We start from the raw sequence: 57671 nt of genomic DNA, 5'->3' as shown, positions 1-57671 counted from the left end.
TAGATGTTATGGCTAATGAATAGTGATATGAAAGATTGAAAGTGATTATACTTTCAATCTTTTTTTGACATCATTTTTATCTTGATTTCTCTATAATGAAAGAGGGTGATCAAGATGAATGTTTATATAGAAGTCACATATTTCATGAATGCAATTCTTATATTATTATGTTTTGAAATATTATCTTTTTTGTTAAATATTCAAATAACAATCAAAAAACTTTGCTTATATGTTTTCACATATAATATCTCTATTGTTTTTTTATTTGTAGATTTGTTTACAGGTTTTTTACTGGTTTATGATTTTATATTAACGTTTTTTTATTTTAGACGGTTGATTTATATTTATTATCCAGTTTACTTATTTATTTATTTTTCTATTCTTTCATTTGTTCAATGGCTTCTACCATCATCGATTATATTTCAAGGTGTGCTTCTTATTGAAGAATGTCAATTTTCATATTTATTTGTTATTGCTTTGATAGTGATCATTATCAGTTATTTTTATGTGTATTTATCGCGTCAACGCATTCATCATCAAAGCGTTAAAGTCTGTTTACAAGGAAAAATCTATGAAGGGTTTATTGATAATGGGAATCAAGTCACATATCGAGGCAGTCCAGTTATTTTTTTGAATCGTGAGATAGTCGGCAATTATTCAGTGATTGATCAAATATGGATTGAAACAGCCAGTCAACAAGAACGGATTGATTTAATTCTATTGTCGGATATTACGATTCATAATCAAAAACTGCACAATGTTTATGCTGGGATTATATCATCATCGCAGTATGACTGTATTTTAAATCAACAATTAATGGGAGGGTTATTATGATTTTACTGTTGTTAAAGGAATGGTTTACTAAAAAGAAATCACTGTTTTATATTGGTAGACATGATGTATTAAAAGCACCTTTAAAGGGAAAAGAAGAAAAGGAAGCCTTATTAAAACTACAAAATGGTGATGAAGATGCTAAAGATTTACTGATTGAACATAACTTAAGGTTAGTTGTCTATGTAGCTAAAAAGTATGATTCTATGCAAAATGGAAATATTGAGGATTTAATTAGTATTGGAACGATTGGGCTGGTTAAAGCAGTGAATACTTTTAATATGGATAAAAATATTAAATTGGCGACATATGCTTCACGTTGTATTGAAAATGAAATTCTCATGTTTTTAAGAAAAAATAATAAATTAAGACAAGAAATCTCTTTAGATGAACCATTAAATGTTGATTATGATGGAAATGAACTCTTATTATCAGATATTATTGGTACGGATAAAGATATTGTTCAAGATGAGATTGAACATAATGATCAAAAGGAAAAATTTTATCATGCTTTGCATTATTTAAATCCTAGAGAACAACAAATTTTAATGATGCGTTATGGTTTGATAGGGCATGAAGAATTAACACAAAAAGATGTGGCTGAAATATTGGGAATTTCTCAATCATATATTTCAAGACTGGAGAAAAAAATTATAAAAAAATTAAGAAATAAATTGAAAGATGATGAATAATGTCAAATAAAAATGGAGAAACTCTGTTATGAGGAGTTGAATCCATGTCAAGATATAAAGTTGATTTGAATGGAAATGATGTTGAACGATTTGAACAGTTATCATATCATCAAACAATGGAATTGTTGAAATTATATCAACAAAATCAAGACCCACAGATAAAAGAAAAACTTGTTCTTTCTAATTTAAAACTGGTTTTATCTCTTGTTCAAAAATATCAACAGCGTGTGAGTAATTTAGATGATTTATTTCAAGTTGGTGTCATTGGGTTAATCAAAGCTATCGATCATTTTGATACGTCTTTAGAAGTTCGATTTTCTACCTATGCGGTTCCTTTGATATTAGGAGAAATGAAACGCTACTTACGAGAAAGTTCACCTATGCGTATTCCACGTTCTTTACGAGATATTGCTTATAAGGCTTTAGTGATGAATGAAGATTATTTGAAAAAACATCATCGTGAAGCTTCTTTTCAAGAACTGTCCCGTTTATTGAAAATAGACGAATATACGCTTGTTGAAGCTCTGTCATCGACACATAATGTATCTTCTTTATCTCAGGAAGTTCAAAATGATGGAAATGGTCCGATTGATTTAGAAAGTCAAATTCCTGACCATCATAACGCTATGGATGATATGCAAAGATCGATTGATTTACAAAAAGCTATGCATCATCTCGATCAAAAAGAATTACGCATTATCAAAGAACGTTATTTTGAAGGCTTTACACAAAGTGAAATTGCTAAGGACTTAATGATTTCACAGGCACAGGTTTCACGCATAGAAAAACAGGCTTTATCCCATTTAAAGAAATATATGACCAGATAATGGCATATATTATAGGGGTGATAGAATGCGTTTTTTAGCTTTACAAAGCAAGGATGTTATTGATGCTTCAACGGGATGTAAAATAGGATATGTTGTTGATTTAGAAATAGATCCGCTTTGTCAATGTATACAGGCTTTGATTGTTGAACGTTTTTCAGCTTTTAAGTTTATTTGTTTTTTTAAAGGGCCACCAGCCATTGTTATTCCTATCGAGCATATTATAACGATTGGAGAAGATGTTATTCTTGTTCATGTAGAATGTTCTTAAATCCTTTAAGTGATGTAATATTTCCCGTATTTTCCTCTTTTTTTCATACATATTATATGATATAATGATGTATAGATGTAAGGAGGTTACCTCATGGGATACGGTGAAAAAGTAAAGAAATGGTTTTTTGAAGAAGACGATGATGATGTTTATGAAAATCAAGAAATAGATCAGGAAGAAGACAATGGAAAAACAAGTTTGTTTGAAAAAGCAAAATCTACAAAAACAACTGATGCAATGAAAGCATTAAGTGCAAATAAAGATAGTCATTTGATTTTGTTTGAACCACGTGCATATAAAGAAACACAGGAAATTGCGACGTATTTAAAACAAAAAAGAGCAGCAGTTGTGAATTTACATCGTTTACAAAAAGAACAGTCAAAACGTGTGATTGATTTCTTAAGTGGTGTTATTTTTGCAATTGAAGGTGATATTCAACAAATTGGACCTAAAATTTTCTTATGTACTCCTAAAAATATTGGCGTATCTGGCAATATTACAATGGATGAGTCTGAAAAAGAAGAATAAACAAGTATTAGTAAGCTTTGCTTACTAATACTTTCTTTTTGATTGATGTTAGAACATTTTAAAGGTGACGAAGTTTTTGTTAAGAAAATTTTAGATTATCAATTTCAAGCTTTACAGCATCAACGTATGATTTTAACACCTTTCTATAATCCACATGAAAGAGAAATTGTTAAAAGTGTTATTGGTAAAGAATTAAAAATTGAAAGCTTTGGTGGTTTTCTCAATGCTGAAAATCAGCGTATGATTATCTGTCCTGATTACTATATGATTGATAAAGATGATTTTGAAATACAGCTGGTAGAAATTCTTTATCATCAACAGTTTGGAAAAATACATCACAAAGATATATTAGGGGCATTGATGAATTTAGGTATTAAACGTGAATGTATTGGGGATATTGATGATGGTCAACGTTGCTTTTTTGCTTGTACAAAACAAACTTATCCCTATATTGCTCAAACATTAAAACAGATAAAAAAAGCAAAAGTGCGTTTACAGGAATGTTATGAAGATATTGAAATTGTTCATGATTATATATCACGTTCTTTTATTTTATCAAGTATGCGTTTAGATAAAGTGGTGTCTGCAATGTTTAAGGTTTCTCGTCAATTGGCTAGTGAGGCGATTCGTAGCGGACATGTTAAAGTCAATTATAAAATTGTTGAAGAAGTAAGTTATTTGTGTCATAATAGTGATATGGTATCTTTTAAACATCATGGTCGTGTTAAGATTGTCGATGAAAATAAACAAACTAGACAGGGAAATCATGTTGTAAGTGGATACTTTTATAAGTGAGGTGGAAAGATTGGAACAATTTGATAAGCAATTTCGTGGTTATAATATTGTTGAGGTGAATGACCGTATTCAAGAATTAAAGCAGGAAATTGAAAAACAAAAAGAAGTCATTCAGTCTATGGAAGAAGAAATGACTGATTTAAAAGAACAAAACACTTTACTTATGAAAAAGATATCAGTTCATGAAAAGACGAATGAAGAAATTGCCAGACTAGCTTTAAAAGAGGCTAGTGAACTGATTGAAAAAGCCAAACGAAATGCCAATATGATTTTAAAAGAATCAATGGAATATGTGCGTGGTTTGTCTAAGGATATGGATACATTTAAGCAGGAAGCTATTGATTTTAGAGCAAATGTTGTAAAAATGAGCAAAGAAATGTTAGAAACTATTGACAAATCAGAAATTTTCAGTTTAATTAAAGAAGAACAAGAAAACAAATACAATGACAAGGACAGTTTATAAGGAAAGCTTACAGAGAGTTTGCGGTTGGTGAAAAGCAAATAAGGGGAACTTATAATGAATCGGCCTGAGAGTAGCTTATCTGAAATCAAGTAGGATAAGACGTTCATCGCGTTAAGATATAGAGAGCATATCTTTATGATATGAATAAAGGTGGTACCGCGTCATCACGTCCTTTAACAGGACGTTTTTTATTTGAGAAAGGAAGGAATAAAATGAATTATAAAGACACATTATTGATGCCTAAAACAGACTTTGAAATGCGTGGAAATCTTCCTAAAAAGGAACCAGGTTATGTTCAAAGATGGCAAGAAAACAAAATGTATGAAAAAGTCATCAAACAAAATGAAGGACACGATGACTTTGTTTTCCATGATGGTCCTCCATATGCCAATGGAAATATGCATACAGGACATATGTTAAATAAAATTATTAAAGACGTGATTTGTCGTTATAAAAACATGTTAGGATTGTATACACCCTATATTCCTGGATGGGATACTCATGGTTTACCAATTGAAAATGCTATTCAAAAATTAGGTGTCAATCGTAAAGAATTAAGTACAGCTGAATTTAGAAAAAAATGTTATGAATATGCTTTAAAACAAGTTGACATTCAAAAAGAACAATGTATTCGTGTCGGAACATTTGCTGATTATGATCATCCCTATTTAACATTATTACCAGAATTTGAAGCCAATCAAATTGATGTTTTCGCAAAGATGGCGATGGATGGTTTAATTTATAAAGGATTAAAACCAGTCTATTGGTCACCATCAAGTGAATCTGCTTTAGCTGAAGCAGAAGTGGAATATCATGATGTCAAAAGTCCAACTATTTTTGTGAAATTCCAGGTTAAAGATGGCAAAGGTATTTTAGATACAGATACAAGCTTTGTCATTTGGACAACAACACCTTGGACAATTCCTGCCAATCTTGCAATTTGTTTAAATGCCGATTATACGTATGCACTTGTTCAGAGTGAAAAAGGAAAATTGATTGTCTTAGAAGAATTGGTTGATTCTTTATGGGAAAAATTTGAATTAAAAGAAAAACAGATTTTAAAAACATTTAAGGGACAAGAATTAGAAATGATTACTTGTCAACATCCATTATATGACCGTGAATCATTAGTTATCTTAGGAGATCATGTTACGGCTGAAGCAGGTACAGGATGTGTTCATACTGCTCCTGGATTTGGTATGGATGACTTTATTGTTGGTCAAAAATATGGTTTAGATATTTATTGTAACGTAGATGAACACGGTTGCATGATGGAAGACTGTGGTGAATGGTTAGCTGGTCAATATGTTGATGATGCGAATAAAACAGTCACTTTAAAACTTGATGAATTAGGAGTGTTATTAAAGCTTGAATTCATTACACATAGTTACCCTCATGACTGGCGTACAAAAAAACCAATTATCTTTAGAGCAACTGACCAATGGTTCTGTTCAATTGATAAGATTAGAGAAAAATTATTAGATGAAATTGATCATGTGGAATGGCTCAATGAATGGGGTCATATTAGAATCTACAACATGATTAAAGATCGTGGTGACTGGTGTATTTCTCGTCAAAGAAGCTGGGGAGTTCCAATTCCTATTATTTATTGTGAAGATGGAACACCAATCATGGAAGAAGAAGTTTTCAAACATATTTCTGACTTATTTAGACAATATGGTTCTAATATCTGGTTTGAAAAAGATGAAAAATTCTTGTTACCAGAAGGATATACAAATGAACATTCACCAAATGGTATCTTTAAAAAAGAAAAAGATATCATGGATGTGTGGTTTGATTCAGGATCTTCTCATACAGGATGTATGAAAGAAAGAGGATATCGTTATCCAGTTGATTTATACTTTGAAGGTAGTGATCAGTATCGTGGATGGTTCAACTCATCATTGATCATTGGAACAGCTGTTTATGGTCAAGCACCTTATAAGACAGTTTTATCACATGGCTTTGTTTTAGATGGTAAAGGAAATAAAATGTCTAAATCATTAGGAAATACTGTTGATCCAATTAAACTTGTCAATCAATATGGTGCAGATATCTTAAGGTTATGGGCAACTTCAGTTGCTTATCAGTCAGATGTCCGTATTTCTGATGAAATTATGAAACAAATTGCTGAAAACTATCGTAAGATTAGAAATACAATGCGTTTTGTTTTAGGAAATTTAGCTGATTTTAAAGCAAAGGATCTTGTTGAAGTTTCAAAACTTGAAGGTGTTGATCAATATATGCTTGTAGAACTTAATGATTTAATGAGAGCATATACTGATGCAATGGATCGTTATGATTTTTCTGAAGCCAATCAATTGATTTTAAATTGCTTTACAAATACATTGAGTGCTTTCTATATGGACTTTACAAAAGATATTCTTTATATTGAAAAAGCTGATAGCTTAAGAAGAAGACAAGTTCAAACAGTGTTATATCATTATGCCAAAACAATGATGAAATTATTATCACCAATTCTTGTCTTTACATGTGAAGAATTACATGATCATTTCCATTGTGATGATGATAAAGCTGAATCAATCTTCTTAGAAGCCAAACCAGAATTATTAACAATTGATCATGAAGCTGAAATTAAAGACTTCTATCAACACTTCTTATTATTAAGAAAAGATGTTTTAAAATCATTAGAAGAATTAAGAAATGCAAAAGTTATTAAATCAAATATGGAAGCAAAAGTGACTCTTTGTTTAAAAGATGCATACCAAAATATGTCAACTTTAAAAGATGTCTTAAAACAATTGTTTATTGTGGCAAAAGTTGAGCTTGTTGATGATTCTACAAATCTTGAAGAATATGAAACAGCTTATATCCATAGTGAAAAATTCAATGGTGTTCAATGTCCTAGATGTTGGAACTATTATGATGAATCTGAAATGGAAGGCGAATTGTGTCATCGCTGCCATGATGTGATTAATGATTAATAAAGAATGGTACGATTCGTACCATTTCTTTTTGAAAGGGGATTGAAATGAAAAAAGATATAGAAGGAAGCATATTATTGTTTATTGCTGCTTTAATTTGGGGAAGTTCATTTATTGTTATGAAAAGTGCAGTTGATTTTTTAACACCCGCTGTTTTGCTTTTTTTGAGATTTTCTTTAGCTGCTCTTTTATTATCACTTCTTTTTTTCAAAAAAATAAAAATATTAAATTTCCAGCAGATTAAAGGAGGACTTATCACCGGAAGTTGTCTGTTCGGTGCTTATTATGTACAGACATGGGGATTGAATTATACAACACCGGGGAAAAACGCCTTTTTAACAGCTGTTTATTGTGCTATTGTGCCATTTCTGGTGTGGTTATTTTATCGTAAAAGACCAGATATTTATCATTTTATCGCTGCATTGATCTGTATATTAGGAATTGGATGTGTGTCCCTAGATGGAAATTTAACAATGAATATTGGAGATTTTTTAACACTATGTGGCGGTTTTTTATATGCTGGTCATATTCTCTTGATTAAAAAATATTCTCAAGGCATTGATGGTGGTGCTTTTACTTCTCTTCAATTTATTGGTGGCGCTTTAGTGGCTTTGATATTAGCGTTGGTAACAGAAGATTTATCCATCATGACTCAAATTCAATCATCAATCTATTTACAGATTCTTTATCTTGTTATTTTTGCGACAGCACTCACAATGTTTTGTCAGACAACTGGTCAAAAATATACAAGTGAATGTCGAGCTTCTTTAATTCTTTCTTTAGAATCTGTATTTGGTGTAGCATTTTCAATCGCATTTTATGGTGAAGTTTTAACATTAAAAGTCTTGTTAGGATTTGTTTTAATCTTTATTGCAGTTATTATTTCAGAAACCAAGTTATCTTTTCTAAAGAAAGGAGCAACCCAATGAAAAAAGTCATAGCCATCTTGATAACATTTATTCTTTGTCTACAGATTATTCCTGTATCTGCCAGTGATTCATTCCAAGTCACACTGCATTCACAATATGCTTATTTATATGATCAACAGACGAGTATGGTTTATTTGGATCAAGGCAGTCGAGAAAAAATCTATCCTGCCAGTATGACAAAAATTTTAACAGTCAGCTTGGCATTGGATAAAATTGAAGATATTCATGAAAATGTACGAGTCACTGACGAAGATTTAAAAGGTTTGTATGAAGCAGGAGCTTCTGTAGCTGGTTTTTATGCAGGAGAACTGGTTACATACGAAGATTTATTGTATGGAGCTTTATTACCATCTGGAGCTGATGCCTGTAATGCTTTATCACGTTTAACTTATGGTTCAACAGACGGACTTGTATCAGCCATGAATCAACTGGTTGAACAATTACAGCTTCAACATTCTCATTTTACAAATGTGACAGGTTTACACGATAATCAACATTATACAACACCATATGATATGGCTTTGATTTTACATCATGCTTTACAAAATCCACTTTTTGAAGAAATTTTTAATGCTCGAACATATACGAGTTCCATGAAAAATCATACTTGGTCTTCTTCTTTGCAAAGAGGAAAGAACGCCTTTAACTTAGATATTTCACAGATTGATGGAGCTAAAAGTGGTTTTACAGATGAAGCACAACTCACATTAGCGAGTACAATGACATTAGAAGGACATCAGTTTATTTTAGTGACAGCCTACGCTAAAGGACAATACACTCAAAATCATGTTCGTGATGCCATTACAGTATGTCAATATTTACACAATCATTATCATGAAGTTATTCTCTATAAAAAAGATGAAGATATTGCGGATTATTGGGTTTTACAGTCTTTTCAATTCCGTTATAAATATAAAGCACCGCAAACGATTTCTATTATTGTGCCCCAAGATTTGACGAGTGATGATTTACAGTTTCAAATAGATACAAATGCTTATCTTGTAGCCCCAATGGAAAAAGGAGAACAGATTGGCACTCTTATGGTCTATAATCAAGAACAATGTCTTTATTCATACGATATGGTTTTATCTGATGATTTATCTTTTACAATGTTTGAAAGAGTCGCTTATTATGGAATCATTATTGCTTTGATAAGTGGTGTGGTTATTGTTGTTATTGTTATCAAAAGAAAAGTGAGTCATTAATAAAAAGTGATAGGATCAAAAAGAATCTATCACTTTATTTTTCCTGTTTTAAATCCATTATACGATCAATACCATATCCAATGAAACGTCCAATAAAAACGATAATCACACCAATGATTGGAAGAAAAGGATTACCACCAGCTACAAAATACCAGATAATACATAAAAAACCAATAGTATATCCAATAAATGTAAAAATATCTGTATATTTTCTTGATTGATTATTTTGCATAAATTCACCCCATTTAATATAAAGTTATTATAACATCTTTCATTATTTTTTCAATACTGTTATAATATCAAAGGAGGTTTCTATGAAAAAAGGATGTTTATTTGATTTAGATGGAACTTTAGTCAATTCCATAGAAGATTTAGCTATATCAACAAATGAAGTCTTAAAACTTCATGATTTACCAACCTATGATATTTCACAATATCGTTTATTTGTTGGTAATGGTGTGAAAAAATTAATGGAAAGAGCATTAGGACAGGAACATATAGATTTATTAGATGAATGTTTAAATGATTTTCAAAAGATTTATCGTCAACATTGTTTAGATCATACACTTCCTTATCAAGGGATTAAAGAGCTGATTGATGATCTCAAAGCAAAAGGAATCAAAATGTCTGTAGTTACAAATAAACCACATGCATTAGCGATTAAGATTGTTGAAACGTTGTTTCCTGATACTTTTGTAGCTATTTACGGGCAACAAGATCTTTATCCAGTCAAACCTGATCCACAATCTACCTATCTGGCTTTAATGGCTATGAAACTAGATAAAAAAGACTGTTTATTTATTGGAGATAGTCAAGTTGATATCGATACAGGATATAATGCAGAAATAGATTCTGTTGGAGTGACATGGGGATTTCGTGGTCGACAGGAATTAACAGAAGCTGGGGCCAATGATATTGTTGACAATCCAGCTCAAATTATGGAGATTATTCAAAGATGAACATTGGTGTCAGTCAATGTCTGTTAGGTGTTTGTTGTACATATAATGGCAAAAGTCATCCAGTGGAAGTCATTATCAAGATGAATGAAAAACATCAAGTTGTACCTGTCTGTCCAGAAGTTCTGGGTGGACTTCCTATCCCTCGTGATCCAGCTGAAATTCAGTCTATGAATCCTCTTGTTGTGGAAACGAGATATCATCAAGATGTCACAAAGGAATATGTGTTAGGAGCAAAAAAAGCTTTAGATATTTTTATACAAAATGATATTCAGGTGGCTTTATTGAAATATAGAAGTCCAAGTTGTGGATGTGATGGCATTTATGATGGCACTTTTCAACATCAGTTGATTGATGGGCAAGGTGTTTTTGCAAAGATGTGCCAAGAACATGGTATTATGCTTTTTCATGAAAATGAAATTGAGGAATTCTTAAAATATATTGGAAAGGAAGATGATTATGGGACATATTTTAAAGATTCAACCAGTATTTAAAGAAATGATTTGGGGAGGTCATAAGCTAAGAGATGTTTATAACTATGATATTCCTAGTGATCAAACAGGAGAATGCTGGGCTATTTCTGGTCATCCTAATGGGGATTGTATGATTGCTGATGGAGAATATCAGGGAAAAACAGTGTCATGGTTATGGCAAAATCACCGTGAACTTTTTGGAAATGTCGAAGGTCAACAGTTTCCACTTTTAGTCAAAATTATTGATGCGAAAGATGATTTATCTGTTCAAGTTCATCCTAATGATGAATATGCTGCTAAACATGAAAATTCATTAGGAAAAACAGAATGCTGGTATGTATTACAGGCTGATGAGGGAACAAAAATGGTTATGGGACATCATGCCAAAACGAAGGAAGAATTTATAAAAGCTATTGAAAATGATGATTATGATCAATTATTGAATTCTTTTGAAATTAATAAAGGAGATTTCTTCTATATTCCTTCTGGAACTTTACATGCTATTTGTAGTGGTTCATTGATTTATGAAGCACAACAATCATCAGATATTACTTATCGTGTTTATGATTATCACCGTAAAGATAAAGATGGTAATGAAAGACAATTACATGTTCAACAATCTATCGATGTCACAAATGTTCCTGCTGATTTAGAAACAAATAAGCTTTTTACAAATAGTCATTTGGATCATGGTTCAAAAACAAGATATGTGGAAAGTGAATTCTTTACAGTGGATTGTTATAGAATGGATGGAGAAAATACTGTTATGAATGATAAGCCATTCCAATTGGTTAGTGTTCTAGAAGGTGAAGGAACATTGGAAGGTATGGATGTTAAAATGGGTGATCATTTTATTATCTGTAGTGATCAAAAAGAAGTGACTTATGATGGAAAAATGACAGTCATGATAACAACATTATAAATATGAGGCAGATGGAAAACATCTGCTTTTCATTTGTTTTTAATTATGGCATAATAAAAAAGAAAAGAGGGAAAAAGATGAAAGATATATATCAAGAAGCATTAGAAATGCATGAAAAAGTTAAAGGAAAACTGGAAGTACAACTGAAAGTTCCATTAAATGAAAGTCATGATTTATCATTGGCTTATACACCTGGTGTTGCTCAGCCATGTCGAGAAATTGCAAAAAATAAAGAAGATGTGTATAAATACACTTGGAAACAAAACAGTGTTGCAGTCGTGAGCGATGGGACAGCTGTACTTGGACTAGGTGATATTGGACCAGAAGCAGCTATGCCTGTCATGGAAGGAAAATCTATTTTATTTAAGAAATTTGGTCATATTGATGCTGTACCTATTTGCTTAGATACCAAAGATCCTCAAGACATTATTCGTATTGTTAAAGCGATTGCTCCATCTTTTGGAGGTATTAATTTAGAAGATATTAGTGCTCCTAGATGTGTCGAAATTGAAAGAACACTGATTAAGGAATTAGATATTCCTGTATTCCACGATGATCAACATGGAACAGCTATTGTTGTAACGGCAGGTTTATTAAATGCATTGAAGGTTGTTCATAAAAAAATAGAAGATATCACTGTTGTTGTGAGTGGAACAGGGGCAGCAGGAAGTTCTATCATTAAAATGATTCATGCACTGGGTGTGAAAGAAATCTATGGTTTTAATATCAATGGAATTGTTACAAAAGAGGATTATGATCAATATGATTTTTTAACACAGGAATTAACAGAAATCACTAATTCTCAATCTAAACGTATGACAATGGCTGAAGCTATGAAAGAAGCTGATGTTTTTATTGGGGTATCTGCACCAGGAGTTTTAACACCAGAAATGGTGAAAAGTATGAAAGATCATCCAATTGTTTTTGCAATGGCCAATCCAGAACCAGAAATTCCTTATCAAGAAGCTATTGATGCAGGAGTTGCAGTGATGGGAACTGGACGTTCTGATTATCCAAATCAGATTAATAATGTTTTGGCGTTTCCAGGATTATTTAGAGGGGCATTGGATGTTAAGGCCAGAAAAATCAGTGAAGGAATGAAATTGGCAGCAGCTTATGGTTTGGCTTCTCTTGTTGATGAAACTGAATTATCGCCAACATATGTCATTCCTAATGCATTAGACCCACGTGTCAGTGATGTTGTGGCTAAAGCAGTAGCCAAAAAAGCTATTGAAGAAGGACTTGCAAGATAAGTACATATTGTTTATAGGACATAGAGGAAAAGATTTTTCTCTATGTTTTTATTTTATTGACAGGCTATAACTACAGTTGTAGTATAATAGTAGAAGGACTACAATTGTAGGAGGTGATGAAAATGAAAAGTTTATCAGATGCAGAACTATTAATTATGGAAGTTTTATGGGGTGGTCAGACATTTCTACTAGGAGAAGTTGTAGAAGCACTCAAGATAAAAAAACATTGGAGTCGCAACACAGTTCATACCTATTTAACAAGAATGGAAAAGAAGAATCTGGTTAAAATTGATAGAACGCATGAACCACATCGTTATTGTTATGTTTTATCAAGAAATGAATATCTGCAATGGGAAAGAAATCGTTTATTAAATATGGTTTATCAAGGATCTGTGACTGATTTAATGAGTGCATTTTTAAAGGATTCAAAAATAACACCAGAAGAAAAAGCTAAACTCAATCAAATTCTTGATGAAATGGAGGTTTAGGTATGACTAATATTTGGGGATTTTTAATGCAGACAATAGAAATCTCTATTGTTGCTTTGATATTACTGTTATTGAAGAAAATATTTCAAGATAAATTATCACCAAGATGGCAATATGGAGTCTGGAGTGTTCTTTTTCTCTCTTTGATAATACCAGTAGGATTCTTTCCTTTTGCTCTTTTTCCTTCGTTACATGTCTTGCTCGAAGCGGTGAAAACAATCATTGAACAATCACTTCATTCATCTTACATAGATATTTATCTTCCTATTAAAAATATCACATCTTTTCCATTGGTGACTGGTATTCCTCATAGCGTAACAGATTTTCTATTTGTTTTCTATGTTTTAGGTGTTTTATATCATCTGATACGATATATGCATCAATATATCCAATTGAAAAAAATTATCTTTATTTATGGTCAAAAACCAAGTGATGAACTTTTTCAAAAAATTCAACAAATCGAAACAAAATATCATTTTCCATCTTGTCAAGCCCTTGTTTTAGAAGGTATACCTTCAGCTTTTGTGTTTGGTCTATTCAAACCAGTTTTTGTCTTACCAAAACAAGATACATTAGATGAAAAAATTATTTTGCATGAGTTACTACATCTTCAATATAAAGATTCTTTACAATGTGTCATATGGTCTTGTTTGAGATGTATTCACTGGTGTAATCCTTTTCTACAATATGTCTTTGACCAAATTCATAATGATATGGAAAGTCTATGTGATCAAAGAGTATTGGAAAAGCTGGATGGGGAGCAAAGGAGAGATTATGGAAGAATCTTGTTGAATATGACCAATGAAAAATATCCTTATGCTTTTGGAACAACTTCTCTTTCCAATGGGGCAAAGAATATAAAAAAACGTATTGAAGCTATTGTTAGATTTAAAAAATATCCACAAGGTATGATGATTGTTTCTTTGTGTATATGTCTTTTATTGGCTCCTTTATCAATTGGATATTTCCATTCTTATACTTTAATAGGTAATCCTTATGAGCATGAAAGTTTTTCTTATCAGCTTTCTTTAGCTTCTGCAAGAATGATGGAATATCCAACAATAGCTGGTGCTATTGATACATATGCAAAAGGTATTGTTTCCAATGATGAACAGTTTTTATTATCAGTTTTACCACAACAGGATTATCATGATTTTCGATCTGTACTCAGTCAAAGACCTGATTCAGTTGTATCTACTCTTACTTATTATTTATATGATGTGATACATTTAGAAAAAATCAACGATCATGAATATCATGCAAAATTATGTTTCTATAATCAAAATGAAAATATTGATGTTGAAAATAATCGAGTGATAGCACATTATAACATCATTCCAATACAAATCAAAAAAGAGCGTGGCTGGAAAGTCAGACAAAATGGTCAAGTATTAACAGGGGATGCTACACATCTTAGAACATTTATGAATAGTGAAATTTATGATATTCCGATCTATAAAATTATATCATTGCCTTGTCAAAGTGGTAAAGTGACTGTGATTGTCAGAAACGGTTATCAGGTTTTTGGCAATGATATTATGAATACACCATCTCTCCATGCTTTTGAATTAAGACCACAAGCCAGATTCAATAGTGGTTACCAGTATTTAGAAGTCATATATCAAAATCATCAATCTTTACATCATCAAGATGAAATAGAATATATTTCTATGAATTTAAAAAATCTAAATAATCAAGACGAAGATGTTCATTTTGAAAAACATGATAATTTTTCTGATTATGGGCTATATTATCAGTCTTCATCAAATGAAGAAACATTCTTTTTTGCAAAAGTAGAGAATCATACATTAGATAAAGAATATCGTTTTCAACATATATCTTATTATCAAGAGGCCAATAGCATTCGTTTACCAGAAACTTATGCTTTACAAATAGATATCAATGGAACAACAGAACTGATCAAAATAAACATGGAAGATGGTGAATGGTATGAAAGCTAAATCATATGTTGGTGCATTATATCAAATTATATTTGGTTTTATTTTCATTGTTTTTGATATTCGTATTCAAACCATTCAGTTTCTTCCAGATTGGATTGGTTATTATCTTTTTTATAAGGCTATTGATGTGATTGGAGAATATGAGGAAAGTACAAAATTATTAAGACCATTGATTGTGATTTTAGGAGTGTATAATGGAATCGTATGGATTTTAATGATCATAAATGTTTCTATAGAGAGCTTTGATATGTTACAACTATTTATGAATATTATTTCCATTTATATACAGTTTCAGTTATTAACGAATATTTCAAATATTGCTTTATCGCACCATTTTGAAAAGGAATCCAAGCGTTTAAACATATTAAGAACAATGAATGTGATTTCTGTAACATTCGTATCGTTTCCTGCTCGTTGGGTTTTTATACAGTATGTTCAAATTATCATCACATTATTTTATATTGTGATTGTCGTATTATTAATCTTGACTTTGATTGCATATGCAAAAAAAGAAAAGACGTAAAAAAAACTGGCATTTGCCAGTTTTTTAATACATTCCTCCAGGTGCCATTGGAGCAGGAGCAGGGTTTTCTTCTTTTATTGGAGCAACACCAGCTTCTGTTGTAATGAATAAAGCAGAGATACTTGCAGCATTCAATAAAGCACTACGAGTCACTTTTGTTGGATCAATGATACCTTTATCAAACATAGATACCCATTCTCCATCTTTTGCATCGAAACCTTGTCCATCTTCAACTTTCATTTGTTGTTCAACAATTTCATCACTGTTGAAACCAGCATTTTCTGCGATTTGTCCCATTGGAGCAAGTAATGCATCTAAGACAACTTTAATACCTTTTTGTTTATCAACGTTTGTATCTTTTAATTGATTCTTAAGGGCAACATAAGCATTCACTAATGTGACACCTCCACCCATAACAATACCTTCACTAACAGCAGCTTTTGTGGCATTTAAAGCATCTTCAATTCTTAATTTCTTTTCTTTTAATTCAGATTCAGTAGCTCCACCAACTTTAATAATTGCTACACCATTACTTAATTTACCTAATCTTTCAGCAAAATTTTTCTTATCATACTCTTGTTTTGCATTATTCATCTGTTCAGTGATTTCTTTCACACGTTGATCAATAGCAGCTTTATCACCAGCACCACCAATCATTGTTGTATGATCTTTTGTAATATGAATCTTTTTAGCAGAACCTAAATCCGTCATTTGCATATCTTTTAAATTCATATTTAAGTCTTTACTATAGAATTTTGCATTTGTTAAAATAGCAATATCTTGTAAGATTTCTTTTTGATTATCACCAAAACCAGGAGCTTTTGTAGCCACAACATTAAATGTTCCTCTTAATTTATTAACAACTAATGTTGAAATGACTTCCTGTTCAAAATCATCAGCAATTAATAATAATGGTTTATTAGATTGCATCACTTGTTCTAGAATTGGTAAGATTTCTTGAACAGTATTGATTTTTTGATCTGTTACCATAATGAAAGGATTATCTAAATCAATAGTCATTTTTTCTCTATCTGATACCATATATGGAGAAACATAACCTTTATCATATTGCATACCTTCAGCAACTTCTAATTCAGTATCAAAGCTATTAGATTCATCAACACTGATAACACCATCTCTACCTACTTTTTCCATTGCTTGAGCAATATATTGACCAATTTCTTTATCTCCAGAAGAAATAGTTGCGACACTTTCAATATCATTGCTTGTTTCTACTTTATGAGATTTATCTAAAATATATTTAGCAACTTCCTTACTTGCATAATCAATACCTTCACGCATTAAAACAGGATTTGCACCTTTTTCAACAGCTTTTAAACCATTTTGAATCATACTTTGAGCTAAGATTGTTGCTGTTGTTGTTCCATCACCAGCTACATCATTTGTTTTATTAGCAACTTCATATACTAATTTTGCTCCCATGTTTTCAAAAGCATCTTCTAATTCAATTTCTTTAGCAATAGAAACACCATCATTCGTAATTAAAGGTGAACCATAACCTTTGTCTAAAACAACATTACGTCCTTTAGGACCAATTGTTACTTTTACAGCATCTGCTAAAGTATTGACACCATTTAACATAGCATCTCTTACATCTTTAGAAAAACGAATTTCTTTACTCATCTTAATTCCTCCTATTCAACAATAGCTAAAATATCTTCTTCTTCTAAAATCATATATTCATCGTCATTATCTTTAAACTTCGTTCCAGAATATTCTTTGAAAATAACTGTCATACCTTCTTTTAAATGATCATCACATTTAGGTCCAACAGCAACAACTGTTGCTTGATTACTAGCTTGTTCCTTTGGACTCGTTAAAATGATTCCACTGGCTGTCTGTGTTTCAGCCTTTTCTTTTTTTAATATCACATAATCATGTAATGGTTTTAACATTTGTATTCCTCCTTATTTAGCACTCATATATCTTGTTTGCTAACAACTATTATTATAGCATGATATATGAACTGAATATGAACTTTTAGCACTATGATTTTAAAAGTGCTAAAATCCTTAAAATATATGAAATAATATTTTTATTTAGACTTCTCTTTTGTTATAATTTAAAAAAAGGAGAAGATTATGGCAAAAAAATATGAGAGATTTATAAAAACTTATAGTTCAGAAAAAATACTTCAAACTTCTGAAATATGGGTTGATAAAGAAACAGGTGTGAATTATCTTTTTCATAGTAATTCCGTTGGTGCAGGACTGACAGTATTAGTTGATAGAGAAGGAAGACCTATTATTACAACGGTATTTCCAGATGAAGAATAGGAGGACGACATGAAAGCTGTATTTAATCATTGTAATATTAATGTTACAAACTTAGAAAAAAGTATCACATTTTATCAAAAAGCATTAGGACTTACTGTTGTCAGAGAAAAGGAAGCATCGGATGGAAGTTTTAAACTTGTTTATCTGACTGATTGTGAAGCCTCTTTTCAATTAGAATTGACATGGCTAAAAGATCATCCACAGGCTTATGAATTAGGTGAAAATGAAAGTCATATTTGTTTTGTTGTTGATGATTATGAAGCATATCATCAATTGCATCAAGACATGGGATGCATATGTTTTGAAAATGAAGCAATGGGACTTTATTTTATTCATGATCCTGATGATTACTGGCTGGAAATTGTACCACAAAAATGAGCAAAGAACCTTTGTGCAAAAGGTTCTTTTTATACGAGAATTTCAAATGTCTGATTTTGATGGGTAACAGGCAGGATTTGAGCATGATAGGGATTATTTAAATGTTCTTGTAAGAGAAGTTTTGTTGTTTCGTAATGTCCAAAATAGTGAATTGGTAAAATGTATTTTGTAGGAACTTGTTTTAAAAAAGCATTTAAGCCTAATAAATAGTCTTTTTCTTGACGGATATCCACAACAACACAAGCAAGGTCAACTGGTTCTTTGATAGAACAGATTTCTTGGAGGTAAGTCTGTTTTTGATATATATTGTCTTGTTCTGGTTCACCTTCCCAATGCCACCAATGAAGATCACCAGCATGATATATTGTCTGATTTTCCACATGGACAAGAAAAGCACATCCTTCATCAGTAGAAAGCAGTGTGGAAATAGATAAATCATCTATTTGATAAGTTTGATGTATATCTACATAATATGCATCATATTTATGACGCAGTGTATTGGATAAAATATAAGTGATTTGAGGATGATGAATTTTAAAAATATTGGGATTATAATGATCATAATGACGATGAGAAACAAAAACATAAAGAGGTTTCTCTTGATTAAGGTGAAGTTCACCTTGATAATAATCAAATAAAAGCAAATGATTGTCTAACTCGACTAAACAACCACTATGATATAAATGTGTAACTTTCATATAAAAAAAGATAACATGCAAACATGTTATTCTTCTTCTCCGTCATCATAATTTGAAACATTGTGATAAACTTCATCAACATCATCACAATCATTTAATAATCCCATTAATCTATCAAATAACATCATATCATCACCTTCAAGTTCAACATATTCTTGAGGTGTTGTTGTAATATCATCTACATCAAATTCAATATCTTCTTTAACAGCTTCAATAGCAGTTTTAATTTTATTTAAATCTGTTGGTTCACCAGTGATTTTAATACGTCCATCTTCTAATGTTGTAATGTCTTTAGCATCAACATCTCCCATCACTAATGCTTCTAATACTTCATCTTCACTCATACCACTTAAAATAACTGTACTTTCAACATTATATAAATAAGCAACAGAACCTTCAGCTCCTAATTTAGATTTTGCTTTTGTAAATGCTGGACGAACTTGTGATATTGTACGATTGATATTATCTGTTAAACATTTCACGATTAATGTAGAATTACCTGGACCAAAACCTTCAAATTGAATAGGTTCATAATTTTCAGTCACACCACTTTTGACTTTATCAATAGCACGTTTAATAACATCAGCAGGAACTTGTTCTTTTTTTGCTTTGTCTACTAAACGTCTTAATGCTAAATTTCCATCTAATTCTGGTCCACCAGCTTTCGCTGTTAAATAAATTTCTTTTCCATATCGTGAATATAATTTTGCTTTTTTGGCAGCTGTTTTTGCCATTGCAACTTTACGCACTTCATGTGCTCTACCCATGATTAAACGCCTCCTTTAAAAATTCCTTTAGTATTATAAACATTTTTTAGTGATTTTTCAATAAAAAATGGTATAATCACTATATTTCATCATGAGAGATTAAAGAAAGGAGTCTGCCGTGAAAAAAATTGTTATTGTTGGAGCAGGAGCATCTGGTGTTTATTTATCACTTTTATTAAAACAACAAATGCCCCAAAATCAAATCATAGTTTTAGAACAAAATAAATCCCCATTAAAAAAATTATTAGCTACAGGAAATGGAAGATGTAATCTATCCAATAGAAAGATGCATTCACAATATTATCAAAGCGATCAACTCAAAATGGTTCAATCAATTATTCAAGATTTTGATATGGTTGAACAAATGCAAAAAATAGGACTCTATTGTGTTTATCAAGGTGATTTGCTTTATCCTAAAAGTGAACAGGCATTGTCTGTGAGAAACGTTTTCATGCAGCGTAGTGAAGAAGCTGGGGTTGTCTTTCAATATGAACAGGAAGTTTTACAAATTCAACGACAAAAGCATCAATATCTCATCAAAACAAATTCTCAAAATATTATCGCTGATGTTATTGTATTGGCGATGGGAAGTGAAGCAGGGAAACTTTCTGGAATGAATACATCACGTTATGAGATTTTAAAACAAATGCATTTAAAAGTAGTTGAACCAGTGCCTTCGCTTGTGCAATTTTATACATCTCCTGTCTTGAAATCTTTAAAAGGTGTAAGAGTTAAAGGAACATTTTCGTTAGTTGAAAATGAAAAATGTATCCATCAGGAAAAAGGAGAATTATTATTTACTGATTATGGTGTTAGTGGAATTGCAGTGATGCAATTATCATCTTTTTATCAAAAGCATCATCATTATCAATTATATATTGATTTTTTTGATGAATTAAGTCACAATCAGTTATGTCAATTATTGTCTAAACAATCTTCTTTATTTTTAGAAGGATTGATGAATCATAAGATTGCCAAAGCATTTCAAAAATATCAGTATCTTTCAATAGACCAGCTTGTATCATTATTGAAGCATTATCCATTAGAAATCAAAGGAATCAGAGAAGCTTCTTATGCCCAAGTTATGAAAGGAGGTCTATCTTTAAAGGAAGTAACAGAAGATTTGGAATTGAAACAATATCCATGTATTTATGCAATGGGAGAAATTTTGAATGTTGCAGGGATGTGTGGGGGTTATAATTTACATTTTGCTTTTGCTAGTGCTTATCGTGTTGCAAAAGCAATAGAAAGGAATGTCTATGTTAAGAATTCATAATTTAAAAGTTAAGCTTGGTGAAAAACGTTATGCAAAAATCATTTCTCAAAGTTTAAATGTTCGTGAAAAAGAAATTCAAAATGTTTCGCTTGTCAAACAATCTTTGGATGCCAGAAGACAAAATGTCCATTGGATTTGTAGTTTTGATTTTACTGTTTCCAATGAAGAACAGTTTTTAAAAAGATTTCCTCAGCTTCAAAAAGTACAACCTTATCAATATCAGTATTTACCATCAAATGATCAAAAAGTCATGATTGTCGGTAGTGGTCCAGCCGGACTGTTTTGTGCCTATGTTTTGGCTATGAGTGGTCAAAAGGTTACAGTGATAGAAAGAGGACAGGAAATTGAAAAACGTGAAAAAGCGGTTCAAGATTTGCTTGAACATGGTCTATTACATAGTGAAAGCAATATTGCTTTTGGAGAAGGTGGTGCAGGAACTTTTTCAGACGGGAAATTGACAACAGGTGTAAAAAATAAGCGTATTCGCTATATTTTAGAAACATTTGTAAAGTTTGGAGCACCAGAGGATATTTTATATCTGCATAAGCCACATATTGGAACAGATTATTTACGACAGGTTGTTCAAAATATGCGTAAGTTTTTAGTGTCGAAAGGTGTCACTTTCTTATTTGAAACAAAAATGATTGATTTTCAAAAAACAGAAAGTGGTTATCAGATAACAGTTTTACAAAATTATCAAAAGAAGATTTTGAATAGTGATTTACTTGTTTTAGCCATTGGACATAGTGCCAGAGATACATATGAAATGCTATATCAAAAAGGTATCCCTCTCCAACAAAAGCCTTTTGCTGTAGGAGTTCGTATTGAACAATCGCAACAGAAAATCAATCAGATTCAATACAAGAAAAGTGCCTCATCACCATATTTAAAGGCGGCCAGTTATAAGTTGGCTGTGCAAAGTGGAAAAAGAGGTGTTTATACATTTTGTATGTGTCCCGGTGGTGTTGTTGTACCATCACATCATGAAGAACAGACACTTTGTGTCAATGGGATGAGTTATTATGCCAGAGATGGTCAAAATGCCAATAGTGCCATTCTGGTTACAGTATCAACGGATGATTTTGAAAGTTCCCATCCATTAGCTGGTATTGCCTTTCAAAGAGAACTTGAACATAAGGCTTTTGAATTGGGTGGGAGCAATAACTTTGCACCAGTACAAAGAGTGCAGGATTATTTACATCATGAAGTGAATCCCTTAGGTCAAATTAATCCAACTTATCGTCCGGGTTATCGTGTATGTGATTTGAATGAACTGTTCCCTGATTTTATCAATCAGGCACTGCATGATGGTCTTATTCAAATGAATCAAAAAATGCATGGATTTATAGATGAAGATACAATCATCACAGGTATTGAAGCCAGAAGTAGTGCACCTGTTCGTATTTTAAGAGATGCTTCTTATCAATCATGGGAAGGTTTATATCCAATAGGAGAAGGAGCTGGATATGCTGGAGGAATTATGTCATCAGCTATTGATGGAATCATGTGTGCAGAACAGATTTTAAAAAAATAGGAAGGAATTGTCTTTAATTCCTTTTTATTATGTAAATTTTTGTTATTGTGATGACATTGTTTTTTTTTAGATGAAAATATGTTACACTTATAAAAAGGGTGGTATCAATATGAGTGCTTTAATTGAATTTAAAAATATTGTTAAAAGTTATACGATGGGGGATATAACGATCAATGCCAGTGATGGGGTTAATTTTATTGTGAATAGAGGGGAATTTGTCGTCATTGTTGGGGCTTCTGGAGCTGGAAAGACGACTATTTTAAATTTACTGGGAGGAATGGATTCACCAACCAGTGGTTCTATTCTTGTTGATGGCGAAAATATTGCTTTATATGATGAAAAGAAATTAACAGAATATCGCCGTAATGATATAGGGTTTGTATTTCAGTTTTATAACCTTGTACAAAACTTAACGGCTTTAGAAAATGTCGAATTAGCATCACAGATTTCTCAAAAACCTTTGGATGCCAGAAATGTTTTAGAGCGTGTTGGTTTAGCTGATCGAATGATGAACTTTCCTGCACAATTATCTGGTGGGGAACAACAACGTGTTGCCATAGCAAGAGCGATTGCTAAAAATCCAAAACTTTTGTTATGTGATGAACCAACTGGAGCATTGGATTATCAGACGGGGAAGGCAATTTTATCTTTATTAAGGGAAATGTGTGATACTTATCAGATGACAGTCATTGTGATTACTCATAACTCTGCTTTAGCACCGATGGCAGATCGTGTGATTCATTTAAAAAATGGAAAGGTCAATGGGGTTGAAATCAATGAAAACCCACAACCAATCGAGGAAATTGAATGGTAAAAAGAAAGAAAAAAGCTTATTGGAAAAATCTCAGAAAAACAATTTTAACATCTAAAGCAAGATTTTTTTCCATTTTTGCGATTGTATTTTTAGGTGCGGCTTTTTTTGCAGGGTTAAGAAATACACCGGGAACAATGACTCAATCAATGGATCATTACTTGGACAAACACCATTATGCTGATTTAACATATATGGCATCATTAGGTTTTTCCAAAGATGATATTAGTGAAATTCAAAATATATCGGGTATTGAAGATATTCAATATGGTTATCAATTTGATGCTTTGATTCATCATAATGATTCACTGGCAGGAGTTACTGTTTACGCCAGTGAACAATATGATCAAGATATGCTTAATCAACCTTATCTGGTTGATGGGCGTTATCCTCAAAAAGACAATGAATGTGTCATTGATGAAGAAATGCTGGCAGAAGATTATCAGATTGGTGACGAGATTTCTATTCATAATGATCAAGGTGAAAAGACTTTTAAAATCGTTGGTGTTGTGAATGATGTTCGTTATATTGCTATTACGGATCGTGGAACGAATACTTTGGGTGATGGAACGAATGCTGGATATATTGAAATTTTAAATGAAAACAATGATTTTTTAGCTATGCCAGAAGATCTTTATGAATTACGTGATGAAGATATTTTATATAATCAGATTTCTGTCTGTGTAAAGGGAGCTAAAGAATATAATGTTTTCAGTGAGGCATATGATGATTATATTGAAGATGTGAATACAAAAATAAAAAGTACTTTATCATTAAAAATGAGTCGCTTGTATGAAGATTTGACAAGTGATGCCAAAACAAAATTAGATGAAGCCCAAAAAGAATATGATGAAGGTTATCAGACATATAGTGATTCTAAAGATTTGTTTGATGAAAAGATATTAGAGGCTAAAATTCAATTAACGAATGCGAAAATCACATTGGCTACAAAAGAAGCTGAATATTTAAAAGCTCAATCAACAGCATCTTCACAAATTCAAGACATGTTAGAAACAATTGAAAGTACGAGTGAGGAGTTAAAAGGAAATTTAGAAAGTTTACAAAAAGAACTTGAGAATTATCAAAATGAAAATACTGAAAATATTTCTCCAGAAGTGCAAAAATCAATAGCTAGTTTAGAAAAAATGGGAGATATTCTTAAAAATGCATCTTCCTCATTAGATGGATTGACGCAATTGAATGAAGCTTCTATTGCGATTGAAAAGGCTAAGCTTGAAATTCAACAACAAGAAAATCAATTGACTTTAGAAGAACTGAAAACAAATAATGAATTAGAAAAAGCTCAAGACAAATTAGATCAGGCAAAATCGCAGTTAGATGAAGCCAGAGATCAAGTGGATCAGATTCCTAAAGGAAGGCTTTATACTTTAACACGTCATGAAAATTCAGGACTTGTGAATTTTGATTCTAATAAGGATTCTATTTCTTCTATTGCAGATATTTTCCCATTAATGTTCTTCCTTGTATCAGCTTTGGTTTCATTAACAACAATGACGAGAATGGTGGAAGAACAAAGAAGTCAAAGTGGAACATTACGTGCTTTAGGTTATTCTAAATGGGATGTCATGAAGCAATATATCATATATGTTATTTTTGCAACCTTTTTTGCCTGTATTTTAGGAATTGTTTCTGGAACACAATTTTTCCCACGTATTATTTATTATTTATATAATTTAATGTTATTTCAAGTGGATGCACCTATTTCGATTTATGCCAGTACATGGGTTTTGCTGGAAACAGTTTTTATATCGGTATTTGTTATTTTGGCAGTCACACTCTTTGTTTGTATGAGTGAATTGAATTTGATGCCAGCGGTCTTAATGCGACCTAAAGCACCAAAAGTTGGAAAACGTATTCTTTTGGAAAGAATTCATTGGTTATGGCGTCGTTTGTCTTTCAATCAGAAAGTAACAATGCGTAATATTTTTAGATATAAGAAACGCTTCTTTATGTCTGTGATTGGGATTGCTGGATGTACAGCTTTAATTATTACCGGCTTTGGTGTTAAATCTTCTGTATCACAGGTTGTTGATAAACAATATCAAGATGTTTTTACATATGATTATCTTGTTCGTTTAGAAGATAGTGTTTCAACCAAAACAGCACAGAATTATCAAAAAGATTTATTGAATCGTAGCGAAGTTGCAAATGTGGAATATGTTTTAAATAAGAGTATTAATATCTTAAAAGATAAAGAAGATTTATATGGTTCATTAATTGTTTATCAATCAATGGATAATATGAAAAACTTTGTTCAGTTTAGAAATTATCAGACATATAAAGATTTAGTTCTTGATGATGAAGGTGTTATTTTAACCGCAAAAGCAGCTGAATTGCTTGGTGTGGAAGATAATGATACAATTGATATTGAACTCAATGAAACAAAGTATAGTGTAAAGGTTTCAGGTATCACAGAAAACTATTTTATGAATTATATTTATATGTCCCAGACTTTATATGAATCATTGACATTACAGGATCTGGAAGTGAATAATGCGTTCTTGATTTTACAGGATGATCGTGCTTCGAGTCAAAAAACACTGGAAGCTTATATGCAGGACAAAGGTTATGGAAATTTAACCAATGTATCATCAATTGGTGAAGAATTTGATAAACAGGTTCAAAGTGTAAATCTGGTTGTTGTTATTTTGATTGTCTGTGCAGGAGCTTTAAATTTCATTGTCCTTTATAACTTGACAAATATTAATATTCAAGAACGTAAAAGTGAGATTGCAACGATTAAAGTTTTAGGTTTTAGACGTAAAGAAGTTTATGACTATATCTTTAGAGAAAATGTTCTTTTATCAGTGATTGGTTCTTTACTGGGAATGATTTTTGGTTATTTCCTTCACAAGTTTATTATTTTGACGGTGGAATTGGATATGACAATGTTTGTTAGACAATTAAATATCAGTAGTTATATATATGCTATTATTATGACTTTAGGTTTTACTTATTTTATTAATTTCACAATGCGACATGTTTTAAATAAGGTTGATATGGTGGAATCTTTAAAGAGTATTGAATAGGGAGTGGAATCATCCACTCCTTGTTTTATAAAATAATATATTTTTTATTAAATAAATAAATATTTTTATTATTTTTAGAATATTTAAAAAATAATATTATTTTTTATTGACTTGTATCAAATGATAAGTATAATAATGAATATATTTAAAAAAAGGGGAGAGATATATGAATATAAAAAAAGTTATGTCTTTAATGGCTGTGTCAAGTATGTTGGTTGCTTGTGGTGGAGGAACTGGTGGTTCTTCGGCTACAGAATTAAAAGATGGGGATACAATTAAAATTGGATTTGTTGGTCCATTAACTGGAGAAACATCAACTTATGGAATTCCAGTTAAAAATACTATTGAACTTGCCATAGAAGATTATAATAATTCTGATGATGCAAAATATAAAGTAGAATTACTAGCTGAAGATTCTCAAGGTAAGGAAACAGATGCTGTAAATGCTTATAAAAAATTAGTTGGTGAAAAGGTTGTTGGAATTGTTGGTCCGGTTATTACGGCTGAAGGTTTAGCTTTAGGAGAGGCATCTAAAGCTGATGGAACACCAATTGTTTCACCAAGTACTTCTGGTGATAGTATTACTTTAAATAATGATGGAAGTACAAGAAGCAATTATTTTAGAACATGCTCTAATGACTCAATGGGTGGTCAGACAATTGCGACAGCTATTGGTGATGGTCGTATTAATGTTAAGAAGGTTGCTATTTTAACAAATAGTGGTAGTGATTATAGTCAGGGATGTACAGATTCATTTGTTGCTCAGGCAAATAAAGATGGTACACAAATTGTATTACAAGAAAAATATCCAAAGGATACAAAAGATTTTGGAAGCTATATTACAAAAGTAAAACAATCAGGTGCAGATGCTGTTTATATTCCAGATTATTATGAAATGATTGCAACTATGGTTGGTCAATTTAAAAATGCTGGTTACAACGGTACATTCTTAGGAACTGATGGTTGGGATGGCGTTTTATCAGTTAAAGATGTTGATAAATCTATTTTCAATGGAGCTTATTATACAAATACATTCGATGACCGTGTAGAAGATGTACAAAATTATGTAGCTAAATATAAAGAAAAATATAACAGTGATACAAACATGTTTGGAACAATGGCTTATGATGCAACTTGGGTATTATTAAAAGCCGTTGAAGCTGCTGGAACAACTGATTATGCTAAAATTTGTGAACAGTTAGAAAAGACAAATTATGATGGTATTACAGGTCATTTTGAATTTGATGATCAACATAATCCAACAAAAGAATTGGTTGTTAAAACTATTAAAAATGGTGAATATAGTTATTTAGATTAGAAGAAAAATAAAGGAGATTTTTCTCCTTTATTTTTTTAAGTCAGGAGGTTTACAAATGGAATTTTTAACACAAATCATCAATGGATTGAGTACGGGTGGAATGTATGCACTTGTTGCCATTGGTTATACAATGGTATATGGGATTGCTAAAATGATCAATTTTGCTCATGGTGAAATTATTATGGTTGGTGCATATCTGGCTTATGTGATGACAACTATGGTGCAGACACCCATTATTGTCAGTGTTTTAGTAGCAATTGCTGGATGTGCTTTATTAGGTGTTGTGACAGAAAAAGTGGCTTATAAGCCCCTTAGAAATAGTGGGAGTTTAGCTGTTTTAATTACTGCTATTGGTGTCAGTTATCTGTTACAGAACTTATTTTTGATTTTATTTGGCTCTGCTGCCAGAACTTTTCCTCAATATATGCCTAGTGGTACAGTATCTTTTTTTGGAGCTCATATTACGTATGTCGCTTTGCTTTCACTTATCTTAACTTTTATTTGTACTGGATCATTGCTTTTGTTTATAAACAAAACAAAATTGGGAAAAGCAATGCGTGCTGTCAGTGAAGATCGAGGAGCTGCAGAATTAATGGGAATCAATGTGAATACAACCATTTCTCTAACATTCGCCATTGGTTCTGGTTTAGGAGCTATTGCAGGTATTATTTATGGTATGAGTTATTCTTTGATTAATCCATATTTAGGTGCCATGTTAGGTATCAAAGCTTTTATAGCAGCTGTTCTTGGTGGAATTGGAAGCATTCCAGGAGCAATGGTAGGTGGATTGATTATTGGTGTTGCTGAAGCATTTACAATTTCATATATTTCATCTGCTTTTTCAGATGCAGTTGTTTTTGGTATTTTAATCTTTATTTTATTAGTTAAACCAGCAGGATTGTTTGGTCAGAATATGAGAGAGAAAGTGTAGGTGATAGGGATGAAAAAGAAACAAATAAAAGATTTGATTATATCCTTTATCATGGCGCTGATTATTTATGGAATCATTATGTTTTTAATGAGTGCTGGAATTGTTGACTATTATTGGTCAGGAATTCTCATTATGGCTTGTATCAATGTTATTTTAGCAACAAGCTTGAATTTAGCGAGTGGTTATTTAGGACAGTTAACTTTAGGACATGCTGGATTTATGTCCGTAGGAGCTTATACATCTGCTTTATGTAGTTTATATCTTCATTTCCCATTTTTATTAAGCTTATTGATTGGTGCTATTGCTGCCTGCCTGATTGGCGTTGTTATTGGTATACCAACATTAAGATTAAAAGGTGATTATCTTTGTATCATTACTTTAGCATTTAATGAAATCATACGTGTTATTATGCTTAATTTAAGTATTACAAATGGTGCCAAAGGATTGATGGGATTTCAAGCAATGAATATTGATTTTTCTGTCTATTTTTTAAGTGCTGTGATTACAATCTATGTCATTTACTGTATTGTTAAATCACGTCATGGGCGTGCCATTATTTCTATTTGTGAAGATGAAACAGCCAGTGAGTTGTCTGGTATTCCTACATCATATTATAAGATCTTAGCTTTTGCTATTTCAGCTTTTTTTGCAGGGATTGCAGGAGGATTATATGCTCAATATATGGGAATGCTGGTTCCTTCTACATTTGATTATAATAAATCAGTAGAAATTTTAGTTATGGTTGTATTAGGTGGATTAGGAAATTTAAAAGGTTCTATTATAGCAGCTATTATCATGACGATATTGCCAGAGTATTTAAGAGCATTTGCAGATTATCGTATGTTACTTTATGCAATTGTTTTAATTGCTGCAATGATTATCAAAGAAAAAAATTTAGTGCCTCGTATTAAAGCTAAATTTTTTAAGAATAAGACTGTGGAGGTGGATGACTGATGAGTTTGTTAAAAGCAGAGGGATTAGGAATCCAATTTGGTGGTTTAAAAGCTGTTGATGAGTTTAATTTTGAAATGGATAAAGATCAATTATATGGTTTGATTGGACCAAATGGAGCTGGAAAAACCACTGTATTTAATTTGTTGACAGGTGTTTATAAACCAACGAGTGGACAAATACTTTTTGATGGGAAGTCACTTTTAAAGATGACACCTACGCAAATTACACAATTAGGGATTGCAAGAACATTTCAAAATATTCGATTGTTCAAAAAGATGAGTGTTATTGATAATGTTAAGGTTGGATTGCATCATTCTCAAAATTATTCATTATTATCATCTATTCTTCATCTTCCAAGTTATTTTAAAGGTGAAGAAGCTATGCAGGAAATGGCTATGAGCTTACTTCGTGTTTTTGATTTAGAAAAATATGCTGATGTCAAAGCTGGAAATTTACCATATGGAAAACAACGTAAACTCGAAATAGCAAGAGCACTTGCAACGGCACCTAAACTTCTTTTATTAGATGAACCTGCAGCTGGGATGAATCCTATTGAAACAGAAGAATTAATGGAAACGATAAAGATTGTAAGAGAAAAATTTTCTATTGCGATTTTATTGATTGAACATGATATGAAACTTGTTATGGGGATCTGTGAAAAAATTGCAGTCTTAAATTTTGGTACAGTCTTAGCGTTTGGAACTCCAGATGAAATTAAAAATAATCCTGATGTGGTTGCAGCATATTTAGGAAATGAAGAATAGGGGGATGACCATGTTAAAAGTTGATCATTTAAATGTTTATTATGGTGTGATTCATGCTATTAAAAATGTAAGTTTTGAAGTGAATCAAGGTGAGATTGTGGCTTTGATTGGAGCTAATGGGGCTGGAAAGACATCTATCATGCATGCTATTAGTGGATTGGTAAAACCTAAAAGTGGTACGATATCTTTTATGGGGGATGAGATTACAAAACTTCCTGCACATAAAATTATTGCCAAAAATTTAGCTCAAGTTCCTGAGGGTAGACGTATTTTTGCTCAATTAACGGTTCAAGATAATTTGGAAATGGGTGCTTATTTACGTACGGATAATAAAATAGGACAAGATTTAGAAAAGGTTTATCAAAGATTTCCACGTTTAAAGGAACGTAGAAATCAATTGGCTGGAACACTGTCAGGTGGAGAACAGCAGATGTTAGCAATGGGGCGCGCATTAATGTCAAAACCAACGCTATTATTGTTAGATGAACCATCAATGGGGTTATCACCTATTTTGGTTAATGAAATTTTTGACATTATTAAAAGTATTAATAAAGATGGAGTAACGGTGTTATTAGTTGAACAAAACGCAAATAAAGCACTTTCAATTGCTGATCGTGCTTATGTCCTTGAAACTGGAAATGTGATTGTGTCAGGGAAAGCCAATGAAGTGGCAAATAATCCAAAGGTAAGAGAAGCTTATCTTGGTTAAAGAAGATTGGAATGATCTTCTTTTTTAATGAATTTTAATACCCTTTTTTTGAGAGGGAAAAAGGCGTTCACCATAGGCTTTTAAAATAAAAGAAATATATATCAGACTGCAAAGATAACAGGCATCATGTGATAGGGATAATGAAGTGATGAAAGGATGTATATGATAAAGAAATACACCACTTAAAACACACCATAATAAAAAGTATGATAAACATATCCTTCCTTGATAATGCAAGTGATGATGTGAATAATCCCAACAACGTGTATGAAAACATTTTTCGATATAATAACTGCTTACAAGTTCTAAAAGTGTCATCAAGATACCACCTATAAGACAAGTAAAAACAACGGGTAAAGTTATCAAAACAGGCTGACAAAGAATGAGGATACAGGCACCAAAACCATATAAGGGAATATATGGACCTTTCAATAATCCAGAGGAACACCATTTTTTTTGAAATAATGAAACATAAAAAGACTCAAGCCAATATCCTAAAAAACAATAAATTGAAAAATAGACAATAATCATAACATTCTCCTTTTTGTATTTTATTTTATGAAAAAACTGTCAAAATATGATTAAATATGGACAAATGAGTTCATAATTTGTATGAAAATAGTTATAAATTCAAAAAAAGTTAATTAAAAAAACATTGATTTAATCAATATAATTTCAATTTCTTAAGAATTTCTTAAGAAAGTTGTGGACTTTTTGTGAACGTTGTTTTATAATTCTAATTGGGTATATTATTGAAAGGAGGCAACGAATGGATAGTAATATTAAGACGAATTTATTAGAAATGATGCAAGAACATGTTTTAAAACGTAAAGCCATGTTCATTCCGATGTTATGTATTTCAACATTTGGTTTGGTTGGTTATGCAGCTGTTGATAAAGAAAAACCAACAATCGAAGCTAATAAGATTGAAGTTCTTTATGGAACAAAGCTAGATAAGACGATGTTCGCTATTTCTGATAATCGTGATTCCCTAGACGCTATGGATGTAAAGATTGATGATACATCATATGATGCATATCAATTAGGTATATATAACGTCGAAGTAACTGCAACCGATATGTTCTCAAATATAAGTACAAAGGTTGTTCAAGTAGAAGTTGTTGATAAAACAGCTCCTGAATTGAAGCCAGTAGGTGGAAGTCAAGGTTATGTTATTAATGTGGAAGCGAATGGAAGTAAAGATGTGGCACAATATGTCAATGCTTCAGACAATGTTGATGGTGATGTCACACCATTCATTGAAACAAATAAGAAACTTGATACTTCAAAATTAGGATCACAAATGATTGAATTGAGTGTTTCTGATAATGCCGGAAATACAACACAACAAACATTTGAATTCTATGTTTCAGATACAACTGCACCTACGATTAGTTACAAGAAGGGATCTACAGTTACAGTAGACTATGGTTCTCAGTTTGACTATTCAGATTATGTCAAAGTTTCAGATAACTTTGATAAGACTGTTAAATCTATTGATGTAGATGGAACAGTAAATACGAAAAAGGATGGTAAAACAACTTTAAAAATTACTGCTAAAGATTCTTCTGGAAATACATCTGAAAAATCATTAACAGTAAATGTTGGTGACTTAAGTGCACCGAAGATTAGTTTATCTAAATCTTCAGTTGAAATTACAAAAGGTAAGAGCTTTAGTGCTAAGAAATATCTAGAGAGTGCAACTGACAACAAAGATGGAAATCTGACTTCTAAAGTCAAAATCAGTAGTTCTGTTAACACAAAAAAAGCTGGTAAGTATACAGTCACATACAGTGTGTCAGATAAAGCTGGAAATTCAACTTCTAAATCTTTGAAAGTCACAGTTGTTAATCCAGATGATATTGCTCCTAATAAAGGAATGGTAGCTACTGCAAAATCACGATTAGGATGCCCATACAAATGGGGTGCGACTGGACCAAGTTCATTTGACTGTTCAGGATTTACTCAATGGGTATATCGTAAAAACGGTAAGAGTATCCCGCGTACATCTAGTGCACAAAAGAGTGGAGGAAGAACAATTTCTCTATCTAAAGTAAAACCAGGTGATATTGTTTGGCGTCCAGGTCATGTAGGAATCTACGTAGGTGGTGGTAGAGTTATTCACTCTCCACATAGTGGGGCTGTTGTTAGCTACACAAGTCTAAGTGGATTTACTTGTGGTGTAAGATATTAATGATCAAAAACTGTAATGAATTGATTTCATTACAGTTTTTATTTTGGTATAATGAAAGAAAATGAGGTGATAGAAATGTATATTGGAAGTCAGGCTTTGATGAAAAGATATGATGCCTGTTTATTAGAACAGGGATATACTATTGAAGAACTGGTGGATAAAGCAAGTGATTGTTTGTATAAACATATGTCAGGTCATTCTTTTGCAATTGTCTGTGGACCAGGCAATAATGGGGCGGATGGTTTATCTCTTGCTATCAAGCTCTTTCAACAAAAAAAAGAAGTTCATGTTTTTATCTTTGATAATGGCGAACATCTTTCTCAAGCCAATTTATATTATCTACAACAATGTTATGATTTATCTATCCCTGTTTCTTTATTTCAACAGGATAATTTAGATGCACTGATTCAATGTATGGATTCATGTGAAACCATTGTGGATGCAATTTTTGGGTTTGGGTTAAACAGTTGTCCAAGAGGAATTTATCAAAGTGTCATTGAAGAAATAAATCAGTTATATGATCATGAAGTGATTGCTGTGGATATTCCAACAGGGTTACAATGTAATACAGGGAAGCCTTATCAAAGTGTTGTTTATGCAACGAAGACAATAACTTTGAGTGCGATAAAAAATGGTTTTTTGAATCCCGATAGTCGCTTTTTTACGGGAGAAGTCATTGTTGAAATGCTTGATGCAAGAGATGTTGGAGAGGCAGCTGGTTTGTATCAAATGGGCAATGCAAAGATGATCATTCCATTATTAAAAGAAAGAGTCTTTGATGGTTATAAAGGAACATATGGATATACTTGTCTGATTACAGGATGTCAGGAGTATAAAGGTGCGGCTTTACTGAGTGCTAAAAGTTGTGTCTATAGTGGAAGTGGGATTACGACTGTTATGAGCGATGAAAGTGTTATTAATGCTTTGACACAGTTTTGTCCAGAGGCAACAGCTGTTTTAAGACCACCTGTTTTACAAAAAGATGATTTTGTGAAATATGATGCATTATTGATTGGATGTGGCTTAGGACAAAGCTTAGATAGCTATCGTTATGTTATTGACTTATTGGAAAAAACACATCAGCCACTGGTTATTGATGGGGATGCTTTAACAATTTTATCGGCTCATGTTGATTTATTAAAAAATCAAAAGCGTGATATTATCTTAACGCCCCATTTAGGGGAATTTCAGCGTTTATGTCCTTTTCAAGATGATGATGATATGCTGGAAATAGCACAAAATTTTGCGAAAACATATCATGTGACATTGGTTTTAAAAGGACCATATACAATAGTGACGAATGGATATGAATCATATCGTGTTATGGCAGGTCATAAAGCAATGGCGACAGGGGGTATGGGAGATGTTTTAGCAGGTATCATTACAAGTTTTTTAGGACAAGGTTATCAAGCCATACAGGCAGCTTTATTAGGTGTTTTCATACATGGGTATACTGGTGAACAATTAGCCAAAAAAGCTTATACAGTGCTGCCATCACGCCTCATTGAACACTTACCAGAAGTGATGGATGAGATGATAAAAAGTAACCCGAAGGTTACTTTAGAGAAATCAGTGTAATATGACGATGAGGACTTTTATCTCGACGATAGGAGAAAAAGAGGTCCTCATTTTCTATTGTACAATAAGGAGAAACTGTAATATGACTTTGTGGAACGTGTAATTCTAATAATTGTTGTTGAATTAATCCTTTACTGTCTAAAAGATAAGCTCCATCTTCTTTTTGAATATAAAAGCGACTTGTATCAAAAGACATTTTCTTGACTAAATCAATAATATCATCTTTGGCTTCAAAATGACGTTGTTCAATGGAAGGACCAATATAAGCATAAATATGTTGTGGCTGACATCCTTCATTTTCAATTAAATGCTGTGTTACTTTTTTAACGATTTCACCTACTGTTCCTTTCCATCCTGAATGAATGGCAGCCACAATTTTTTGATCTCGACAATACAATAAAACAGGACAACAATCAGCATGAAAAGTCCATAACCATAAATGACGATCTCTTGTATACATCGCATCATAACCAATCAAAGCATCATCACGACTCCACATTCCTCTACCACCATCACTATGATGGACTTCAATAAAACGTGTAGTGTGTTGTTGTAAAGTGGCGACCATTTGAGAAAGATCGCTATGAAGTGTTTTGGCTAAGCGTTGACGATTTTCTAAAACTTGCTGATCATCAATGCCATTAAAGCTCATATTCATGATGCGTCCATGATCTTCGCGACAAGTTGTATAAGCTTCTATTTCATTAAAACAATTCCATTCTATTAATTTCATAATGACTCCTTTCAAAAGCCCTGCCTCTTTTGATGTTTTGACATACATTAAATAGTGAAGGAGGGATGAATAATGTTTCAACAATCTTGTGGTTGCCAAAACATGAACTCATGTTCATGTCAGGCTCAACAAATGAATAATGGATATATGAATGGTTGTCCACGACCACAACCTTTAGTAGCTCCTAAAAAAGTTTGTGTAACAAATCAAATTACACCTGTTCCGCAACCTGTGATTTGTCCTATTGAATGTCGTCGTGTTAACCATTGTATGTATTACCCAGTCTTTTATCCTGCTTATGAACAAACATTTGTCAATGCTTCTATGAATTCACCTTATGGATATCGTTAAAAAGACTTTCATCAGGATCAATGTAAATGGTTGAATAATGAGATAATATCACCTGACCAGGTTTACCACCTTGTGGCTTTTTCAATGTTTTGACTAATGTATAATTTACAGGTACGGACGAACTGTGCTTTCCTTTAGAAAAATAGGCGGCTAATTGACTGGCAAGACGAATGGTATATTCATCTAAATTCTGACTATGCACAACAACATGGCTTCCAGGCATGTCTTTGACATGAAACCACATATCATTTTTGGCAGCCATCTTAAAGGTAAGGTAATCATTTTGCAGATTATTCTTACCTACATAAATAGGAATCTGATCTTTAGTTATATAGGTTTCTATATGAAGTTTTTGAGGTCTATGCACCTGTTTTGTTTTTTTCTTTTTGAGATAACCTAAATTCTCTAATTCTTCTTTAATCTCTAAAGCATCATAATAAGAAGCGTTATCCATCATTGTGATTAAAGTATCAAAATAATGAATTTCATTTTCTGTAATTTGAATTTGTTCTTGAAGATGGGATAATGCTTTTTTTGCTTTTTGATATTTAGCGTAATATTTATTGGCATTTGTCTTTCCATCATATCTTTCATCTAAAGGAATCGTCATCATTGTACCATCATAATAATTTTCTACAGTGATTTCTTTTTGTCCTTTTTTTAATAAATGTAAATTAGCAAACAACAAATCTCCTTTAATACGTAAATCATCACTATTTTGGGATTCAAATAATGTCTGTTGTAGTTTGTTTAATTTATGAACATTTCTTTGATATTCATTTTGAATGAATTTAGCTAAATCCGATGTTTGTTGTTTAATACGATCTTTTTCATCGATTAAATCATAATGTTGATCTAAGCCATCAAAAAGCGGATAAGCCGTATACTCCTGATGTAAATGTGTAAGAGGAATAACATGGAAATATTCCTTATCTTCTTTTTTATGAATATACAATGTTGTGGAATGATGGAGTAACGTGATAATATCATGGAATGCTTCTCCATGATCCATGCGATATAAAACTTCTTTAGATAATTCTGGAGAGAATCCCTGATATGTTTTGGTTAAATTATCTGTTTCTATCCAATCTGTTGTATAAGGGTTGTATTTTTCAATTAAAGGTGGTTTTTGATATATTGCACCGGGTTGTAAAATACGAGCACTCATAGAAGGGGAAACACGTTTTAAACAATCAATAATTTTATTGTTGTGATATGTTAAAATAGCATTTGAGTGTTTTCCCATGATTTCTAAATAAATGTGATATTTTACTGTATCCTTTAATTCATTGACACCAATTATTTCAATATCAACAATACGATCTAGCTGCATTTGTGTTATTTTTTCAATATATGCCCCTTCCAGATGCTTTCTTAATAACATCGTTAAAGCATTAGGAGATGCAGGAGTTGGATAACTTAACTGTGTCAATTGCATTCTCGCATAAACAGGATGTATTGAAATGAGTAATTTGTAATTCTCTCTTTGAGCACGAATATGAAACAAAAGTTCATATTGTGAAATTTGATATATTTTATTAATTCTTCCTCGTGTGATTTGATTTTGTAGCTGTTCTACAACACGAGATAACATAATTCCGTCATAAGCCATTTTTCATCACCGTTAAATAGTATAACATATTTCAAAAAGAATTGACATTAAAGTTACATTCATGTAGTATTGTTTCAAAGGTGGTGGAGAGATTGAAGAAGGGACTTTTAATTATTTTAAGTGGACCAAGTGGTGTAGGGAAAGGAACAGTTCGTCAAGAGCTTTTTAAAGATGAAAGTTTGAATTTGGCTTATTCTATTTCTATGACAACAAGAAAACCTCGTCCAACTGAAAAAGAAGGTGTTGATTATTTCTTTGTCAGTGAAGCAGAATTTAAGGATAAAATTGAAAAAGGTGAATTGTTGGAGTATGCCCAGTTTGTAGGTAATTATTATGGAACACCTCAATTTTATGTTGAAAAGTTATTAGGTGAAGGTAAGAATGTTGTATTGGAAATTGAAGTTCAAGGGGCTTTGCAGGTCATGGCTAAATGTCCTCATGCATTAACGATTTTTTTAGTACCCCCATCAATGGAAGAACTGGAACGTCGTATTCGTGGTCGTCGTACAGAAGAAGAAAGTATTGTACAGGAACGACTTGCTAAAGCAAGAAAAGAAATAGCAACACAAAATGAATATAAATATGTTGTAGAAAATGATGATGTTGTTGCAGCTAAGAAAAAGATTGCTCAAATCATCCAAGACAATCTGTAAGCACCTTAGGGTGTTTTTTTAGGAGTTATGATGATGAGATGGAAAATGAGTTATTTATGGATAGGCATATGGCTTATCTTTTTGATTGTTGGTATGCAGACATCATGGTTTGATGCTTTAAGCAACAAAGGTTTTCAAATCATTCATCATGAATATTATCGTTTGATAACAGGGTTATTTTTACATGTGAATCTTTTACATTTTGCTGTGAATGCTCTAGCGATTTCATATCTTGATATCTATATTGACCAGCGTATAAAAGCAGGAACTTTATTTTTTATATCTTTGCTTGGAGGGACAATTGCTCACATTATTTTTAGTTTGATTTATCCAGAAAGTACCAGTGTTGGAGGGTCACCTGTTATCTTTAGTTTGTTAGGGTTCATTTTGATAATGCGTTCTATTTTACCAAAATTTCATTTTCGTTCTCTTTATGGAAAATGGATTATTGTTTATGTGATATTTGCACAAATTCCTTTCTTTTCAAACAATATATCAACATTTGTTATTCATTTCATTAGTTTTATTATTGGAATGCTTCTGGCATATCTTTATCGTCAATTCAAAGGAGTAAAGTTATGAAAAAAAGTGGTTGTTGTCCAAAATGCGGTCATCATGATATACTTTATGTTCCCGCAAAAGGTATTTACAGGCGTAATGCTTATCAAGATATTATTGTTGATTATCATAAGCTTAAAGTTGAACAATATATTTGTAAAACATGTGGTTATGTAGAATCATATATCTGTGAAGATCATCTCAAAAAGATGGAGGAATTATAGAAATGGATATATGGGAAAAGTTATATCAAAAAGCTAAAGAACAATATCATCCTCAAGAGGTTTCACCTTTTATTTACGCTCATCATGTCGTTTGTGCATTAGAAAGTGAAAATGGTGAGATTTATACCGGCTTTTGTATAGAAAGTTGTGCCGGTGTGATGGATTTATGTGCTGAAAGAGTTGCGGCGTTAAATATGTATATTCAAAGTCAACAGACTGTTGTCAAAAGAATGATAGCCTTTCGTGATCAGCCTCCTTTTGGTAAAGGGAGTGGAATGCCATGTGGAGCTTGTCGTGAGTTTTTTATGCAGCTTAATGAAAAGAATCAAGACATGGAAATTATGGTGGATTATCAAACACGTGAAATTGTCACATTAAAAGAACTTTTACCTTTATGGTGGGGTGAAGAACGTTATCAAGAACAGAAGTCATAAAGCAGACATTTGTCTGTTTTTTTATTGAAATCACAAGGAACTCTTTTAAAAAGGAATGTATTTATGGTAGAATAATGCAATAGGTGGTGAGTCTATGTATATTGTAAAAGTATTGGTTGAACATCCTGTTCATTCTTTAGATACGACATTTGATTATTTGAGTCATGAACCATTGTTAAAAGGTATTCGTGTATGGATTCGTTTTGGTTATCAAAAAATCATAGGGTATGTTGAAAGTATCGAGGAAACAGTGCTTTCTCAAGAGGAACTTGAAAAACAGGTAGGGTTTCATTATCAGTATATCATAGATGTTATTGATGAAGAACCGTTATTAAATGAAGAACTTCAAGATTTAGCCAATCAGCTTTCTCGTATGACCTTATCACCACGTATTTCATGTTTACAGGCGATGTTGCCTACTCAATTAAAACCGGCATCACATCAAGCTGTTGGAATGAAGACACAGTTATGTGTTGAAGTTATAATGGATCAATCAGCAAAAACAGTAAAACAGCAGGAATGTCTTTCTTTTTTAAAGAAACATCCTGACATTCCTTTAAAAGAGGTTCCCTATAGTCGTGCTTTATTAAAGAATTTAGAAAAACAGGGTTGTATACAAATCATTGAAAAAGAAGTTTATCGTCAACCTTTTTCTATGACACATCAGGCTAAACATATTCAATTGACTGTTCAACAACAAAAAGTTGTTGATGGTATTCTTTCTCATCAAGGAAGGGTAGCTTTATTACATGGTGTGACGGGTTCTGGAAAGACAGAGGTTTATTTAACACTGGCGGCACATTATTTAAAAAATAATCAAGCAGTGATGATGCTCGTTCCAGAAATTTCTTTAACACCGATGATGGTCGAAGTTTTTCGAGAACGTTTTGGTGACCAAGTGGCTATTTTGCATTCACGCCTTTCTCAAGGAGAGAAATATGATGAATATCGTCGTATTAAACGTCAGGAAGTCAAGATTGTTGTAGGAGCAAGATCAGCTGTGTTTGCGCCATTAGAAAATATTGGTATTATTATCTTGGATGAAGAACATGATCCAAGTTATAAACAGGAAAGTAAGCCACGTTATTTAACTTCCCAGATAGCGAAAATACGTGCGAAAACACATCATGCCAGTGTCGTACTGGGAAGTGCGACACCTTCATTAGAAAGCTATGCCAGAGCTTTAAAAGGAATTTATGATTTATATGAATTACCTGATCGTATTAATCAAAAACCTTTACCCCATGTTGAAATTGTGGATATGATTCAACAGACACGTCAACACAATTATTCTTTGTTTTCTATTCCAATGAAACAAAGTATTCAAACAACCATTGATAAAGGAGAACAGGTGATTCTTTTATTAAATAAAAGAGGCTATGCTACATATGTACAATGTCAAGATTGTGGTGAGGTTTTGAAATGTCCGCATTGTGATGTTACATTAACAGATCATCGTAGTGAACATAAATTAAAATGTCATTATTGTGAATACATGATAGATTATCCTCGTGTATGTCCTCATTGTGGATCAACTCATTTTAAAAGTATAGGATATGGAACGCAAAAGATTGAAGAAGAAATAGAAAAGTTATTTCATGGAGCGAAAGTTTTACGTTATGATGTAGATACAACTCGTCAAAAAAATGGACATTTGAAATTATTGGAAAAATTTAGAAATAAGGAAGCCAATATTTTGTTAGGTACTCAAATGATTGCGAAAGGATTAGACTTTGAAGATGTGACATTTGTTGGTGTTTTGAATGCAGATTTGAGTTTAAATGTTCCAGATTTTCGTGCCAGTGAACGTACTTTTCAACTGTTATGTCAGGTATCTGGACGTAGTGGACGAGGCCAGAAACAGGGACATGTGATTATTCAAACTTATAATCCTGATCATTATGCGATCACTTGTGCAGCGAAGCATGACTATGTGTCTTTTTTTCATCAAGAAATGAAATATCGTCAAGTGGCTAAATATCCACCATATTGTCATATGGTCAGTATATTGATTCAATCTAAACAAGAAAAGTGGATTCATCAAGTGGCTATGGATGTGAAAAATTATTTACAGACGCATAGTCATCAAACCATCATATTGGGTCCCGCTAAAAGTACAATTTATAAAATGCAGGATATTTATCGTGAACGTATTTTAGTGAAGTTTTTAAACTCAAAAGATATCTATGAAGCATTAAATAATATCAATGATTATTATAATAAACAACAAAAAGGAAAGGTGAGAATTGTCTGTGATTTTAATCCGTATTCACAGATATAATTATGGAAAGACAATTAGCATTAGAAATACTATTGAAATTCAAACAGGAACAAAGTTATTTGAATTTAACGATTAATCATTATTTTCAACGTTATACATTAACAAGACAACAAAAAGATTTCATTACACGTATTGTTTATGGAACGGTTCAAAATATGTTGTTGTTGGAATATATCTTAAAGCCTCATTTACATATGCGTGTTAAGACATTTGAAAAAATGCTTTTATTGATGAGTCTTTATCAACATGAAATGATGGATGCTATTCCAGATTATGCTATTATCAATGAAGCTGTAGAATTGGCTAAAAAGAAAAAGGGGATGAAAACATCACGTTTTATTCATGGTGTTTTACAAAATGTGTTTCAATCTTCCTATCAGCTTGATGATTTACCACCATTAGAAAGACTATCTATAGAAACAAGTCATCCTTTATGGCTTGTTAAAATGTTGAATAAGCAATATGGTGATAAAGAAACAAAGCGCATCTGCCATGCTTTTTTAGAAGTTCCTCGCCACTGTGCCAGAGTGAATACCCTTTTGATTTCACGTGAGGAATTGTTGAAAGATAATCATTGGCAAAAAGCTGACTTATCACCAGATGGTCTTTATTATACAGGACATCATATTGCCTCCAGCGAGGCTTTCCAAAAAGGTTATGTCACAGTTCAAGATGAATCCAGTCAGCTTGTGGCACGATTATTGAATCCTTCAAAACAAGATTATGTTTTGGATATGTGCTGTGCACCGGGCAGTAAAACAACGCATCTAGCGATGTTAATGAACAATCAGGGATGTATTGAAGCATATGATTTATATGAACATAAAATTCATCTGGTAGAAAAACAGCTGACACGTTTACATGTTCAAAATGTACAAACGCATGTGGGAGATTCAACCACTTTAATGCAGGTGTATCCTCAAGAAACATTTGACAAGATTTTATGTGATGCACCATGCAGTGGTTTAGGCGTTTTAGCAAGAAAACCAGAAATCAAGTATCATGACAGTTCATCTATGGATGAAATTATGGTGATTCAAGAAAAATTGTTAGAAAATGCATATTTTTTATTGAAAAAAGGTGGTAATATTGTATATAGTACCTGTACAATCAATAAAAAAGAAAATGAAAAACAAATAGAAAAATTCATAACGAAGTATCCTGATATGAAAAAAAGAAAAGAAGTGACCATTTTACCATATCAGTATCATAGTGATGGTTTTTATATGTGTCTATTAGAAAAGGAATGAAAATATGAAATTAATTTATGATTATACGCAAGACCAAATGATTGAAGAATTTTTAGAACTTGGAGAAAAGAAATTTAGAGCGACACAAGTCTTTGAATGGTTATATCGTCAAAATGTGCAATCATTTGAACAAATGAATAATCTATCATTAAGTTTAAGAGAAAAACTCTCTTTAACTTATCGTATAGGACCTTTAAAGATAGAAGAAAAACAGGTTTCACAGGATGGAACTATTAAATATCTTTTGCAATTATCTGATGGTGGTTTTATTGAAACAGTATTAATGGTTCATGATTATGGCAGAAGCCTTTGTGTGACAAGCCAATTAGGATGTAATATGGGGTGTCGTTTTTGTGCCAGTGGTTTATTGAAGAAACAAAGAAATTTAACAGCTGGTGAGATGGTTAACCAAGTTTTAACGGTCATGAATGATACTCAAGAAAGAATCAGTCATGTTGTGGTGATGGGGACAGGAGAGCCTTTTGATAATTATGATGCGGTGATGGACTTTGTACGTATTATCAATCATCCTAAAGGTTTAGCAATCGGAGCTAGACATATCACCATTTCTACATGTGGTTTATGTGATGCGATTGAACGTTATAGTCATGAAGGTATTCAAACCAATCTGGCTATTTCTTTACATGCACCAAATGATGAATTAAGAAATCAGCTGATGCCTATTAATAAACGTTATCCAATGGATGTTTTAAGACAATCTATTGTTGATTATATTCAAAAGACGAATCGTCGTGTGACTTTTGAATATATTCTTTTAAGAGGGGTTAATGATGAATTGAAACATGCCAGACAACTGGCACATTATATTAAAGGGCTTAATGCTTATGTTAATTTAATTCCTTATAATGCGGTGGATGAGCATGGTTATCAGCAATCATTACCACAGGATGTAGAAGCTTTTAAAAGTGAACTGTTACGATTAAAAATCAATGTGACATTGCGTAAAGAACATGGACGAGATATAGATGGGGCATGTGGACAGTTACGTGCCATGAAAGTAGGTGAACAATCATGCAAATCATAGTGAAAAGTGATATAGGACGTGTGAGAAAAGTGAATCAGGATGATGTTCGTTTTTATCAGAAAAATGAAAATGAATGTCTGGTAGTTCTTTGCGATGGCATGGGTGGACATAATGCTGGAGAAATTGCTTCAAAGATGGTTTGTGATGATATTATTGAAAATTATCAAAATCAAGGGACTTTAAAAGATGAAAAAAGTATTCATGATTGGATGCTTTCAGCAATTTTACATGCACATCAAATAGTGGAAGATAAAAGTCATGAAGCCCAAGAATATGAAGGTATGGGAACAACGATTGCTCTTGTTTTATATGTGAATCATCAAGTTTATATTTCTCATGTTGGAGATTCCCGTGTTTATTATGTCTGTGATGAATTAAAACAGTTGACAAAAGATGATACTTTGGTGAATGTTCTGGTTGATTCGGGAACAATTTCTCAAGCAGAAGCAAAAATTCATCCGCAAAAGAATATCTTATTACAGGCTGTAGGAGTCAGTGATGCTTTGAATCCTTCTTTTATCCAGACACAGCTGAATGATGGTATGATATTGGTTTGTTCTGATGGTTTATATAATTCTTTGAGTGATGAACAAATCTTAAATATATTACATTCATCCAAAGATATGGATGAAAGAGCGTGTCAATTGATTGATACAGCCAATACATATGGTGGACAAGACAATATCAGTTTTGCACTTATTATCACAAAAGGAGTTGTTGATTTATGAGTTTAGTCAATAAGACAATAGCTGGACGTTATCAATTAAAAAGACTCATTGGACAGGGTGGTATGGCGGATGTCTATGAAGCTGAAGACTTGATTTTGGGGCGAACAGTCGCTGTCAAAATCATGCGTTCTTCATTAACGGGAGATCCTGTTTATGTGACACGTTTTCATCGTGAAGCCAGTGCTGCAGCTGCTTTGTCACATAAAAACATTGTGGAAATATATGATGTCGGTGATGAAAAAGATGACTATTATATTGTCATGGAATATGTACCGGGACAGACATTAAAAGAATTGATTCATAAACGTGGAGCATTGCATTATGTAGAAGCTGTTGATATTATGAAACAAGTTGTCAGTGCAACAGCCAAAGCACATGCGATTGGGATTATTCATCGTGATTTGAAACCACAGAATATTATGGTTACAGATAGTGGTGTTGTAAAAATTGGTGATTTTGGAATTGCTTCTATTCAGTCATTGTCACAGGTAACACAGACTGATACCATTATGGGTTCGTTGCATTATCTGGCTCCAGAAATTGCAAGAGGAGAAAAGGCAACAGCTCAAAGTGATATTTATGCTTTAGGTATTGTTTTTTATGAATTGTTAAGAGGGGAAGTTCCTTTTAATGGTGAATCACCTGTCAATATTGCTTTAAAGCATATGCGTGATGAAATTCCTTCTGTTCGTGCTTTTAATCCGTCAATACCTCAATCTGTTGAAAATATCATCATGAAAGCCACAGCAAAAAATATAAAAGATCGTTATTTGAGTGCTTCAGATATGTTGGATGATTTAAATCATTGTCTTGAAGCTGAACATATGAATGATGAAAAAATAACTTTTGATTATCAGGAAGATGAAGATTTAGCGACTATTGTTGCTGATGATAAAGACTTCTTTACACAAACACATACACATTTACCGATTGAGGAAGAAAAAGAGGAGAAACCATCTTCACGTTCACATAAGAAAATGGTCATGATTATAGGGGCCAGTGTGGTTGCTGTTTTGGTTATTTTGATGGCTCTTTACTTCTTTGTGATGAAACCATCTCAATCATTTGAAATGCCTGATGTGTTGAATTTAAATAAAGATGAAGCTGTGACTTTGTTGGAAGAAAAAGATTTGAAAGTATCAGACAATATTACTTATGAATTGAGTGATGATGTTGAAGAAGGAAAGGTTATTTCCAGTGATCCTGTCGCAAGAACACAGGTTAAAAAAGGAGATGAAGTCAGTCTTGTTGTATCATCAGGACAATATATTGTCATAGAAAATTATGTTGGAAAAGACTATGATAGTGTTGCTTCACAATTAGAGGATTTAGGCTTTGATGTGAAAAAAGAAGAAAAGATTGATGAGAAGTCCAAAGGAACAATTTTGGAACAATCTTTAGAAGTTGGTAAAAAAATAGATCCTAACAGTGATGATAAATCTATTACTTTGACTGTATCTCAAGGATATAGTGCGGTTGTTCCTAATGTTTATGGTCAAGATATTCAAAAAGCCAAAAGTATTTTAGAAGAAGCAGGATTTGTTGTGGAATTAAATGTTTTAGATCCACCAACTTCTGTTGAAGAAATAAAAACAATGAAAATCAATGTTGTTGAAAAACAATCTTTAGATGCTTTTACAACAGTTTATAAAAAAGGAGAAAAAATTACATTGGATTATTATAATACCAAACCAGAGATTCCTGAAACACCAGCTGAAAACACGCCAACAACACCAGAAACCAATACTCCTGCCACTTCACAACCAAGTGAGAATCAAACCATAACAAATCAGTGAGGTTGAATGATGCAAAAAGGACAAATCATTAAGGCACTTGCTGGATTCTATTATGTACAATCTCAAGGACAGATTTATCAATGTAAGGCACGTGGGAAGTTTAGAAAGGATGCTTTAAAACCATTAGTTGGTGATTATTGTGAGTTTTCTATTGAAAATGAGGTTGAAGGATATATTTTAAAATTATTGCCACGACACAATAGTTTGATTAGACCACCTATCAGTAATGTTGATCAGGCTTTACTTGTTTTTTCAGCCAAAGAACCTGATATGAATCTTTTGTTGCTGGATCGCTTTTTGATCTTGATTGAGCATTTGCATATTCATCCTGTCATTTGTATTTCAAAGATGGATTTGGCTGATGAAAAACATATTCATGAATTATTGAAACCTTATGAAGATGCTGGATATCAAGTCATTTATGTGAGTTCAAAACAGGAACAGGGTATTGAAATAGTGAAAAAGATTTTTAAAGATCGCATAACAGTTGTTACAGGGCAAAGTGGTGTTGGAAAATCTAGTTTATTGAATGCTTTGGATATTCATTTACAGATTGATACCAATGAAATTTCTAAAGCATTGGGACGTGGTAAACATACGACAAGACACGTAGAACTGATTTCTATGTATGGTGGTTATGTGGCTGATACACCGGGATTTTCATCATTGGAATTACAAATTGATCCAGTTGATCTGGCACATAGTTATCATGATTTTGAACAACTTTCTAAGCAATGTAAATTTAGAGGTTGTCTACATGAAAGTGAACCTCATTGTGCCATCAAAGAAGCTGTTGAAGCGGGGACAATTTCTTCACTTCGTTATGAACATTATTTAACATTTTTAAAAGAGAGTAAATTATTAAAGGAGAAAAAATATGGTTAAGGTTGCACCTTCGGTTTTATCAGCTGATTTTGCTGAATTAAAAAAAGATTTGGATTCCATCAAGAATTGTGGAGCTGATTGGATTCATTATGATGTCATGGATGGACATTTTGTTCCTAATATTTCTTTTGGTTATAGTATTTTAAATGATATTTCTCAAGTAACAGATTTGTATCTTGATGTTCATTTGATGATTGAAAATCCCATGAAATATGTAGATGAATTTATCAAAGCTCATGCTTCATCAATTACTGCTCATATAGAAGCATTTTCTAATGAACAAGATATTCGTGCTTTCATTCAACATGTTCATCATCATGGAGTCAATGTGGGATTAAGTATCAAACCAGCAACACCTGTTGATACATTGATACCTTATTTAGATGATTTGGATCTTGTTTTGGTAATGAGTGTTGAACCAGGTTTTGGTGGACAGAAATTTCAGGAACAGGCTATTTCAAAAATTGAACAGCTTGACCAGTTGCGTCAAGAGCGTTCTTATTTGATTGAAGTTGATGGTGGAATTAATGCCACAACAGGAATGTTATGTCGTCAAGCTGGTGCAGATGTTCTGGTTGCGGGAAGTTATGTTTTTCAAGCTGAAAATAGAAAGGAAGCTATTGAATCACTCAAATGAAAATAGGTATTTATGGAAGTATTGATGTAGGTCCTGTTCATGATCGCACTATTGATTATATTGCTGTGGATCGTGGCGTTGAACATCTTTATCATCAAGGGATTACACCGATTATCGCAATCGGTGATATGGATTCTCTTGATAATGAACAACTTTTGGATCAATTAAAGATTCAGCGTTATTCTTCTATTAAAGATGATACGGATACAGCTTTGGCTTTGCAGTATGCAATTGATCATGGTTATCATACGATTGACTTATATGGTGTAACACATCAAAGAATGGATCATTTTATGGCTGTTTTATGTTTATTAGAAAAATATCAGGAGTATGCGATAACAATCTATGATGAATGGAATAAAATCTATGTTTTAAAACCGGGACAGCATTATATTTTTAAGGAATATTATCATTATTTTTCATTATTTGCTTTTGATGAAAGTATTATCACTTTATCTCATTGCTATTATCCATTAAATCAATATCATTTAAAAAGAAATGATCCACTATGTGTTTCTAATCAAATGGATGGAGAATATGCTGTTATTGAAAATAGTCAAACAATACTTTGTATTCAATCACAATCATAAAAGGAGGGGTGAGTATGTATCAGATTGTCACAGATGGTTCATGTGATTTAGAACAATCACTTGTTGATCAATATCATTTAGAAGTCGTTCCATTTTATATAACGATTGATGGTGTTCATCATCAAAAAGAAAAAGAAGACATTAAAGTTCATGAGTTTTATCAGTATATGGTTGATCACAAAGATGTGTTTCCAAAAACATCCATGCCTTCTATTGAAGACTATATACAGACATTTACGAAAATATTAGATCAACAAAAAGATATTATATGTATTTGTATTACAACAAAGTTTTCTGGTTCTTACAACAGTGCAATGAATGCTAAAATGATGCTGGAAGAACAATATCCTAATCAACGTATCACAATCATTGATGCGACTGTTAATACGGTATTACAGGGATTGCTAGTTATTGAAGCAGCTCAAATGCAAATGGCAGGATTGTCATATGACGAAGTTGTTCAAAAAATTGAAGATATTAAATCTTCAGGACGTATTTTCTTTACAGTAGGGAATTTTGAATATTTAATTCATGGTGGAAGAATTGGAAAAGTCGCTGGAGTTGCTGCTAAAACATTAGGCATTCGTCCTTTGATTGTTTTACATGATGGTGAAATTTTCGCTATGGGAGTGACACGTGGGAGAGAGAAATCAAAAAAGAAAGTTATTGAAAAAACAATTCAGTATTTTCAAGAACAGCATTTATCACCCCATGAATATCGCTTCTGTGTAGGTTATGGCTATGACCAAAAAGAAGGAGAAGATTTTAAGGACAAACTTCAGGAAAGTCTGATTCAAGCTTTTCCGGATTTTCATGAACCGATTATGATTCAACAAATTGGCGCAACCATTGGTGTTCATACAGGACCTTATCCTATTGGTGTAGGTATTTTAAAGAAATATGATCTTTAGGAATGATTCCTAAAGATTTTTTTATTCATATTTTAGCACTTCGGTGTTGACAGTGCTAAAAAACGTGATATACTATAGTTAGCACTTGGGATATATGAGTGCTAAAGGAGTGATAGATATGAATATTGAAAAATGGACGACAGCCATGCAGGAAGCGATGCAAAAAGCCATGCAACAAGCTTTAGATATGTCTTGTCAAGTTGTGGATGTAGAAGATTTTCTATTGGCTTTATTAGAGGATACAAGTGGTATTTTATATCGTGTTCTTTCTAAGGCTCATGTAGATATTCAACAATTGACAACATTTTTAAGAAATAAACAACAACAAAAACCAAGAGTTGGTGGTATTGATGAAAGTCAAATGAGAATTTCTTATGATCTAAATCAATTACTGATAAAAGCTCAAAAAGTAATGAATGATTATAAAGATGAATATACCAGTGTAGAACATTTGATTATGGCTATGTTTGAAGTGCAATCTACTTTTATTCAAGAAATCATTAGACAGTATCATTTAAATAAAAAAGAATTAGAAAAAATTATTAAAGAAATGCGAGGTGGAAATATGGTTAATAATCCTCAACCAGAAAATCAATATGAAGTTTTAACAAAATATGGTAGAGATCTTATTCAAGATGTTAAGGATGGAAAATTAGATCCTGTTATTGGTCGTGATGAAGAAATTAGACGTGTGATTCAAATCTTATCACGTAAAACAAAAAATAATCCTATTTTGATAGGTGAACCTGGTGTTGGGAAAACGGCTATTGTGGAAGGATTGGCATGGCGTATTTTTAAAAATGACGTGCCTGTCAGCTTACAAAATAAGACGCTTTATGAACTTGATTTAGGAGCTTTGGTAGCAGGTGCTAAATATCGTGGTGAATTTGAAGAAAGATTGAAAGCTGTTTTAAATGAAATTAAAAAATCTGAAGGAAATATCATTTTATTCATTGATGAGATTCATCAGCTTGTAGGTGCTGGAAAAACAGATGGAGCTATGGATGCAGCTAACTTATTGAAACCAATGTTAGCACGTGGGGAACTTCATTGTATTGGAGCAACAACGCTAGATGAGTATCGTATGTACATTGAAAAAGATGCTGCCTTAGAAAGACGTTTCCAAAAAGTTCAGGTTGATGAACCAGATAGTGACGATACAATTGCGATTTTACGTGGTTTAAAAGATAGCTTCGAATCTCATCATGGTGTACAAATTACTGATAGTGCTATTGTGGCAGCTGTGAATATGAGTGAACGTTATATTACCGATCGTTTCTTGCCAGATAAGGCTATTGATTTAATTGATGAAGCTTGTGCATCTGTGCGTATGGAAATTGATTCTTTACCAGAAGAATTAGATGTTATCACAAGAGAAAAGAATCGTTTGGAAATGGAACGTATTTCTATTGAAAAAGAAGATAAAAATGCAGATAATGAAAAACGTTTAAATGAAATCAAAAGTCGTATCGCTTCTTTAGATGAACAAGTCACAGGTTTAACAGACAAATGGAAAGAAGAAAAGAAGGCTTTAGATCATATTAAAGAATTAAAAGATCAAAAAGTGAGATATGAAGCACTTAAAGATAAATATGAAACTGAAGGTAATTTAGAAGAAGCTTCAAAAATCAAGTATGAAACATTACCTCGTATTAATAAAGAAATTGCTGATTATCAATCACAAGAATCTGATGATGCCTTATTACAGGAAAAGGTAACAGTTGATACAGTCAGTGAAGTTATTGCCAGATGGACAGGTATTCCTATTCATAAATTGATGGAATCTGAAAGAGAAAAATTATTACATCTTGATGATACTTTAAGAAAAAGAGTCATTGGACAAGATGAAGCGATTGAAAAGATCTGTGATGCTATTTTAAGATCACGTGCTGGAATCAATGATGAAAACCGTCCAATTGGTTCGTTTATGTTCTTGGGTCCAACTGGAGTAGGAAAAACAGAAGTTGCCAAAAGTTTAGCAGAACAATTATTCGATAGTGAAAAGAATATTGTCCGTATTGACATGAGTGAATATATGGAGAAGTTTAGTGTTTCTCGTTTATTAGGAGCTCCTCCAGGTTATGTTGGATATGAAGAAGGTGGACAATTAACAGAGGCTGTTAGACGTGCACCATACAGTATTGTTTTATTAGATGAAATTGAAAAAGCCCATCCAGAAGTCTTTAATGTGTTATTACAAGTCTTAGATGATGGTCGTATTACAGATTCTAAAGGTAATGTTGTTAGCTTCAAAAATACAATCATTATTATGACATCTAATATTGGCTCACAATATTTATTACAAGGTAATAATGAAGAAACAAGACATGAAGTTGAAATGGAGTTAAAAGCTCATTTTAAACCAGAATTCTTGAATCGTATTGATGAAATTATCATGTTTAATTCATTAGATAATCAAGTTGTTTATAAGATTATTGATAAATTTATTGCTCAGCTTTCTACACGTCTAGAACAACAGAATATATCAGTTCAAGTGAGTGACGGGGCTAAAGAAGAAATTGCAAGAGAAGGTTTTGATCCTACTTTTGGAGCCAGACCACTTAAACGTTTCATTCAGGGGCATATTGAAACATTAGTTGCTAAAGAAATGATTAAAGGAACGATTCAAAAAGATGATCATATTGTCATTGATTATCAAAATCAACAATTTATTATTAGAAAGTCATAAGATTGAAAGGTTAGTAGAGGATTGACTTTACTAATCTTTTTTTCTTTTTATATTCAATAAAATGTGTTAGAATAGCGAAAGGAGGAAGTTATGCAAAGATATTTTATAGATGCCAAAAACATAGAGGGGTCATATATACATATTGACTCTTATAATCATAAACATATGCAACGTGTGATGCGTTATCGTTCAGGTGATCAGGTGATTTGTATTTTACCAGATCAACATGTTTACATATATGAAATTGTGGATATGGATAAAGGAATTCTTCAGCAAAAAGAAGAATTGCTGGAGAATAATGAACTGGATGTTCAAGTGACTTTAATTTATGGATTACCAAAAAATGATAAATTTGAATGGGTACTACAAAAAGCGACTGAATTAGGAGTTACAAGAATTGTTCCTTTTTTATCTAAACGCAGTATTATTAAAACGGATGCGAAAACTTTTGATAAAAAAAGAGAACGTTATTTACGTATTTTAAAAGAAGCCAGTGAGCAGTCCTGTCGTCAAAAAATACCAGAATTGACTTCATTAATAACATTATCTCATTTACAAGATTATGTTAGTGACATCAATCTGGTGGCTTATGAAGAAGAAAGTCGTCAAGGAGAACATCAAACATTTGCAAAAGCACTACAAAAAGATTATCAGACATTGACGATTGTTGTTGGACCGGAGGGTGGTTTTGATGAAAGTGAGATTGCTGTGATGAAAGCGGCTGGATTTGAAACATGTGCCTTAGGGAAAAGAATTTTACGTAGTGAAACAGCACCATTGTATATGTTAAGTGTGATTGGTTTTAGTAGGGAGTTGATGTCGTCATGGGATTTATAGAAAGTTTAAATAAGATTGGAGTTCATATTCCTCTTTCACAGACTCAATTATATCAAGATATTGAAAACCATCGTTCGTTTTTAGAAAAGATGGGATTATCATCAAAGATCAAAACAGACTTTGATTTGTTTTCATATGAGATTATTTATCGTGGGTTACTCACAAAAAATAAAATTGAAAATATTTATGAAGCTTTTTTAAATCAGCATTATGATTTGTTGGATTATTTAAACTATGATGAAAAACAGAAGATGTTTAATAATGATATTGCTGATGTTTTAAAAGAAGCACCACATTTTGTTGACTCACAAAGTCAGGTGACGATTTATATTCCTTATCTTGAACCATTTGTGAATCAACGCTATACGCATGATTATCAGATGTTGCTTTTAAAACAGCATCGTGAATATATTCAAAATTTTCAAGTTAATCTACAAACACCGATAGATATGTATGGTTATCATATTTTTCGTACAGCATTTACATCTTTACAAAATGTCTATGAAGATCAACGTCACATTTGTTTATATTTTGACCCATTGAAAACCATTTATATCTTTAAAAAAGATAATCATGAATTGATGAATAAAGTCATTATTCAAGATGAACATGCTCATAAAGATGCTCATTTAGAAGATGTTAAAAAGATTGCAGATGCTATTGAAAATTATCAATATCGTGACTGTCTGGAAATACTCAAAGATTTAGAATATATTTCTTTAAAGAATTATAAGAAAATTATAAAAAAATATAAATAGAAAGGATATTTATGAAAAAAGTTGCTTTTTTAACACTTGGATGTAAAGTCAATACTTATGAATCAGAAGCGATGTTAAAGCTGTTTCATGAAGCTGGATATGAAAATGTTGATTTTAAAGACAAGGCAGATGTTTATGTGATTAATACCTGCACTGTAACGAATACTGGTGATTCGAAATCACGCCAGATGATTCGTAAAGCCATCCGTCAAAATCCTCAGGCAATAGTTTGTGTTGTTGGCTGCTATAGTCAAGTAGCCAGTGAGGAAGTGGCTCAAATTGAAGGTGTAGGAGTCATTTTAGGAACACAGTTTAGAAATCGTATTGTTGAGTTTGTAGAAGAATATCAACGCTCTCATCAAACAGTCATCCATGTTGAAGATGTCATGACATTATCTCGTTTTGAAGATTTGGATATTGATGAATTCACAAGAAATACACGTGCTTTTTTAAAGATTCAAGATGGCTGCAATAATTTTTGTACTTATTGTATTATTCCTTATGCCAGAGGAAGGATTCGTTCAAGAGATAAGGATAGTGTTTTACAACAGGCTCAAAAATTAGTTGATCATGGTTTTGTTGAAATTGTCTTAACAGGTATTCATACAGCTGGGTATGGTCAAGATTTTGAAGATTATAGCTTTTATGATTTATTAGTTGATTTAACAACCCAAGTTAAAGGATTAAAAAGATTACGTATTTCATCTATTGAAATGAGTCAGATTACACATGAAATCATTGATTTAATAGCAACTTCACCTGTTATTGTTGATCATTTACATATTCCTATTCAATCTGGATGTGATAAAATCCTTAAGAAAATGAATCGTCATTATACAACTGATGAATTTGCTCAAAAACTTCAAGAACTGAAAGAAAAATTACCAACACTTTCGATTACTACAGATGTGATTGTTGGTTTTCCGGGTGAAACAGAAGAAGATTTTCAAACGACATATCAATGGATTCAAAAGATGCATTTTAATCAATTGCATGTCTTTCCTTATTCTCCTCGTCGAGGGACTCCAGCTGCTAAAATGAAAGATCAGATTAATGGTCCAACAAAACATCAAAGAGTTAAGGCATTGATGGATTTATCCCATCAATTACAACATGAATTTGCCTTGAGTCAAATTGGAAAAACTTTAGAGGTTTTAATTGAAGAACCAGATGGTGAAAGTATGATTGGACATGCTTCTAATTATTTAAAGGTTAAAACAAACTTGCCTTTAAATTCTGTAGGGCATATATATCATGTATTGATTGAAGAATGTCAAGATACGATATTGATAGGAAGTGTTGTAAGTGAAAAAAATTAATGAATTATTTCCTGTTGATGAGGATTTTAAAGTTCAATCTATTCATAGTGATTCACGATATGTTGGAAAAGATTCTATTTTCTTTTGCATTGATGGATTAAGTGTTGATGGACATAAATATATTGAAGATGCTATTTTTCAGGGTGCAAAATGTATCGTTTATTCTAAACCTTTGACTTTTAAGCATAAAGATGTTTTATATATTAAGGTTGATAATGTCTTAGATGAATTGAATCGAGTGGCAGATTTATTTTATGATCATCCTAGCTATAAGATGACTGTGATTGGTGTCACGGGTTCAAGTGGTAAAACAATTGTAGCTTTAATGATTAAAAATGCTTTGTCACAGTTTTTAAAAATGGGTTATATTGGAACGAATAATATTGAATATGCCGGGATTATTGAACAATGTCCTTATACAACACCGGAAACAATTTTTTTACAAAGACATTTAAGTGATATGGTTAAAAAAGATGTCAAAGGTGTCACATTGGAAGTATCCAGTCATGGATTGGCTTTAAAAAGAGTGGATAGTGTTCATTTTGATATTGGTATTTTTACCAATGTTTATGAAGAACATCTTGATTTTCATGGAACAATGGAAAATTTAATGGCATCTAAAGCAAAACTGTTTTCATTGATTGATGAAAAAGGTTATGCCATATTAAATACTGATGAAGTCCGTTTTTATAATCTGGTTAAAGATCAGATTAAATGTCATATTTTGACTTATGGTATTGAACATAAAGCGGATATCATGGCGAGAAACATTGAAGTTTTTATTGATCATAGTGAGTTTGATGTACAGGTGCATGATGAATTAAAACATGTATCAGTAGGTGTTTTGGGGCGTTTTAATATTTCTAATGTTTTAGCTGTCATGACGGCTTTATTGGCTTTAGAAATGCCTCTTTCCCAAGTGATTGATAGGGTTGAACATATTTCCGGTGTAGATGGACGTATGGAGCTTTTACAACATCCTTATCCATTTCATGTTATTGTGGATTACTGTCAACATGTCAAAAGTTATGAAAAAGTGTTTCAGTTTGCTCAGCAAGTTAAAAAAGACGGACGTATTATTGCAGTCTTTGGAGCACCGGGAAAGAAGAATTATAATAAGCGTCAAAAGATTGGAAAACTTGCAAATCAATACTGCGATCAAGTGATTTTGACAGCTGAGGATAATCGTGACGAAGATATTCAAGATATTTGTCTGGATATACAAAAATATATCGAAAAACCTGTCAGTGTGATTATTGAAGATCGTCGCATCGCTATTGAACAGGCTATTGAAATTGCCAATCGACATGATATTATTTTGATTCTTGGGAAAGGACATGAACAGTTTATGGCTTCGGCTATTGGTAATGATCCTTATCCTGGAGATAAATATGTTGCTTTAGAAGCAATCAATAAAATTTTTAAAGGAGAAGAAGACAATGGAAAAGAAATGGAACAAATTGATTGATCACACATTATTAAAAGCAAATGCTTCAAAAACTGATATTACAAAGTTATGTGATGAGGCAATGCAATATGACTTTGCATCTGTTTGTGTGAATCCAGTATGGGTATCATACTGTGCTGAATATCTTAAAGAAAGTGATGTTCGTGTTTGTACAGTGATTGGATTTCCACTAGGAGCGAATACTTCCAAGGTGAAAGCTTATGAAACCAAAATGGCAATTGAAGAAGGAGCAGATGAAGTGGATATGGTCATCAATATCGGTGCTTTAAAAGCTGGAGATATGGATACAGTTTATCAAGATATTCAAGCAGTTGTGGATGCCAGTCAAGGACATTGTGTAAAAGTGATTATTGAAACATGTTTATTAACGGATGAAGAAAAAGTTTTAGCATGTCAACAGGCTATGAAAGCCAAAGCAACGTTTGTAAAAACATCAACAGGTTTTTCAACAGGAGGAGCAACAGTTCATGATGTAGCTTTAATGAAACAAACTGTTGGTGATCACTGTGAAGTTAAAGCCAGTGGTGGTGTCAAAACATTTGAAGATATGGAAGCAATGGTTAATGCTGGAGCATCACGTATAGGGACTTCATC

Annotated in this window: 59 protein-coding genes and 1 other annotated feature (1 of these 60 running past the window's edge); of the genes, 51 read left to right on the top strand and 8 right to left on the bottom strand. The window is 32.2% G+C overall.

Annotation, left to right across the window (positions count from 1 at the left end):
* The 11 genes from nifJ to B5E75_RS04375 all read left to right on the top strand — a co-directional run.
* Nucleotides 1-23: the 3' end of a pyruvate:ferredoxin (flavodoxin) oxidoreductase gene (nifJ, locus tag B5E75_RS04425; RefSeq protein WP_087357577.1), read on the top strand. It extends 3496 nt beyond the left edge of the window; the window shows 23 of its 3519 coding nt (coding positions 3497-3519); the start codon falls outside the window, past its left edge; its stop codon occupies nt 21-23.
* A 91-nt stretch (nt 24-114) separates the two neighbouring features.
* On the top strand, nt 115-834 hold the full coding sequence (locus B5E75_RS04420; protein ID WP_087357576.1) for a hypothetical protein: 720 nt from the start codon (nt 115-117) through the stop codon (nt 832-834).
* Nucleotides 831-1523 carry an RNA polymerase sporulation sigma factor SigK gene (sigK, locus tag B5E75_RS04415; RefSeq protein WP_087357575.1) on the top strand — a complete coding sequence of 231 codons (693 nt, stop codon included), beginning with the start codon at nt 831-833 and terminating at the stop codon, nt 1521-1523. Before B5E75_RS04420 ends, sigK begins: the two co-directional genes overlap by 4 nt.
* A 44-nt stretch (nt 1524-1567) precedes the next feature.
* The gene (locus B5E75_RS04410) at nt 1568-2350 is read left to right on the top strand and encodes a sigma-70 family RNA polymerase sigma factor (RefSeq protein WP_087357574.1); all 783 of its coding nucleotides are present in this window, start codon (nt 1568-1570) and stop codon (nt 2348-2350) included.
* 25 nt (nt 2351-2375) lie between these two features.
* Nucleotides 2376-2618, top strand: coding sequence for a YlmC/YmxH family sporulation protein (locus tag B5E75_RS04405; protein WP_087357573.1), 243 nt, complete (start codon nt 2376-2378; stop codon nt 2616-2618).
* A gap of 93 nt (nt 2619-2711) precedes the next feature.
* On the top strand, nt 2712-3146 hold the full coding sequence (locus B5E75_RS04400; protein ID WP_087357572.1) for a cell division protein SepF: 435 nt from the start codon (nt 2712-2714) through the stop codon (nt 3144-3146).
* 45 nt (nt 3147-3191) lie between these two features.
* Nucleotides 3192-3941 carry a YlmH family RNA-binding protein gene (locus B5E75_RS04395; RefSeq protein ID WP_087357571.1) on the top strand — a complete coding sequence of 250 codons (750 nt, stop codon included), beginning with the start codon at nt 3192-3194 and terminating at the stop codon, nt 3939-3941.
* A 1-nt stretch (nt 3942) separates the two neighbouring features.
* Complete coding sequence (locus B5E75_RS04390; protein WP_420866386.1) at nt 3943-4404, top strand: DivIVA domain-containing protein; 462 nt, start codon at nt 3943-3945, stop codon at nt 4402-4404.
* Nucleotides 4376-4581: a binding site (T-box leader), on the top strand. (Overlaps the previous gene by 29 nt.)
* Nucleotides 4582-4616: 35 nt before the next feature.
* A complete protein-coding gene (gene ileS, locus B5E75_RS04385; protein ID WP_087357569.1) occupies nt 4617-7349 on the top strand; it encodes an isoleucine--tRNA ligase in 2733 nt (910 codons plus the stop codon).
* 47 nt (nt 7350-7396) lie between these two features.
* Nucleotides 7397-8278 carry a DMT family transporter gene (locus B5E75_RS04380; RefSeq protein ID WP_087357568.1) on the top strand — a complete coding sequence of 294 codons (882 nt, stop codon included), beginning with the start codon at nt 7397-7399 and terminating at the stop codon, nt 8276-8278.
* Nucleotides 8275-9483, top strand: coding sequence for a D-alanyl-D-alanine carboxypeptidase family protein (locus B5E75_RS04375; RefSeq protein WP_087357567.1), 1209 nt, complete (start codon nt 8275-8277; stop codon nt 9481-9483). Before B5E75_RS04380 ends, B5E75_RS04375 begins: the two co-directional genes overlap by 4 nt.
* A gap of 34 nt (nt 9484-9517) precedes the next feature.
* On the opposite strand, the gene B5E75_RS04370 is transcribed toward B5E75_RS04375, so the two are convergent.
* Nucleotides 9518-9715: a hypothetical protein gene (locus tag B5E75_RS04370; RefSeq protein ID WP_087357566.1), complete on the bottom strand. Its 198-nt coding sequence runs from the start codon at nt 9713-9715 to the stop codon at nt 9518-9520.
* A gap of 82 nt (nt 9716-9797) precedes the next feature.
* Here B5E75_RS04370 and B5E75_RS04365 point away from each other — a divergent pair, with 82 nt between their 5' ends.
* The 7 genes from B5E75_RS04365 (at nt 9798) to B5E75_RS04335 (ending at nt 16059) form a co-directional block, all read left to right on the top strand.
* Nucleotides 9798-10442, top strand: coding sequence for an HAD family hydrolase (locus tag B5E75_RS04365; RefSeq protein WP_087357565.1), 645 nt, complete (start codon nt 9798-9800; stop codon nt 10440-10442).
* Nucleotides 10439-10933, top strand: a complete 495-nt coding sequence (locus tag B5E75_RS04360; RefSeq protein WP_087357564.1) for a 2-thiouracil desulfurase family protein — start codon at nt 10439-10441, stop codon at nt 10931-10933. The genes B5E75_RS04365 and B5E75_RS04360 overlap by 4 nt, the downstream gene beginning before the upstream one ends.
* Nucleotides 10899-11834, top strand: coding sequence for a type I phosphomannose isomerase catalytic subunit (locus tag B5E75_RS04355; protein WP_087357563.1), 936 nt, complete (start codon nt 10899-10901; stop codon nt 11832-11834). Before B5E75_RS04360 ends, B5E75_RS04355 begins: the two co-directional genes overlap by 35 nt.
* Before the next feature lie 77 nt (nt 11835-11911).
* Nucleotides 11912-13087 (top strand): NAD(P)-dependent malic enzyme, encoded by a 1176-nt coding sequence (locus tag B5E75_RS04350; RefSeq protein WP_087357562.1) that lies wholly within the window; start codon nt 11912-11914, stop codon nt 13085-13087.
* Between the two features lie 122 nt (nt 13088-13209).
* Entirely contained in the window at nt 13210-13575 is a 366-nt protein-coding gene (locus B5E75_RS04345; RefSeq protein ID WP_087357561.1) for a BlaI/MecI/CopY family transcriptional regulator, read from the top strand.
* A 2-nt stretch (nt 13576-13577) separates the two neighbouring features.
* Nucleotides 13578-15536 (top strand): M56 family metallopeptidase, encoded by a 1959-nt coding sequence (locus tag B5E75_RS04340; RefSeq protein ID WP_087357560.1) that lies wholly within the window; start codon nt 13578-13580, stop codon nt 15534-15536.
* Nucleotides 15526-16059: a hypothetical protein gene (locus tag B5E75_RS04335; RefSeq protein ID WP_087357559.1), complete on the top strand. Its 534-nt coding sequence runs from the start codon at nt 15526-15528 to the stop codon at nt 16057-16059. Before B5E75_RS04340 ends, B5E75_RS04335 begins: the two co-directional genes overlap by 11 nt.
* Before the next feature lie 24 nt (nt 16060-16083).
* Here B5E75_RS04335 and groL read toward each other — a convergent pair whose 3' ends face one another.
* Both groL and B5E75_RS04325 read right to left on the bottom strand, forming a co-directional pair.
* Nucleotides 16084-17703, bottom strand: a complete 1620-nt coding sequence (gene groL / locus B5E75_RS04330; RefSeq protein WP_087357558.1) for a chaperonin GroEL — start codon at nt 17701-17703, stop codon at nt 16084-16086.
* Nucleotides 17704-17714: 11 nt separating this feature from the next.
* Nucleotides 17715-17975, bottom strand: a complete 261-nt coding sequence (locus B5E75_RS04325; protein WP_087357557.1) for a co-chaperone GroES — start codon at nt 17973-17975, stop codon at nt 17715-17717.
* A 186-nt stretch (nt 17976-18161) separates the two neighbouring features.
* Between B5E75_RS04325 and B5E75_RS04320 the strand changes: the two genes are divergently transcribed.
* Nucleotides 18162-18356 (top strand): DUF6440 family protein, encoded by a 195-nt coding sequence (locus B5E75_RS04320; RefSeq protein ID WP_087304130.1) that lies wholly within the window; start codon nt 18162-18164, stop codon nt 18354-18356.
* A gap of 9 nt (nt 18357-18365) precedes the next feature.
* Nucleotides 18366-18734, top strand: a complete 369-nt coding sequence (locus B5E75_RS04315) for a VOC family protein (RefSeq protein WP_087357556.1) — start codon at nt 18366-18368, stop codon at nt 18732-18734.
* 29 nt (nt 18735-18763) lie between these two features.
* Here the strand turns inward: B5E75_RS04315 and B5E75_RS04310 are convergent, their stop codons facing one another.
* Together B5E75_RS04310 and B5E75_RS04305 are read right to left on the bottom strand one after the other, a co-directional pair.
* Complete coding sequence (locus B5E75_RS04310) at nt 18764-19432, bottom strand: MBL fold metallo-hydrolase (protein ID WP_087357592.1); 669 nt, start codon at nt 19430-19432, stop codon at nt 18764-18766.
* A 26-nt stretch (nt 19433-19458) separates the two neighbouring features.
* Nucleotides 19459-20199: a YebC/PmpR family DNA-binding transcriptional regulator gene (locus B5E75_RS04305; RefSeq protein ID WP_087357555.1), complete on the bottom strand. Its 741-nt coding sequence runs from the start codon at nt 20197-20199 to the stop codon at nt 19459-19461.
* 118 nt (nt 20200-20317) lie between these two features.
* Here B5E75_RS04305 and B5E75_RS04300 point away from each other — a divergent pair, with 118 nt between their 5' ends.
* The 9 genes from B5E75_RS04300 to B5E75_RS04260 all read left to right on the top strand — a co-directional run bounded on the left by B5E75_RS04300 (nt 20318) and on the right by B5E75_RS04260 (nt 31546).
* Nucleotides 20318-21475 carry an aminoacetone oxidase family FAD-binding enzyme gene (locus tag B5E75_RS04300; protein ID WP_087357554.1) on the top strand — a complete coding sequence of 386 codons (1158 nt, stop codon included), beginning with the start codon at nt 20318-20320 and terminating at the stop codon, nt 21473-21475.
* The gene (locus B5E75_RS04295) at nt 21459-23009 is read left to right on the top strand and encodes an NAD(P)/FAD-dependent oxidoreductase (protein ID WP_087357553.1); all 1551 of its coding nucleotides are present in this window, start codon (nt 21459-21461) and stop codon (nt 23007-23009) included. Before B5E75_RS04300 ends, B5E75_RS04295 begins: the two co-directional genes overlap by 17 nt.
* A 109-nt stretch (nt 23010-23118) precedes the next feature.
* Entirely contained in the window at nt 23119-23823 is a 705-nt protein-coding gene (locus B5E75_RS04290; RefSeq protein WP_087245171.1) for an ABC transporter ATP-binding protein, read from the top strand.
* The gene (locus B5E75_RS04285) at nt 23817-26870 is read left to right on the top strand and encodes an ABC transporter permease (RefSeq protein WP_087245173.1); all 3054 of its coding nucleotides are present in this window, start codon (nt 23817-23819) and stop codon (nt 26868-26870) included. Before B5E75_RS04290 ends, B5E75_RS04285 begins: the two co-directional genes overlap by 7 nt.
* 166 nt (nt 26871-27036) lie before the next feature.
* Nucleotides 27037-28188: an ABC transporter substrate-binding protein gene (locus B5E75_RS04280; RefSeq protein ID WP_087357552.1), complete on the top strand. Its 1152-nt coding sequence runs from the start codon at nt 27037-27039 to the stop codon at nt 28186-28188.
* A gap of 55 nt (nt 28189-28243) precedes the next feature.
* A complete protein-coding gene (locus tag B5E75_RS04275) occupies nt 28244-29119 on the top strand; it encodes a branched-chain amino acid ABC transporter permease (RefSeq protein WP_087357551.1) in 876 nt (291 codons plus the stop codon).
* A 9-nt stretch (nt 29120-29128) separates the two neighbouring features.
* Nucleotides 29129-30073, top strand: a complete 945-nt coding sequence (locus B5E75_RS04270) for a branched-chain amino acid ABC transporter permease (protein WP_087296653.1) — start codon at nt 29129-29131, stop codon at nt 30071-30073.
* Nucleotides 30073-30837, top strand: a complete 765-nt coding sequence (locus B5E75_RS04265) for an ABC transporter ATP-binding protein (protein ID WP_087357550.1) — start codon at nt 30073-30075, stop codon at nt 30835-30837. The genes B5E75_RS04270 and B5E75_RS04265 overlap by 1 nt, the downstream gene beginning before the upstream one ends.
* A gap of 10 nt (nt 30838-30847) precedes the next feature.
* A complete protein-coding gene (locus B5E75_RS04260) occupies nt 30848-31546 on the top strand; it encodes an ABC transporter ATP-binding protein (protein ID WP_087296651.1) in 699 nt (232 codons plus the stop codon).
* A gap of 24 nt (nt 31547-31570) precedes the next feature.
* On the opposite strand, the gene B5E75_RS04255 is transcribed toward B5E75_RS04260, so the two are convergent.
* The gene (locus B5E75_RS04255) at nt 31571-32077 is read right to left on the bottom strand and encodes a putative ABC transporter permease (RefSeq protein WP_211964164.1); all 507 of its coding nucleotides are present in this window, start codon (nt 32075-32077) and stop codon (nt 31571-31573) included.
* A gap of 238 nt (nt 32078-32315) precedes the next feature.
* Between B5E75_RS04255 and B5E75_RS04250 the strand changes: the two genes are divergently transcribed.
* Both B5E75_RS04250 and B5E75_RS04245 read left to right on the top strand, forming a co-directional pair.
* Entirely contained in the window at nt 32316-33740 is a 1425-nt protein-coding gene (locus B5E75_RS04250) for a C40 family peptidase (RefSeq protein ID WP_087357549.1), read from the top strand.
* A gap of 75 nt (nt 33741-33815) precedes the next feature.
* Entirely contained in the window at nt 33816-35318 is a 1503-nt protein-coding gene (locus B5E75_RS04245; protein WP_087357548.1) for an NAD(P)H-hydrate dehydratase, read from the top strand.
* On the opposite strand, the gene pgeF is transcribed toward B5E75_RS04245, so the two are convergent.
* Nucleotides 35296-36051 carry a peptidoglycan editing factor PgeF gene (gene pgeF, locus B5E75_RS04240; RefSeq protein WP_087357547.1) on the bottom strand — a complete coding sequence of 252 codons (756 nt, stop codon included), beginning with the start codon at nt 36049-36051 and terminating at the stop codon, nt 35296-35298. The two genes, B5E75_RS04245 and pgeF, sit on opposite strands and share 23 nt — an antisense overlap.
* A 72-nt stretch (nt 36052-36123) precedes the next feature.
* Between pgeF and B5E75_RS04235 the strand changes: the two genes are divergently transcribed.
* The gene (locus tag B5E75_RS04235; protein ID WP_087357546.1) at nt 36124-36402 is read left to right on the top strand and encodes a hypothetical protein; all 279 of its coding nucleotides are present in this window, start codon (nt 36124-36126) and stop codon (nt 36400-36402) included.
* Here B5E75_RS04235 and B5E75_RS04230 read toward each other — a convergent pair.
* A complete protein-coding gene (locus tag B5E75_RS04230) occupies nt 36374-38014 on the bottom strand; it encodes an Rqc2 family fibronectin-binding protein (RefSeq protein ID WP_087357545.1) in 1641 nt (546 codons plus the stop codon). The two genes, B5E75_RS04235 and B5E75_RS04230, sit on opposite strands and share 29 nt — an antisense overlap.
* 92 nt (nt 38015-38106) lie before the next feature.
* Here B5E75_RS04230 and gmk point away from each other — a divergent pair, with 92 nt between their 5' ends.
* The 19 genes from gmk to deoC form a co-directional block, all read left to right on the top strand.
* The gene (gene gmk, locus B5E75_RS04225; RefSeq protein WP_087357544.1) at nt 38107-38667 is read left to right on the top strand and encodes a guanylate kinase; all 561 of its coding nucleotides are present in this window, start codon (nt 38107-38109) and stop codon (nt 38665-38667) included.
* Nucleotides 38668-38700: 33 nt separating this feature from the next.
* Nucleotides 38701-39249, top strand: coding sequence for a rhomboid family intramembrane serine protease (locus B5E75_RS04220; protein WP_162607630.1), 549 nt, complete (start codon nt 38701-38703; stop codon nt 39247-39249).
* Complete coding sequence (locus tag B5E75_RS04215; protein WP_087357542.1) at nt 39246-39449, top strand: hypothetical protein; 204 nt, start codon at nt 39246-39248, stop codon at nt 39447-39449. The genes B5E75_RS04220 and B5E75_RS04215 overlap by 4 nt, the downstream gene beginning before the upstream one ends.
* Nucleotides 39450-39451: 2 nt before the next feature.
* The gene (locus B5E75_RS04210) at nt 39452-39883 is read left to right on the top strand and encodes a cytidine deaminase family protein (protein ID WP_087357541.1); all 432 of its coding nucleotides are present in this window, start codon (nt 39452-39454) and stop codon (nt 39881-39883) included.
* A gap of 94 nt (nt 39884-39977) precedes the next feature.
* Nucleotides 39978-42164 carry a replication restart helicase PriA gene (gene priA / locus B5E75_RS04205; RefSeq protein WP_087357540.1) on the top strand — a complete coding sequence of 729 codons (2187 nt, stop codon included), beginning with the start codon at nt 39978-39980 and terminating at the stop codon, nt 42162-42164.
* 2 nt (nt 42165-42166) lie between these two features.
* On the top strand, nt 42167-43414 hold the full coding sequence (rsmB, locus tag B5E75_RS04200) for a 16S rRNA (cytosine(967)-C(5))-methyltransferase RsmB (RefSeq protein ID WP_087357539.1): 1248 nt from the start codon (nt 42167-42169) through the stop codon (nt 43412-43414).
* Nucleotides 43415-43418: 4 nt separating this feature from the next.
* The gene (gene rlmN / locus B5E75_RS04195; protein ID WP_087357538.1) at nt 43419-44459 is read left to right on the top strand and encodes a dual-specificity RNA methyltransferase RlmN; all 1041 of its coding nucleotides are present in this window, start codon (nt 43419-43421) and stop codon (nt 44457-44459) included.
* On the top strand, nt 44447-45187 hold the full coding sequence (locus B5E75_RS04190; protein WP_087357537.1) for a Stp1/IreP family PP2C-type Ser/Thr phosphatase: 741 nt from the start codon (nt 44447-44449) through the stop codon (nt 45185-45187). Before rlmN ends, B5E75_RS04190 begins: the two co-directional genes overlap by 13 nt.
* Entirely contained in the window at nt 45184-46983 is a 1800-nt protein-coding gene (gene pknB, locus B5E75_RS04185) for a Stk1 family PASTA domain-containing Ser/Thr kinase (RefSeq protein ID WP_087357536.1), read from the top strand. The genes B5E75_RS04190 and pknB overlap by 4 nt, the downstream gene beginning before the upstream one ends.
* Before the next feature lie 9 nt (nt 46984-46992).
* Nucleotides 46993-47868 carry a ribosome small subunit-dependent GTPase A gene (gene rsgA / locus B5E75_RS04180; protein ID WP_087357535.1) on the top strand — a complete coding sequence of 292 codons (876 nt, stop codon included), beginning with the start codon at nt 46993-46995 and terminating at the stop codon, nt 47866-47868.
* Complete coding sequence (gene rpe, locus B5E75_RS04175) at nt 47861-48505, top strand: ribulose-phosphate 3-epimerase (protein ID WP_087357534.1); 645 nt, start codon at nt 47861-47863, stop codon at nt 48503-48505. Before rsgA ends, rpe begins: the two co-directional genes overlap by 8 nt.
* Nucleotides 48502-49095 carry a thiamine diphosphokinase gene (locus tag B5E75_RS04170; protein ID WP_087357533.1) on the top strand — a complete coding sequence of 198 codons (594 nt, stop codon included), beginning with the start codon at nt 48502-48504 and terminating at the stop codon, nt 49093-49095. The genes rpe and B5E75_RS04170 overlap by 4 nt, the downstream gene beginning before the upstream one ends.
* Nucleotides 49096-49109: 14 nt before the next feature.
* On the top strand, nt 49110-50006 hold the full coding sequence (locus B5E75_RS04165; protein WP_087357532.1) for a DegV family protein: 897 nt from the start codon (nt 49110-49112) through the stop codon (nt 50004-50006).
* A 118-nt stretch (nt 50007-50124) separates the two neighbouring features.
* A complete protein-coding gene (locus tag B5E75_RS04160) occupies nt 50125-52695 on the top strand; it encodes an ATP-dependent Clp protease ATP-binding subunit (protein WP_087357531.1) in 2571 nt (856 codons plus the stop codon).
* A gap of 90 nt (nt 52696-52785) precedes the next feature.
* Nucleotides 52786-53532: an RsmE family RNA methyltransferase gene (locus tag B5E75_RS04155; RefSeq protein ID WP_087357530.1), complete on the top strand. Its 747-nt coding sequence runs from the start codon at nt 52786-52788 to the stop codon at nt 53530-53532.
* On the top strand, nt 53520-54290 hold the full coding sequence (locus B5E75_RS04150) for a hypothetical protein (protein ID WP_087357529.1): 771 nt from the start codon (nt 53520-53522) through the stop codon (nt 54288-54290). The genes B5E75_RS04155 and B5E75_RS04150 overlap by 13 nt, the downstream gene beginning before the upstream one ends.
* Nucleotides 54291-54301: 11 nt before the next feature.
* Nucleotides 54302-55609, top strand: coding sequence for a tRNA (N(6)-L-threonylcarbamoyladenosine(37)-C(2))-methylthiotransferase MtaB (gene mtaB, locus B5E75_RS04145; protein ID WP_087357528.1), 1308 nt, complete (start codon nt 54302-54304; stop codon nt 55607-55609).
* Entirely contained in the window at nt 55596-57077 is a 1482-nt protein-coding gene (locus B5E75_RS04140; RefSeq protein ID WP_087357527.1) for a UDP-N-acetylmuramoyl-L-alanyl-D-glutamate--2,6-diaminopimelate ligase, read from the top strand. Before mtaB ends, B5E75_RS04140 begins: the two co-directional genes overlap by 14 nt.
* Nucleotides 57049-57671 (top strand): deoxyribose-phosphate aldolase (deoC, locus tag B5E75_RS04135; RefSeq protein ID WP_087357526.1); only part of this gene is annotated, 623 nt, incomplete at its 3' end. The genes B5E75_RS04140 and deoC, both read left to right, overlap by 29 nt.

This window comes from Massiliimicrobium timonense (genome assembly GCF_002160865.1).
Lineage (GTDB): Bacteria > Bacillota_I > Bacilli_A > Erysipelotrichales > Coprobacillaceae > Allocoprobacillus.
The sequence above is the reverse complement of the archived record's forward strand: the minus strand, read 5'-3'. Positions and strand labels throughout refer to the sequence as shown.

What these genes read in the sequence shown, in the direction of transcription:
- B5E75_RS04420 (WP_087357576.1), top strand. Translation starts at nt 115, where the DNA reads ATGAATGTTTATATAGAAGTCACATATTTCATGAATGCAATTCTTATA.
- sigK (WP_087357575.1), top strand. Translation starts at nt 831, where the DNA reads ATGATTTTACTGTTGTTAAAGGAATGGTTTACTAAAAAGAAATCACTG.
- B5E75_RS04410 (WP_087357574.1), top strand. Translation starts at nt 1,568, where the DNA reads ATGTCAAGATATAAAGTTGATTTGAATGGAAATGATGTTGAACGATTT.
- B5E75_RS04405 (WP_087357573.1), top strand. Translation starts at nt 2,376, where the DNA reads ATGCGTTTTTTAGCTTTACAAAGCAAGGATGTTATTGATGCTTCAACG.
- B5E75_RS04400 (WP_087357572.1), top strand. Translation starts at nt 2,712, where the DNA reads ATGGGATACGGTGAAAAAGTAAAGAAATGGTTTTTTGAAGAAGACGAT.
- B5E75_RS04395 (WP_087357571.1), top strand. Translation starts at nt 3,192, where the DNA reads ATGTTAGAACATTTTAAAGGTGACGAAGTTTTTGTTAAGAAAATTTTA.
- ileS (WP_087357569.1), top strand. Translation starts at nt 4,617, where the DNA reads ATGAATTATAAAGACACATTATTGATGCCTAAAACAGACTTTGAAATG.
- B5E75_RS04380 (WP_087357568.1), top strand. Translation starts at nt 7,397, where the DNA reads ATGAAAAAAGATATAGAAGGAAGCATATTATTGTTTATTGCTGCTTTA.
- B5E75_RS04375 (WP_087357567.1), top strand. Translation starts at nt 8,275, where the DNA reads ATGAAAAAAGTCATAGCCATCTTGATAACATTTATTCTTTGTCTACAG.
- B5E75_RS04370 (WP_087357566.1), bottom strand. Translation starts at nt 9,715, where the DNA reads ATGCAAAATAATCAATCAAGAAAATATACAGATATTTTTACATTTATT.
- B5E75_RS04365 (WP_087357565.1), top strand. Translation starts at nt 9,798, where the DNA reads ATGAAAAAAGGATGTTTATTTGATTTAGATGGAACTTTAGTCAATTCC.
- B5E75_RS04360 (WP_087357564.1), top strand. Translation starts at nt 10,439, where the DNA reads ATGAACATTGGTGTCAGTCAATGTCTGTTAGGTGTTTGTTGTACATAT.
- B5E75_RS04355 (WP_087357563.1), top strand. Translation starts at nt 10,899, where the DNA reads ATGGGACATATTTTAAAGATTCAACCAGTATTTAAAGAAATGATTTGG.
- B5E75_RS04350 (WP_087357562.1), top strand. Translation starts at nt 11,912, where the DNA reads ATGAAAGATATATATCAAGAAGCATTAGAAATGCATGAAAAAGTTAAA.
- B5E75_RS04345 (WP_087357561.1), top strand. Translation starts at nt 13,210, where the DNA reads ATGAAAAGTTTATCAGATGCAGAACTATTAATTATGGAAGTTTTATGG.
- B5E75_RS04340 (WP_087357560.1), top strand. Translation starts at nt 13,578, where the DNA reads ATGACTAATATTTGGGGATTTTTAATGCAGACAATAGAAATCTCTATT.
- B5E75_RS04335 (WP_087357559.1), top strand. Translation starts at nt 15,526, where the DNA reads ATGAAAGCTAAATCATATGTTGGTGCATTATATCAAATTATATTTGGT.
- groL (WP_087357558.1), bottom strand. Translation starts at nt 17,703, where the DNA reads ATGAGTAAAGAAATTCGTTTTTCTAAAGATGTAAGAGATGCTATGTTA.
- B5E75_RS04325 (WP_087357557.1), bottom strand. Translation starts at nt 17,975, where the DNA reads ATGTTAAAACCATTACATGATTATGTGATATTAAAAAAAGAAAAGGCT.
- B5E75_RS04320 (WP_087304130.1), top strand. Translation starts at nt 18,162, where the DNA reads ATGGCAAAAAAATATGAGAGATTTATAAAAACTTATAGTTCAGAAAAA.
- B5E75_RS04315 (WP_087357556.1), top strand. Translation starts at nt 18,366, where the DNA reads ATGAAAGCTGTATTTAATCATTGTAATATTAATGTTACAAACTTAGAA.
- B5E75_RS04310 (WP_087357592.1), bottom strand. Translation starts at nt 19,432, where the DNA reads ATGAAAGTTACACATTTATATCATAGTGGTTGTTTAGTCGAGTTAGAC.
- B5E75_RS04305 (WP_087357555.1), bottom strand. Translation starts at nt 20,199, where the DNA reads ATGGGTAGAGCACATGAAGTGCGTAAAGTTGCAATGGCAAAAACAGCT.
- B5E75_RS04295 (WP_087357553.1), top strand. Translation starts at nt 21,459, where the DNA reads ATGTTAAGAATTCATAATTTAAAAGTTAAGCTTGGTGAAAAACGTTAT.
- B5E75_RS04290 (WP_087245171.1), top strand. Translation starts at nt 23,119, where the DNA reads ATGAGTGCTTTAATTGAATTTAAAAATATTGTTAAAAGTTATACGATG.
- B5E75_RS04285 (WP_087245173.1), top strand. Translation starts at nt 23,817, where the DNA reads ATGGTAAAAAGAAAGAAAAAAGCTTATTGGAAAAATCTCAGAAAAACA.
- B5E75_RS04280 (WP_087357552.1), top strand. Translation starts at nt 27,037, where the DNA reads ATGAATATAAAAAAAGTTATGTCTTTAATGGCTGTGTCAAGTATGTTG.
- B5E75_RS04275 (WP_087357551.1), top strand. Translation starts at nt 28,244, where the DNA reads ATGGAATTTTTAACACAAATCATCAATGGATTGAGTACGGGTGGAATG.
- B5E75_RS04270 (WP_087296653.1), top strand. Translation starts at nt 29,129, where the DNA reads ATGAAAAAGAAACAAATAAAAGATTTGATTATATCCTTTATCATGGCG.
- B5E75_RS04265 (WP_087357550.1), top strand. Translation starts at nt 30,073, where the DNA reads ATGAGTTTGTTAAAAGCAGAGGGATTAGGAATCCAATTTGGTGGTTTA.
- B5E75_RS04260 (WP_087296651.1), top strand. Translation starts at nt 30,848, where the DNA reads ATGTTAAAAGTTGATCATTTAAATGTTTATTATGGTGTGATTCATGCT.
- B5E75_RS04255 (WP_211964164.1), bottom strand. Translation starts at nt 32,077, where the DNA reads ATGATTATTGTCTATTTTTCAATTTATTGTTTTTTAGGATATTGGCTT.
- B5E75_RS04250 (WP_087357549.1), top strand. Translation starts at nt 32,316, where the DNA reads ATGGATAGTAATATTAAGACGAATTTATTAGAAATGATGCAAGAACAT.
- B5E75_RS04245 (WP_087357548.1), top strand. Translation starts at nt 33,816, where the DNA reads ATGTATATTGGAAGTCAGGCTTTGATGAAAAGATATGATGCCTGTTTA.
- pgeF (WP_087357547.1), bottom strand. Translation starts at nt 36,051, where the DNA reads ATGAAATTAATAGAATGGAATTGTTTTAATGAAATAGAAGCTTATACA.
- B5E75_RS04235 (WP_087357546.1), top strand. Translation starts at nt 36,124, where the DNA reads ATGTTTCAACAATCTTGTGGTTGCCAAAACATGAACTCATGTTCATGT.
- B5E75_RS04230 (WP_087357545.1), bottom strand. Translation starts at nt 38,014, where the DNA reads ATGGCTTATGACGGAATTATGTTATCTCGTGTTGTAGAACAGCTACAA.
- B5E75_RS04220 (WP_162607630.1), top strand. Translation starts at nt 38,701, where the DNA reads ATGAGATGGAAAATGAGTTATTTATGGATAGGCATATGGCTTATCTTT.
- B5E75_RS04215 (WP_087357542.1), top strand. Translation starts at nt 39,246, where the DNA reads ATGAAAAAAAGTGGTTGTTGTCCAAAATGCGGTCATCATGATATACTT.
- B5E75_RS04210 (WP_087357541.1), top strand. Translation starts at nt 39,452, where the DNA reads ATGGATATATGGGAAAAGTTATATCAAAAAGCTAAAGAACAATATCAT.
- priA (WP_087357540.1), top strand. Translation starts at nt 39,978, where the DNA reads ATGTATATTGTAAAAGTATTGGTTGAACATCCTGTTCATTCTTTAGAT.
- rsmB (WP_087357539.1), top strand. Translation starts at nt 42,167, where the DNA reads ATGGAAAGACAATTAGCATTAGAAATACTATTGAAATTCAAACAGGAA.
- rlmN (WP_087357538.1), top strand. Translation starts at nt 43,419, where the DNA reads ATGAAATTAATTTATGATTATACGCAAGACCAAATGATTGAAGAATTT.
- B5E75_RS04190 (WP_087357537.1), top strand. Translation starts at nt 44,447, where the DNA reads ATGCAAATCATAGTGAAAAGTGATATAGGACGTGTGAGAAAAGTGAAT.
- pknB (WP_087357536.1), top strand. Translation starts at nt 45,184, where the DNA reads ATGAGTTTAGTCAATAAGACAATAGCTGGACGTTATCAATTAAAAAGA.
- rsgA (WP_087357535.1), top strand. Translation starts at nt 46,993, where the DNA reads ATGCAAAAAGGACAAATCATTAAGGCACTTGCTGGATTCTATTATGTA.
- rpe (WP_087357534.1), top strand. Translation starts at nt 47,861, where the DNA reads ATGGTTAAGGTTGCACCTTCGGTTTTATCAGCTGATTTTGCTGAATTA.
- B5E75_RS04170 (WP_087357533.1), top strand. Translation starts at nt 48,502, where the DNA reads ATGAAAATAGGTATTTATGGAAGTATTGATGTAGGTCCTGTTCATGAT.
- B5E75_RS04165 (WP_087357532.1), top strand. Translation starts at nt 49,110, where the DNA reads ATGTATCAGATTGTCACAGATGGTTCATGTGATTTAGAACAATCACTT.
- B5E75_RS04160 (WP_087357531.1), top strand. Translation starts at nt 50,125, where the DNA reads ATGAATATTGAAAAATGGACGACAGCCATGCAGGAAGCGATGCAAAAA.
- B5E75_RS04155 (WP_087357530.1), top strand. Translation starts at nt 52,786, where the DNA reads ATGCAAAGATATTTTATAGATGCCAAAAACATAGAGGGGTCATATATA.
- B5E75_RS04150 (WP_087357529.1), top strand. Translation starts at nt 53,520, where the DNA reads ATGGGATTTATAGAAAGTTTAAATAAGATTGGAGTTCATATTCCTCTT.
- mtaB (WP_087357528.1), top strand. Translation starts at nt 54,302, where the DNA reads ATGAAAAAAGTTGCTTTTTTAACACTTGGATGTAAAGTCAATACTTAT.